Below are 57,671 nucleotides of genomic sequence, written 5' to 3' on the forward strand. Positions count from 1 at the left end.
TGCATATCGCACAGCAAAATTGCACCCGCAGGAGAGCGCGGTGAGCGCGCCAACGGGGTAGTACTCTGTACACCCCTTCTCCGAGGACGCGATTTGGCAAAGCGAGATGCAGCGCAAGAGGGTCGCAGGGAGGCCCCGAGCGAAAGCATAGCTTTCTCCTGGCCTACCCGACATGTCTCTTCAGCTGATTTATAAATCTAATAAAAAGCCCAATTAGGAAGAGAGGTGTTGGAGAGTGTGGTCGTAGTGGGGGAGGAGGTCGGGGGCGTGGGATTCGAGCCAGGAGCGAAGAGGCGCGGTGATCTTTTCTGCCTCCTCACGCGCCCGGAATTTTGCGCTCTCATCGCGCGAGAAGCGGCCGATATCGATATGGATCGGGTGATCATCGAGCCAGCCATAGTTTTTTTCTAAGATGGCATCCGAGTCGACGATCCCTTTTTTCATTCTATCTGCGATCAGATTCACGATCTTCGTTACAGCGGTTTTGATCTCCTCTTTCTTCTGCATCTTGCAGAGCTCATCGAGGTAGGGGAAGATAAGCTTAGCTCTTCTCTGCAAAATAAAAGGGAGCTTGCCGAGTTCGACGGAGTAGTTTACGCCGAGTTTGTCCTGAATCTGGACTCTTCTTTCCAGAGAGCCATCATCTGTCTGTAGGTGAACCATCACGAGTCCTGTCTCTTGCTTGAGCTCTTGATGTGCTAGAGAGAAGCTTTGAAAGCTGTCTGCTAGCTTCTGCAGATTGTAGGTTTTGATCTCTTGGCGCTTCTTGTTGAACTGGTAAGAGAGGGGGTGAGAGATTTGGGAGAATGCGCGCAGATGCGAGGGGAAGCGGTAGAATTTTAAGACATAGTTTCCATCTTCGCTTAAAAAGACGTAGGACTGGTGGCCGCGTGTTAGGTAGCAGAACTTCTGGCTTGAGATCTTCTCCCACCCAGAAGGTGAGAGAGATGTCTGGTCTATGTAGCGCTGGACGTGTGCAGGCACACGTCCAGAGATGTTGTGAAAACAGAAGCCGTCATTCTCTTTTAAGAAAAAACGGTCGAGTCTCACTAGCGAAGCTAGGAGAAGAAAGAAGAGAAGAGCAAAAGAGAGCAGCTCTTTTCTCATCTCCTGCATCCTAATCTTTCATCGATAATAGGAACTCGATGTTATTGTTGGTCTTCTTCAAGCGGCCAAGCAGGAGGTTCATCGCATCGAGAGGTGAGAGGTCTGCAAGCGCCTGGCGCATGCGGTAGATCTTCTCGAGCTCTTCCGGATGGTAGAGCAGCTCTTCTTTGCGGGTTCCACTCTTGATCAGATCGATTGCAGGCCAGACGCGTCTGTCTGCGATACGGCGATCGAGTACGAGCTCCATATTGCCTGTGCCTTTAAACTCTTCAAAGATCACCTCATCCATGCGAGACCCGGTGTCGATCAGAGCAGTTGCAATAATGGTAAGGGAGCCTCCCTCTTCAATATTGCGGGCTGCGCCGAAGAAGCGTTTTGGCTTGTGAAGGGCGTTGGCATCGATACCGCCAGTCAAAATCTTTCCAGAGTGGGGTTGGACGGTGTTGTATGCGCGCGCAAGGCGAGTGAGCGAGTCTAGAAGGATGATCACGTCGTGACCATACTCGACGAGACGGCGCGCTTTTTCGATCGCCATCTCTGCGATCTGCACGTGGCGTTCAGGCGGCTCATCAAAGGTAGAGGAGACGACCTCTCCCTTCACGACACGCATCATGTCTGTGACCTCTTCAGGACGCTCATCGATGAGGAGGACGATCAGAACGCTCTCGGGATTGTTTACTGCAATGGAGTTGGCAATTGTCTGCAGGATGATCGTCTTACCAGTACGAGGAGGAGCGACGATCAGACCGCGCTGACCTTTTCCGATTGGTGCCGCCAGATCGAGCACGCGGGTTGTCAGACCCTCTTTAGTGGTCTCCATGACAAGGCGCTTATCAGGATAGAGAGGAGTCAAGTTCTCAAAGAGAACGCGCTCTCTTGCTTTTTCAGGGGCTTTATTGTTGATCTTGTCCACTTTGAGAAGAGCAAAATACTTCTCCTTCTCTTTTGGAGAGCGGATCGTTCCATACACCGTATCTCCCTTCTTCAGGTCGAAGCGGCGGATCTGCGCAGGAGAGACATAGATGTCTTCGGCAGAGGGGAGGTAGTTGTAGTTGGGAGAGCGCAAGAAACCAAATCCATCAGGAAGGACTTCTAAGACGCCTTCTCCTACCAGAACCTCATTGGGCTTTTCTGAGAGAGATTTAACGACTTCAAAGACGATCTGGGACTTTGTGAGCGCTCCGAGACTTCTCAGCCCGTTGTTGCGCGCAAATGTTGCGAGCTGCTCAATATTCATCCGCTGCAGGTCGGCAATACGCGTGATGTTTTCTGGTTCAGAATTTTGTGGGGGAGTGTGCGGTTTTTCGCTTCCGGGATCTTGGATGTTTTGAGAAACGTCTTCTTGATACATTAAAAAGAGGCTCCTTAGTTTCTTAAGAGATGTGTTTGATAAAGCTGCTGCACCTGATGTTTAAGGTCTTCATAGGTGCCGTTATTGGTAATGACATAATCCGCCTTTGCGGCTTTCACATGTGGTTCAAGCTGTCTTTTCATGCGCAGGTAGTACTCCTTTGAAGTACGTTTTGTCGCATCAGCATACCGCTTTTGACATAGGGTCTCGTCAGAGACAACTGCAATGACGACATCGAAAAATTCATGGCTTTCGCTCTCGTAGAGGAGGGGGATTTCGGCAACGAAGAGGGAGTGCTTCTGGTCTTCTCTAGTTTTCTGGTAGGCGCGTTGAATTTCATTTAATACTGCGGGATGGAGGATTTTTTCAAGGCTGTCCAAAAGCTCGGGAGAGGAAAAAACTTTTTTTGCAATTTTATCTCGATCGATTTTGTGATCATTGAGGATCTCTGAACCTAGCAGGTCGATGACCCGCTGACCAACTACTGAATTAGGAGTTAACAGCTCGTGGACTACCTTGTCAGCACTGATGACATAGGCTCCGCAGGCTTTAAGAATTTGACAGACGGAGCTCTTGCCAGAAGCAAGACCGCCTGTTACAGCAACCTTGTTCAAGGTTAACACTCCCCCCAATTTCTTCCAATGGAAATGTCCACAACAAGAGGGACTTTGAGTTTGAAGACCCCCTCCATGATTCGTTTAATGTATGAAGAGAGCTCTTCGACATGCTTGTCAGGGCTTTCAAATAATAGTTCGTCATGGATCTGGACGATCATGGTGCCCCAGTTGCTCTCTTTTTGGAGTTTCGCATCGATCTCGATCATCGCTATCTTAATGAGGTCGGCCGCTGTCCCTTGCAGAGGGGTGTTAACAGCAAGGCGCTCTGCCGCTGCGCGGATCATCGGATTTTTGCTGTGGATTTCCGGAATTGGCCTCTGACGCCCCGTCATTGTCACGGCTCGCCCTGTTTTGCGGACGCACTCTTTGCAAAACTCTAAATATTCTTTTACTTTTTTGTAGCGTTCAAAATAGGTGCCGATGAAGGCGGAGGCCTCTTTGTAGTCGATTCCCAGCCCCTCCGAAAGTCCAAACGCCTGCTGGCCGTAGATGATACCAAAATTCACCGCCTTTGCTTTGCGCCTCATGTCCGAGGTGACCTCTTTGAGCGGCGTATCAAAAACAACAGAGGCTGTGTAGGCGTGGACATCTTCGCCTTCGATAAACGCCTTCATCAGGACAGGATCTTCGCTTAAATGGGCCAGAAGCCTGAGTTCAATTTGAGAGTAGTCGGCAGCGAGGAAGCTCCAGTGCTCTTTCTGAGGTCTGAATGCTTCGCGTATCTTGCGTCCCTCTGGGGTGCGGATGGGAATATTCTGCAGATTGGGATCTTGAGAAGAGAGCCTTCCTGTTGCAGCAACGGATTGATTAAAGGTGCAGTGGATCCTATGCGTCTTAGGATTGATCTGCTCGATGAGCGCATCGACGTAGGTGGATCTCAATTTTTCGAGAGTGCGGTACTCCAAGACTTTGTGGACGATGGGCGCTTCATCTTTTAACGATTCTAAGACGTCAGCGCTGGTAGAAAATCCAGTTGTGGTCTTTTTATGGCCTTTAATACCCATCTTTTCGAAGAGGATCTGGCTGAGCTGCTTCGGGGAGCTGATGTTAAACTCCTCTCCAGCCATTTTATGAATCTCCTTCTCGAGGTGAGAGATCGCATGAACGAGCTCCTTGGACATTTTGTGGAGCTTCTCGACGTCGACGTAGATGCCAGCTCTCTCCATCCGCGCAAGCACGGGCAGAAGAGGCAGTTCGATATTTTCAAAGAGATCCTTCACTCCCGCTTTCTCAAGCTCTTTTTCAAAGACCCCCTTTAAACGCAGCGTGTAGTCCACATCTTCGCAGCAGTAGTCGGAGACCTCTTGAATGGGAGCCTGATCCATGGTGATCGTCTTAGCGCCTTTGCCTATCAGCGATTCGATGGGGATCTTCACCTTGTCAAATTTTTCAAGCGCAAGGGCGTCCAAATTGTGTCTTTGATTTTGAGGATTAATGAGGTAGGAAGCCAGAAGGGTATCGAAGCAGATGTTCTGGATTTCGATCCCCACATTTTGAAACACGTGAAGGTCATACTTCAAGTTGTGTCCAAAAAAACCGATATGGGAGTTTTCGAGAAGAGGTTTGAGGTGAGCTATGATTTTGCTAGGTGAGACCTCTCCATTTAAGGGGATATAGAAGGCTTTTTTGGGGTGAGCGGAGAGGCCGACACCAATGAGCTCTGCTTCCATGGGACGCACGCTGGTCGTCTCTGTGTCGACGCAGATCTCTCTCTCTTTTCGCATCTCAGCGACTAGATCTTCAAGCTCCTGCTCGCTCTGAATTAACTGGTAGGAGACCCTCTCTTCATGAGTCGAGACTTTATGCGCCTCCTGAGGTTTCTCTCCGCCTAGCTCTTTTAAAAGAGATAGGAAGTGCATCTCTTGATAAAAGGCTCTCAGCGCTTCATCTTCATGAGGTTTAAGAGCAAAAAACTCCTCTTTGTGGGGAAATTCAACAGTATAGTCTAGCTTTGCAAGCTCGCGGCTTAACAGAGCGATCTCCTGCCCCTTTTTCAGGGTCTCCTGCTTTTTTGCTCCGGCCACCTTTTCGGGGTTAGCTAAAAGGGCATCGAGAGTTCCAAACTCATTTAAAAGAGCAGCGGCAGTTTTTGGACCAAATCCTTCAAGGCCAGGGATGTTATCCGAAGCGTCTCCCATGATCGCGAGGTAGTCGACGATCTGCTCAGGGACAACTCCAAAAAGCTCTTTTACTTTTGCTCTGTCGATAATGAGATTGTCTTTGTGAGCATGGACGATGAAAACGTGGTCTGAAACGAGCTGGCAGAGATCTTTATCGCTAGAGCAGATGTAGACCTTTGCCCCTTTTTTCTCAGCCCATCGCGTAATGCTCCCGATGGTATCATCCGCTTCAACTCCCGGAACGGAGAGGTTGGGAATCCCAGCTAGGTCGCAAAAGAGAATAGCGCGCTCCAACTGGAGAAAGAGGTCTTCCGGCATCTTCTCTCGATGTTTTTTGTAATCGCTGAAGATGCTTGTGCGCTTGCTTTTGTTATCGGGTCCGTCGAACACTGCGATGAAGTGCTTTGCAGAGAAGTCTTTGATTATCTTATTAATCGAACGGATGAATCCATAGAGAGCACCAGTCGACTCTCCTTTGGGGTTCGTCATGGGTCCTATTGCATAATAAGAGCGGAACAGGATGTTTACCGCGTCGATGATAAAGATCTTGTCCAGCTTATTTACCCATTGCGGTTATTGGCTGCTATCTGTGAGAGGCTGATAGAGGTAGAGGAGCTTGCCGCTCATCTCTGAAGTCATATTAGGCCCGATCTGCAGTACGTGTTTTACTTTTCCTGTTAGGAAGGCGAACTTTCCATGAGTAAGAGAGGAGAAGAAGTTCATCTTTGGCTGCAACTCAAAAACTTGGTAGGGCTCCTTCTCTTTGATGCCAGCTGCTACAACTAGCTCAGAGAGCGCTTTCCCATAATTTGCATTTGCATCGTCGATATAACCGAGCTCTTGGGCTTTGTCCGCCAAGAAAATGTGCGCTCCATACTCGTTTACCAGCTTCTCTCGATTAATTGCTGGGCGCGCTTCTGTCACGATATCCACAAAACGCGTATAGAGTCCGGAAGTGATTGCGCGCAGTGAGGCGTCTTCATCGCTCTTCCAAGGTCTAAAGGGGTTGAGTGCGTCTTTGTCTTTTCCCTCTGTGATTGTCAGAGCCTGGACGCCGATCTTATCCATTGTTCCTGTAAAGTTGAATGTAGGGCCTAAGATCACGCCGACAGATCCCACAATGCTCGAGGGAGTGGCATAGATCCGATCGCAGGCGGAAGAGATGTAGACGCCTCCAGAGGCGCACATTCCCTCGATATAGGCATAGACGGGAACTTTGTACTTCTCTTTGTAAGCTTTTATTAGACGGTAGGCGTCATCGGAGTCAGTTACTGTGCCACCAGGGGTATTCATGTGAAGAAGGATTCCTTTAACGCGCCCTCCGGCGAGCATGCCGCTGCGCGAGTCGAGAAGAATGTTCTCGATGGATTGAGAGTCTAAGAGCGGCTCTCCAATCACGCCGTGGATGTTGATGCGCAGAATTGCTGGAGTTGAAGGAGAGAGCAGCTCTCTGGAGCCGTTTGCATCTGCAGCAATGGAGGTCTCTGTCTCCTCTTCAGTGAGAGGAGATCCTGAGAGTCCAATAACGATGAAGAGGATAATGATGAGACCAACGAGAACACCTAGAATTGCGGCAAATGAGGTGAAGAAGGAGCGAAGAGATGCAGAAAAAATCGATTCTCTCGGGGGTGTCATCGGAGCTCCAGTAAGTGGAAGTGTTGATTAGACTTGATCTTAAAAAAGTAAAGGATTTTGATCTATAAAAGAAGAGAGTAAATTACGATGACACCAACTGAACTCACTCAATCTCCGGCATACAGTAGCATCTGGCTGATAAAAATTGGCATCGCAATTCTGCTGCTGATTCTTCTCAACTATCTGCTTAAAAGGCTCATCAAGAGCGCACACAAAAGGGCTCTCTCAAATTCTTTAGACTGGAGAAGCAGGTTAGATAAGATCGTCCTATTGCCTGCACACTTCATGCTCTGGATCATTGGCGCTGCTTACGTGATCAATGTCGCAGGAGAGCAGTTTGGCATACACTTCGAATATGTCACCCCCACTCGGAATGGAGCGCTCATCTGCTGCCTCTCATGGATTCTTATTCGCTGGAAGACGGAGGCTCAACACGCTCTGATACTGAAGGGTAGACAAGAGAACAAGACAATCGATGCATCCATGGTGCATATGGTCGGACGCATTCTTAGCGTGACGATCATCGTATTAACAGCGATTGTCGTGCTCCAGGTTATCGGGATCAACGTGCTGCCTCTTATCGCCTTTGGTGGTATCGGTGCTGCAGCTCTTGGTTTTGCTGCGAAGGATGTGATTGCCAACTTTTTTGGCGGGCTCATGCTCTACGTGACGCGCCCTTTTTTTGTTGGAGATCTTATTCTTCTTCCGGATCGCAGTATCGAAGGCTACGTCGAAGAGATCGGCTGGTATCTCACCTCGATCCGCGACAAGGAAAAGCGGCCTGTTTATCTGCCCAACGCGATCTTTTCGACCGTCCTCGTCGTTAACAGCTCGCGCATGTCCCACAGACGCATCGAAGAGAAGATAGGTGTGCGCTATGAGGATTTATCAAAGATCAAGAGTCTTGTTGAAGAGATTCGCAGAGTTCTCGTTCTTCATCCGATGATAGACACTGGCTGTCCTGTGATGGTCTTTTTCGATACATTTGGCGACTACTTCCTCAACATCTACATCGACGCATACTGCAAAGAGACGCGTCAAGAGGCCTTCCTCGCTATCAAACAAGAGATTCTCCTGAACATCTGCAACACCATCGACAACAGCGGCGCCCAGATGCCCTTCCCCACCAGCGCCATCCACCTCACCAACCCTCAGTAGACATGCGTTCAGTTTTCCTTGCGGAAAACTGCATTTCATTTTTTATTTTATAAGCAGAATAGACATGTCGGATGGTGTGCGCTTACGCCACACCTCCCGCGACCACCTTGCGCTTCACCTCGCTTTGCCAAATCGCGTCCTCGGAGAAGGGGCGTACCTCTGTACGACCCCTGACGCGCTCGCCGCGCTTCTCCTGCGGTGCAATTTTGCTGTGCGATCTGAATCGATCGGCTGCTCGAGGCGCTCATCCCACTTCCTTCGTCGTGGGTCCCTTTCGCGTCCAGTCGCAGATGTATCTAAAGAGACTAAGAACTTCTCTCTTCGATCTCTTTCTTCATTGCGGCGAAGCCGCATCACTTCTTTAGCCACGCAGTAAGGCGCAGGCCTTCGCTTCAGATCGCACAGCAAAATCGAAGCGCAGAAAAGCCGGCCAGGCGTACAGGGTAGGGCAATGGCCCACTCTGTTTTCGAGCACACGATTTGGCAAAGCGAGGTGAAGCGCAAAAGGGTCGCAGGGAGGCCCCGAGAGAAAGCGAAGCTTTCCCCTGGCCTACCCGACATGTCTATAGTGATTCGCAAAATTATAGAAATTAAAATGCAGCGCAGAGCGCTGCAGATCAACTTTGGAAAATTTTATGAAAAATAATGTGAGGCGACTTGTCGCCGATTAGGTGGGGGAGGGCTGGTCGTCGGATTTTACTTGGAGGAGCTCGAAGAAGGCGAGTGAGCCGAAGAGAATAAAGAGGGCGTAGATAAACCAGGGGAATGAGAGGTGAAGGGTAAGGCCGATGAGAATGAGGAATTGAAGAGCTGTTGCCACTTTGCCCCAGCGGATAGCGCGGAAGCGGTAGGAGTTCCACTTGCCGGACAAGCTTAGGTAGATTCCGAACAAGCAGAGAAAGAAGTCTCTTGAGAGCATGGCACCAGCTTGCCAGATCTCCATACGTCCTTCCATCAGCATAACGCCGAGGCCAAAGAAGACGAAGAACTTGTCCATGGTAGGATCGAGAATGGCGCCGAACTGGCTAGTGGAGCGGTAGCGGCGCGCGAGGTAGCCATCGATGCTGTCTGAGATCATTGCGAGTATTATCGCGGTAATACGCCAGGTGACGCTATCAACGAGAAATAGTAGTGCAAGGGGAGCGCGTAAGAAAGAGAGGCCGTTTGAAAGGCTAAGCATGAGCGTTAAACTGACTCTGAGCTGTGCGTAATTTTCTTTTTTCGTTTATACCAAACAACTGCAATTACCGTCACACTGAATATCAAAAAAATGAGTACGTTGAACGCTTTCACATAGCGGTAGAGCATCTCATAATTTTGTCCAAGCAGGTAGAAAAGAGTGAATGTGCAGCCCGTCCAAATGAAGCAAGCGAGAGAGTCTCTGATGATAAATTTTGAAAAGGGCATTCTGCTAATTCCCGCGCTCATAAAAATTCCATTGCGAATTCCAAACGGGATGAAGCGGCCGATAAGCAGCGTTAAGAGACCATGCTTATCGTAGAATACGCGGATCTTCTCAATTTTATTCTCATCTAAAATTTTTCTAAAAAGTCGCCAGCGCAAGAGAGCGGGCCCAAACTTCCGACCGATCCAGTAGGCAACCCAAGCGGAGAAGTAGCAGCCTAGAAAAACGCTTAAAAAAAGAAGGAGAGTGTGTTCTGGAACGACAGTAGCGGAGAGAATTGCGGCAATGATGATCATGAGATCGGCGCTGATAGGGATGTTCATCCCCGCTAGGACGATCGCTCCGAAAATAAACCAGTGAGCTAGATGGGCGTTTTGCGTGACAAATTCAATTAGTCCTTGCATAGCCCTTTATACTCAGGTTTGAATGACCGGCTCTTCTTCCTTTTTGGAAGCTGCCGCGAGCGCTTCTGCTTCTTCATCTGCAAGCTGAAGCTTTCCCTCTTCTGCAATCACTTCATTAAACTGTCTGCCCAGCGAGCGCACAGCGACAATCCATGCAGTAACAGCGAAGAAGAGGATAAGACCGACATAAGGAATACTGAGAGAGATCGAGCCAAAGAAAATAATCAAGCCCTGGTGGATGATCGATCCTCCAGACTTTCCAAGGCGAGAGCCGACGCCGTCAATTGCAGCTTTGCCTTTGAGTTTTGACTCTTGGCTAAGCGGAATAAAGGCGAGCTCTTTGGTGGCGTCAAATAGTGTATACTTCGAGGCTCTGGATAAGCAGTTCTGGAGCGATCCAAAGAAGACGCTAATCGCAAGTGGAGTCGATCCTAAAAGGGCGGCGATCGTTCCCATTCCGAGATCTTTAAAGAGCAGGAAGGAGAAGAAGCCAACGCCAGTGAAGAGAAGAATCATAGGCGAGATCATTGCGCTGGAGGTCCAGCTCAATCTTCTAAGCGCATTTCCAGAGATGAAGACGCTCGTAATAGTTGCGATGATGCCAATCCCAGTGAGCACCTTGCCCATGTACCCGTTAAAGTCGCTTGGGTTTGGGTAGAGCTGCTTCACCTGATCTTTCCAGACCACTTCGGTTAGGTTAATGGCGATGTTATAGGTGATAACAATAACGGCAATGCAGATGAGGTATTTCGACTTAGCGAGGTAAGCAAAATTTTTACGCAGGCCCATTTTGATCGGCTCCTGCTTCTCCTGCTGCTTAGCCCAGGAGGCTGAGCTGTACCCATAGCCGTCTTTATGAAGCTTTCTAAAGAGGTACATGCAGAGAACGCCTGCTGCAATCACAACGCAGTTTAAGAAGAAAATTGACTGTCCCCAGGCATCGGTTCCAAAAGGAAGGCTCGGGTCGTAGGTGTGTTTTGAGAGAAGGGTTGCGACCTGACCTGCCGCGATTCCAGAAAAATTTATACCGATTCCGAGGAGGCCATAATAGCGCCTCGCATCTTTGACGGTGGTGGTCTCATTGACAAATCCCCAGCAGAGGACGGTCATGATGATGGTACTCCACATCTCGGACATGACGTAGAAAGCTGTGAACGTCCAGTTCCGGAAAATAGCGATAAAACCTTGAAAGCCCTGAGGGATATAAGACTGCATCTTATCGGCAAACTCATGAGGATGCAGATAGTCTCTGTACGGGTAGAGGACGAAGGTGAAGATGAGGAAGAAGGCGATGAATATGCTCATCATCGCGTAGAAGATCTTCTCTCGGGTGAGTACATTGGATACGCGTGTGAAGATAAAGGTGAAGAGGAAGGCCATCGGGAGAATCGCCCAAACCTTCAAGAAGGGAAGAGCTTCTGCTCCGGAGGCGGGAGCCGTGACAACGAGAGCGTCTTTGGTTGCTCTCAATACACTGTAGTTAAAGCCGACAAGAAAAAAGATGACAAAGAGCGGAAGAAACATCCGCGTCTCTCTCTTGTATATTGGCCATAGAAAGGAGCGGAATCTGCTAAATTCTTCGGACATATTTTAAAACCGCCGGAAGATAGTTTTTGCGCAATTAATCGAGAATCATAGCACAACCCTAACATAAGCGCCTATCTCGAAGTTAGACAAATATTATTTTTTATTTTTTAGGATTTCTATTCCTGGGAGGGTCCCAAATTCAAGAAGTTCTAATGTAGCGCCACCACCTGTCGAGAGATGAGTAAAGTTTTTAGAGAGGCCCAGCTGGTTGATAGCAGAGACCGAGTCCCCCCCTCCAATAATTCGTATCGATTTTAGGCTGGCCAGATCCCTAGCTAGAGAGTTGGTGCCTTTTGCAAACTCGGGTATTTCGAATATTCCCACCGGCCCATTCCAGAAAATTGTTTGCGCTTTGTGAAGCTCATTAACCCAATTTTTAATTGTCTCAGGGCCAATATCAACTCCCTCCCATCCTTCGGGGATGCCTTCACGAGTCAAAATAGTTTTTGTCTTAGCCCCGCTCTCAGCCTTTTCTGCAATGAGTAGGTCGGTAGGCAGAAAAAGAGGTTTTTTCTCTTTTTTAGCTCGCTCCATCAGCTCCCTTGCCATCGGAATAAATTTCTCCTCACAGAGTGATTTTCCGATGGAGATGCCTTGCGCTTTAAAAAAGGTGTAGGCCATTGCACCTCCAATAAAAAGAGCGTCTGCGCGATCCAGTAGAGTTTTTAAGACGCCAATTTTCGAAGAGATCTTGGCACCGCCGATGATGGCATAAAATGGCGCTTTAGGATTTTTTAGAAGAGGCTCTAAAAAGGAGAGCTCTTTCTGCATCAGAAAACCGGCAGCTGCTCTTCCTGGAAAGTAGGAGACGATCGTGTATGTAGATGAGTGCGCGCGGTGAGCCGCGCCAAAAGCATCATTCACGAAGAGATCTCCAAGCTCCGATAGCTGCTTTGCAAAGGTTGGATCTAAATCAGGCTTCTCTTCTGCGGGATAGAAGCGGAGGTTTTCTAAAAGAAGCACCTCTCCCGCTTTAAGATTTTTAGCGAGATTTTTTGCATTTTCTCCAATGCAATCTTTTGCAAATTTTACAGGTCTTTCTAGAAGCCTACTTAGAATGGGAACGCAAGGCGCTAGCGAGAGCTTCGGGTCGCGTCTCTCCTTTGGTCTTCCCATGTGGCTCATGAGAATAACGCTTCCGCCTTGTTTCAATGCATACTCTATGGAGGGAAGAGCTTCTCGGATCCTCGTCTCGTCGGTCACTCTCCCCTCGCTATCAAGCGGGACGTTGAAGTCGACGCGCATGAGGAGTTTCTTTCCTGCGATCTTAAGGTCTGAAATAGAGAGCATCGTAATCCCTAATTCTGGGTAAAGATTAAGAGAGCGTCGCTCACAGGACGCTGGCTGCCCTCTTGTTTATTATCTTCGCTGCTGGATGAGGGAGTGTTCAGGACGTTCCCATCTAGATAAAAAGTAGAAGAGCCCCCGCCATCCAAGTTAAGGGCGTGCGTGGCTCCCAGATCCGCCATAAAATTTGCAAGCTCACCCATCGTCATACCAATACTTCTTGTAGGCTGTCTTCCATCTACCACGACAAAGAGCCAGTGTCCATCTTCTTTTATTCCAACTGCCGTGCGCGGATGTCTCTCGGTGAGAAAGGAGGGGCGTGTTCTCTCAGGTGAGAAGTCGGTTATGGTGTGGCCATCATCGATAAGTAGAGGTGTTCCTCCTATGCAGTCGCTGCACAGATTCCACGGATCTCTCTTTTCGGGATGGAGGATCGGAATGAGCTCAGTTCCACTCCATCCGATCCGATCGAAGAGAGGAGCTCCCTCTTCTCTCTTCCAGCCGATAGCGCCGCGCTCAATGCGGGGAGTTGAGTGGTATCTTCCATCGATTTTTAGCAGTCCAGAAGGCGTCCCTGCATAAGCCCCTCCGATGTGGAAGAATCCGCCATTCACGGCGGCAAAAGCTCCATTTTGCTGTGCGATCTCAGAGGTCGGTTGGAGAAATTGAGCTCTTGCAAGTTCGATTTGAGCGCGCGCCGGATCTACTTCTAAGATGTGAGCCTCAACAGGTCCTTCAAGGATGCGCTTCTCGTACCAGATGCCCTCGGGCATCCGCATCGAAGCCAGCAGCAGAAAGAGAACAAAAAAAAGAGCTCGGAGAGGCGCTCGGAGAGAAAGAGCCCGCCCCAGAAAATGGACGTTAATGGACATTAATGGACGAGAAACGGACAGGAAATGGACAGGCGGGCAAGAAAGAGGGAAAGAAATTCTTTCTTTGGCGCGTGTCCGTTTCCCGTCCATTTCCTGTCCATTTTCGTCCGTTTCCCGTCCATTTCTTCGTCCGAGCGCCTCCCTTGGCGGGCTAGAGAGAAGAGAAGGGGTTTCCTGCCTCGGAGAAGAGCTTTCCCTTTCCTTTTTTGCGACGGCTTAATTCTGTGCGAATAGAAAAGAGGAGGTCTTGATCGAAGTCCTTGTTTGCTGCCCACTGGAGGTATTCGATAGGAATTTCGGCAAAGGGCCTTCCCTTGTGCTTGCCCAGAGGCATCGCTTTAAGAAGAATGGGTCTTTTGAGGCGCTCCAAAAGCTGTTCAGTTGTTTTGAACTGTTTTGAGAGATACTTGAACACCTCGATATTGACGATGACATCGCTCATGGCGCGATGGGCGCCCTCGGGGGCGATGTTGAAGTGCTCTCTGAGTTTTTCAAGAGAGTTCTGCGAGCTGCCTCCGTAGAGGCGCGCAAGACGCAGAGTGTCGATGAATCTCTGGGACTCGATCTGTGAAGGGACGCAGAAGCGTTTTGCCGCAGCGGAGATGAAGGCGATATCTAGCGGAATTCCGTGGCCGACAACGATCTCTTTTCCTATGAATTTTACAAGAGAGGTGATGACCTCTTCGATCTTCGGTTTTCCCTGAACCATCTCGTCGGTGATGTGGTGGATCGCGATCGATTCAAGGGGGATAGGGCATCCGGGATCGATCAGAGTTTCGAAAGTATCTAGAACCTCTTCGAAGGTGAACTTTACGCAAGCGACTTCAATGATGCGATCTGTGGTAGCTTCAAGACCTGTTGTTTCGAGGTCGAAACAGACGAAGACATCTTTATTTAATAGACCCATATTTTCCTGGTCTCGTTGCTCTCATGCTCGATGCGGATGAGAAGCGTTTTTGAAGGAAGAATCTCTTCGATTCGTTCCGCCCACTCGATGCAGCAGATCCCGCTGCCATTTAAATACTCGTCAAAACCTAGTGCGCAAAACTCGTCTGCATTTTTAAGTCTGTAAAGATCGAAGTGGTAGACGGGCACTCTTCCAGAGTAGATGTGTAGATAGGGGAAGGTGGGGCTGCTTACCTCTCGCTCTGAAATCTCTCCAGCGCCTTTTGCTATCCCTTTGATAAGTGTGGTTTTGCCTGCGCCCAGATCTCCAAAAAAGCAGAGTATCGATCCAGGAGAGAGGCCTCTTCCGATCTCCGCTCCATATTCAATGGTCTCTTCAGAAGAGGAGGAGTGAACGGCCCCTCGCCGCAATCCAGGCTCCTTCAGGGCCGGGTCTAGGCGGGATTCATATTCTCTTTTATCCTTAGCCGACGAGAATCTCCTTTCTTTAGGAAGGAGTTCTTCAAAGGTTCTCTCGCTGGTCAAGGTCATTCTTCAGTCTGCTGATCCTCTTCCGTCCACTGCTCGATATAAGGAGAGAACTCTTCGAAGTTGTTCATCGCTTCGACGAAGCCGTTGATCTTGCTCTCGTCTAGGTGTTTCTGGATGAATGCGAGGAAGCTCTCTTCGAGTTGGAAGCGGTTCTGGTTAGTCGCTTCTGCCAGGTTTAGAGGCTTCAGGTGGTTCTTCAGGAAGTCGTCGATAACAGCGGCTTTGCTATTGAAGAGTTTGCCAGTCACAGCTGATGAGTAGACGATCTTAGTGATTGGAGCCTTCAGCTTCACAATATAATTTTTAATCACTTCAGGATCTTCAGAAACAAAGAATCTTTTGACCTTTAGGCCACCGACGCGCTCGGTATTTTCCGGACACTGAGAGACCCAGTCGTAGATCGCATCTTGAGGATTTGGGTGGGTGTTATCGCCAAAAACTTTTCCTGTGAAGGGGCAGATGTAAATTTTTGTTGTCTGGTCGTTGACGCTCTGCTGACCAACTTGAATTTTGATCTCGGTTTCGCGCCAGAGTTTTCCCTGAGCTTCAAGCTTGCTAACAAGCTCATCCTGACTCTGATAGATCGTCTTTTCACGGATGAAAAGCACAGGATGGATGTTATATTTTTTTTCTAAAAAGAAGAGGTAAGCGCTAATTAGATCTGCTTTACGATTCTTTTTTAAGAACTTTTCAAGCTCTTCTTTTAATGTCTCTGAAATGACAACACTTGTCATTATGCCCTCAAAAATAAAAAAGTTGAGGTTGAGGGTAGCCCAATGCGCATTTAATGATCAAGGACCTTGTCAATATCTCCCCTAAATTAGACAATTGTGCCTTTCTATTTTTTTAAGGAGAGCTAGTATGGCACTGATTTTAGAAGAAGCCTTGACCTTAGAGGAGATTGCTGTTGAGGGTTATGAGAGAGTCGTTAAAGTCTCCGCCCCGAGCGTGGGACTACAGGCGATTATCTGCATTCACACAACAGTCCTAGGCCCAGCACTTGGCGGGACGCGAATCTACCCCTACGCAACATTTGAGGCGGCTCTAGAAGATGTGAAGCGCCTCTCGCGCGGCATGACCTACAAGTCCGCAGTTGCAGACGCCTCCTGGGGCGGCGGCAAGAGCGTCATCATCCACGACGCCAAAAAGGGAAAGTCCGAGAGCCTGCTCATGGCGTTTGGCGAAGCGGTCAACCGCTTAAACGGCCAGTATATCTGCGCAGAAGATATTGGCTGTACCCCCTCTGATATGATGACGATCAGCAAGGCGACTCCCTTCGTCGTCGGCCTTGTCCACCCTCGCAGCAGCGGCGACCCAGGACCCTTCACTGCATGGGGAACCTTCCGTGGGATTCAATCAGTGATTAAAAAAATTACAGGTAGCGACTCTCTTGAAGGCAAGCGCGTGGCGATTCAGGGCTTAGGAAGCGTAGGAGCTCGCCTTGCTGAACTCCTCTTCTGGCACGGCGCAAAACTGATTCTTGCTGATATCGACCAAGAGAGAGCTGCGCGTCTTGGAGCGATGTACAGTGCAGAGGTGGTCTCTACAGATGAGATCCTCTCGACTCCTTGCGACGTTGTGGCTCCTTGCGCAATGGGAGGCATTCTGAATGCAACCTCCATCGCCAAGCTTCGCTGCCTCGCTGTCGCAGGCTGTGCAAACAACCAGCTGCTGAAAGATACCGATGCGGACCTTCTCCGCAAACGCGGAATTCTCTATGCTCCGGACTTTGTGATTAATGCGGGTGGACTCATCAACGTGAGCCACGAGCTTCTTCCAGAAGGGTATAATCCTTCGAGCGCACGCGATAAGACAGATAAGATCTACGATCAGCTCCTCGCAATTTATGCGATTGCAGACCAGAACCGGATCTCGACGCACGCAGCGGCCATTGCACTCGGCGACTATAGATTGCAGTATGGCTTAGGAAAAAGAGAGGTGGCTCCCTGCTTCCACCATGCAAAAATCTCGTAATCAAAAGGATCATAAAAGATGGAGAACATCTCCAGCAGGTTGAAAGAGAAGATCGGAGCGGCGCTAAAAAGTGCATTTGCTAGTGCACTAAGTTCGCTGCCGGATGGTGAGCAGCTGCTGACTCCTGAAGTGGAGCAGAGCACAAACGCGCAGTTTGGCCACTACCAGTGCAACAACGCGCTCAAACTGGCAAAAGCGCTAAAGACCTCTCCGCGCGAGGTGGCTCAGAAGATCCTCTCCCATTTCAACACAAAGCTTGAAGATGGATCTCCCATGGTTGAGAAGGCGGAGATCGCAGGTGCCGGCTTCATCAACTTCACACTTGATCCAGCGTTTCTCTCAAAAGAAGCAGATCAGATGCTCAGGGACTCCTCCCTTGGCGTCCCTCATCCTCCCGTAAAAAAGAGGGTTGTGATCGACTTCTCTTCGCCGAACGTTGCAAAAGAGATGCACGTCGGCCATCTTCGCTCCACAATCATCGGCGACAGCCTCGCCAGACTCTTCGAGTTTCTAGGCCACGACGTTCTGCGCCTAAACCATATCGGAGACTGGGGCACCCAGTTTGGGATGCTCATCGTCTACATGAAGGATGAGGTGCCCGCAGTTTTAAAAGGCGAGCAGCCCGCAGAGCTCTCGATGCTCATGGACTGGTATAAGAAGTCGAAGATCCGCTTCGATGCCGACCCCGACTTTAAGAAGCGCGCTCAGCAGCAGGTCGTTCTGCTTCAGAGCGGCGATCCCGACTCTTTAAAAGCATGGAAGATGATCTGCGCCATTTCCAGAAAAGGATTCCAAGAGATCTACGACCTCTTGGATGTCAAGCTGATCGAGCGCGGAGAGTCGTTCTACAACCCCTATCTGAAACCGCTTGTCGATGATCTCACCCAAAAAGGGCTGATCACCATCTCCGATGGAGCCAAGTGCATCTTCATGGATGGCTTCCTGACCTCAGAAGGAGAGCCCCTTCCCATGATCGTTCAGAAGGCAGATGGCGGCTACAACTACGACACAACCGATCTTGCAAGCATAAAGTACCGCATCGAGGTTGAAAAAGCGGACAGGCTCATCTACGTGATCGACTCTGGTCAGGGTCTCCACTGCCGCATGTTCTTTAAAGCCGCAGAGCTCGCCGGATATCTCGATCCGAAAAAGGTGCAGGCCGACCACGTCGCTTTTGGCGTCGTGCTTGGAGCCGATGGCAAGAAGTTTAAGACCCGCTCCGGAGAGACGGAGAAGCTCATCGATCTCCTCCGCGAGGCGATCGAGCGCGCAGAGAAGATCATCGAAGAGCGGCTACCCGAGATCTCGAAAGAGGAGAAGGATGCCTTGGCTAGCGCATTGGGAATTGGCGCCGTGAAGTACTCCGACCTCTCCTGCCACCGCCTAAAAGACTACGTCTTTAGCTACGACCGCATGCTCAAGTTTGAAGGCAACACAGCCGCCTTCCTGCTCTACGCCTACGTGCGCGTTCAGGGAATCAAACGCAAGGTTGGCAAAGAGATCGAAAAAGTAGTAAAAAATTCTAGAATCTCCCTCTCTCATCCCTCAGAGATCGCCCTCGCCCTCCACCTGCGCCAGTTTGGCGAGACGCTGGAGATGATCGAGCGCGAGCTCCTTCCCAACCGACTCACCGAGTATCTCTACAGCTTGGCCGATAAGTTCAACGCCTTCTTCCGCGACTGCAGGGTAGAGGGAACCCCCGAAGAGGATAGCCGGCTCCTCCTCTGCGAGGCCTCTGCGCGCATCCTCAAAACAGGCCTAAACATACTCGGCCTGCAAACCGTCGAAAGGATGTAATTAAATTTTTATTTGCTAATCTTTTAGTTAAATAAGATTTCTGTTATAATCTTTCCAATTACAATAGAAAACACATCAAAAACAAAGGAAGTTTTATGTCATTTACAATTGCGAACAAAGAGCCTCTGTTACCACACAGCGCGATCACACTTGGACTCTTCGTAATACAAGATGGGATTGAGATGCACAATGATCGGAGTGGCTGCTGTATTCCAGTTACGATTATTGCTGAGATCGAGTTTGCAGTAGGCCTTCTGGTTTCGCTTGCAGAGCTGGTTGTCCGCGCTGTTTTTTACCCTTCCGGGACTTTTCGTCGGCAATTTTTGCTCCGATGATACTAAAGAGGCGATCCGCCAGTTCACCTGGGTAGGAACAAAGCTGGCGCTTCTCCTATCTCTAGCCTCTCTCTGCGCCCTTGTTATAAACGTCTATCAAGACAGAATGGCAATCGGTGATGTTGCGCCTAAGTCGATGGCTCAATGGGCCGTTGAAGGGTCTTAATAAATTAATTTAAAGAGCGAAAAATAGTATGCAAATTGGCGGCAAAGAGAGTCTTTTACCAGAGCTTGCAATCGCAGTTGCACCTCTGTTCGTTAGACAGAAAGTCTAGGTTGGCAAGAGGTAGAGAAAAATAAAAACTAAGGAGATAATATGACGGCGAAAATTGGTGGTAAGGATGCTCTTCTACCATGTTATGCAATGTCCTCTTCTGTACCGCTATTCGGGTGCGTAAGAAGGCAGAGTAATGGAACTTGTATTAATGGCCAGCGCCAGGATCAGACCGTTTTAAATACGCTTGTTTGCGAGCTCTTCTTTGCTGGAACTCTCGTGGTTGCGCTCGCAGAGCTGGTCATCCGCGCCGTTCTAACTCTTCCGGGGCTATTTGTCGGCCTCTTCATGAGCGATGAGACTGGAGAGGCGATTCGCCAGTTCACTTGGGTGGGAACAAAAATATCCTGCTGTGCTGCGCTCGCTGCTTTTTATGCTCTCGGAAAAAATCTCTCTTCAGCAGAAATGCAAGTTAAAGATGTTGTTCACAACGAGATGATGCGGTGGGCTTATGAAAGCCCTGCAGCCACACCTGCAAAAGCCTAAAGAATGGAGAATGTTGCATGACAGACCTATTTCAAGTTGGAACAAAAGAGTACTTCCCAATGCATGCGTTATCCTTTTCATCCATTCTTTTAGCTGAATCTGGGATGCTGCGATCGGTGGGCGAAGATTGCTGCTACGCCATTCCTGGGAAAATTATGGCTGAGGCGGGCTTTGCGTTAACTCTGGTCATAGCCCTGGTGGAGGCTGTTTTTCGCGCAATTCTGGCGATTCCAGCTTCCCTCGTTGGACTAGTCTGTGAAGAAGAAGCGCAGGAGAAGCTCAGGCAGCTCACATGGGTAGGAGCGAAGATATCGCTGACAATAGCCGTGGCAGCGCTTGTAGCTATGGGAAAAAACTTCTTTATGGGCAGCATGGAGGAGAAAGATATCTATTCTGAATCGCTACAACACTGGGCTGACGAAACTTTGTCTTAAAAGACTGGTCTTCTCTGTCATTCCGGGGATCTCCCGCACATATTTAGGAACGGCGTAGCCTGAGAGAGAGCTTGCGAGCTCTCTCATCAGCTCCTGCCCTCTCCTCTCCTCCACTTCAAAGTGGTCCGCTCCCTCTACTCGATCCAGCTGGTGGAGGTAGTAGGGAAGGATGCCCTGATCTACAAGTAGCTGCATCAGCTCTTTGAGAGTGGCAGCATCGTCGTTCACCCCTTTTAAAAGCACTGCCTGGTTTAAGACGGGAATCCCCAGCTTCTGAATCGATTTAAGCGCGGCGAAGATCTCCTCGTCGAGCTCTTTCGGGTGGTTGCAGTGGATGACAAAGAAGGTCTGCAGCCGGCTCTCTTTAAGAATCTCTAAAAAGTCTCTATCAATTCTCTCCGGAATCCCGATGGGGAAGCGGGTGTGAAATCTAAGCCTTTTAAGATGAGGGATTAGAGAGAGTCTCTCAATCAACCTGCGCAGCTCTCTGTTGTCGAGAGAGAGGGGGTCGCCCCCGCTCAAAATGATCTCGGAAATAGTGGGGTCGCTCTCGAGAGAGGCGAGCTCCTGCTCAAAGAAGCTCTCATTCTCTTGATAGTCAAAGTGCCTGCGGAAGCAGTATCTGCAGTTCATCGCGCAGGCAGAGGTGGCTAGCAGGAGCGCTCTCCCTTCATACTTCTGAAGAAGCCGCTTCCCCTTCCGGAAGCTCGCATCCTGCACTGGATCTAAGCAGAAGCCGCTCGGAGCGCTTTTTGCCTCTTTATCCAGAGGAACAAATTGCAGAAAAATGGGGTCGTTTAAAGAGTTTTTTTCAATCTTTTCGGCGAGACGACGCGGCAAGTTTAAAGGAAATTTTGGAGCTTTCAAGATCTGCGCGCGCAGCCCCTCTTCGATCTCAAGAAAATCCATGAGAGCGTGGCAGCTTGTGAAATTTTGGCGCTGTATCTGCCGCCATGCTTTATTCAAATAAACCTCTTTAATTTTTTCTCAATTCCTAGAGGAAAAACGGGCTAAATTCTACTGCCTGCCTAGCTAGAAGTCAACGAGTGGAAAAAAGAGATTCTTTTCTTTTTTGGAGTGCGTGCGACCTGGCGCCGCTTTTCTCGATATCGACTTGTCGATATCTCCCTTCAAAGAGAGATCGCCGGGTCGATCTCGAGAAAAGCGGTGACGAGTCCCCGCACTCCAAAATTAGCTGGGAGAGAGGGCGGCGGCAACGGCTTTGACTGGATGCTCCTTGGTCTCGAAGGGAGAGCGGGAGATCTCAGCTCCTAAAGAGGAGAGCTTGCCGACGAGGTTCTCATAACCGCGGTCGAGGAATTTTGCGCCCGATAGGGTGCTGGTGCCTGGAGCGATGAGTGCCGCCATGACGTAGGCGAAGCCTCCGCGCAGGTCGGGGATGGTGAAGTCTTTTGAGGTGAGCGGGGTAGGCCCTTTAATGATGGCGCTATGGTTGTAGTTCTGTGCACAGAATCTGCAAGGACGAGGTCCGAGGCAGTGAGTGAAGAGCTCGATGTTGGCGCCCATCTCGCGGAGAACGTCTGTGTAGCCAAAGCGATTCTCGTATACCGTCTCGTGAACGATCGAGCTTCCTTCAGCTTGCGTGAGTAGAACGACGAAGGGCTGCTGCCAGTCTGTGAGAAAACCTGGATAGACATCTGTTTCTAAGAGGATGCCTCCTTTCAGAGGTCCGTCGTAGTAGAACTCGATGCCCTGGTTCTTCACCTGAAAGCCCGCGCCGATCTTGCGGAGGGTGTTGAGGAAGGTGATCATATTTAGATGCTGCGCGCCTTCGACAAAGACTCTTCCCTTTGTGCTGATCGCGGCCATCCCCAGAGAGGCGGCCTCAATTCTATCGGTGACGATCGTGTGCTCAACTTCGTAGAACTGCGTTGTCTGTTGAATGTGGATGGTGCGGTCGATATCTGTGGAGATAACGACGCCGAGTTTTTGCAGGAAGAGTATGAGGTCGATGATCTCCGGCTCCATCGCGGCGTTTTTGATTACGGTGCTTCCCTTTGCGCGAACGGCAGCGAGAATTGCATTCTCGGTTGCGCCAACAGAAGGATAAGGGAGCTGGATGACTGCGCCTTTGAGGCCCTGGTGTGCGCGGGCGAAGTAGCACCCCTCTTTTTTCATCTCGCGGTACTCGATCGAAGCTCCGAGCTTTTCGAGTGCGTTGATGTGGAAGTCGACGGGACGCTTACCGATCTTGCAACCGCCAGCGGTTGGAACGATGATATCCTCATCTGTTCTTCCGAGAAGAGCGCCGATCATTAGAATCGGGATACGGTTAGATCCAGAAAAACGTTGAGGGATGTAAGTTGCTTTGAGAGATTTTGTGACGATCTCGATGACGCCCTCTGTTCTATCCCAGTGGACTTCGCTGCCGATCTCTTTGCAGAGTTCAACAGTCACTTCTACTTCGGCGATGTTGGGAACGTTGTAGAGAGTGCAGCGCTTGTCAGAGAGAAGAGAAGCGACTAGAATTTTCGTAACTGCGTTCTTTGCGCCTGCTGCTTTGACGCTTCCTTGAAGAGGAACTCCGCCTTTAATCTTGATCAGGTCCATGAACCTATCCGCCAATTATAAGTTTCTGAGTTTTGATGGATTTTTCGTCAGATTTTTGTGCTGCTTCGCAGGACATACTTAAATAAGTAGACCAAGAAGCAGCACGAAAATACGACGGAAAAGACGCGAAAGGCAAAAATTTAGAATTCGCGGGTAGGTTCACGTGCACTCACTTCGTGTAACTCTCTTCCTCTATTGTTAGCGGGATTCTCATTTAAAAGTAAACACGAACGTGATGCAGCTTTCAGATTTTTTTGAGCAGAGACAACTTTGAGGAGAAGCTTAACGATAAGCTGCGAGAGAATTGGATCTCTTTGTTGCGTGATGTGATGAGAGAAGTGGGAAGCAGTGATGCTGCAGAAGCGTGAGGAAGAAAGGCGAGTGAGAGAAGCTGGTTGGGAAAGTGTCTGCGCTGAATTTCAAGTGCTGCCCATCCCATCGTCTTGCGCGCGTTGATCTCGACAACAGGATGAAGATGCTCTCTCTCATCTCTTCTGTAGAGCATCGCGTCGACTCCTACGTGGCCGAAGTAGCCGAGCTGCTGCATCTCTTTTAAGATCGGCAGAGCCACTTTCTTGTGATCACGGATACAATCTTCTCTGCCAGCAAACAGCTGCTGCTCATCCCCCGCGATATTTCTCTTATGAACTCCCTTTGCGTCGGTTTCGCAGATCGTTGCGCCCAAGTAGTGGATTCCTGAATCGATCTTCCACTGTGTGCTAAAGTCGAGAAGGCGATGCACCCACGGCTCTCCGATCACCACGCGCTCTGCTTGCCACTCTCTTGTGAGAAAGCTCACGAGCCTCTCTTTTTCCGGAGGATTTTCAGGATCCCAGAGAAGGTGCCCCTTCCCCGAAACGCCAAAACAGGTTTTAAAGACCTTCATACCAGATCCAGTGTTCAACCAGCTTGCGACCTCCTCTTCATTATTCAGAAGCTTGGAGCCCGGAAGCTGTGGAGAGTTAGATGATGAGAAGAGTTTGGAGTTGACCCTTTTGACAACCTCCCAGTCGGGCATCGAGTAGGCGAGATGGCGGCTTCTAGCCCAAGCTTCAACGCTTCTTGAGGCTCCCCAGGATTCCAGTTGGCTGTACGAGGAGAGCTCCTTTTCGGAGAGGAGGTGGATCTTAGGGGGATCGATGCCCATCTTTTTTAGCGCCCGCCAAAACTCCTCGGGAGGAGAGGAGCTCACGGCCACGCCACCGGTCTTTTCCGCATATAGAAAGGGTAGAAACTGGAGCTGTAGATAGACCGGATTCTTCTCGAGGGTTGCGAGCAGCTCAGGGACTCCAGTTTGAGAGAGCTCCCATTCAAATTGCGTATTTGCTATATGTATTGAGGACATCCAAACCAGTCTATGGATAGGGGCAAAAATTATGCAGAGAAAAATTAGAGTAGGGGTTGTTTTTGGGGGCAGATCAGCCGAGCATGAGATCTCTCTTTTATCGGCAAAGAATGTAATCGAGGCGCTCGATAAAAACAGATATGAACCGGTTCTTATCGGCATCGATAAGAGTGGCGAATGGCACGTGCGCGACGCCTACCAGTATCTATTAAATGCAGACAATCCCAAAAAAGTGAAACTGCAGGGAGCGAAAAATCAGGTCGCTCTCGTTGCCCATCCCGAAGATAAGAATCTCGTGAAGCTCTCTCAAGTAGGTCTCTTTGAACCTCTAGATGTGATCTTTCCCGTTCTGCATGGCACTTACGGAGAGGATGGTGCAATTCAAGGTCTTCTCAGAATGGCAGGAGTTCCCTTCGTTGGGCCAGGGATCTTGGGATCGGCCGTCGGAATGGACAAGGATGTGATGAAGAGGCTGATGCGCGATGCAAAATTAAACACCGCAAAGTTTATCTCTCTCGATGCGCATGACGCTCATGAGATGAGCTTTGAGAAGGCGTCGAAGGAGCTCGGACTTCCTATCTTTATCAAGCCTGCAAACTTGGGCTCTTCTGTTGGTGTTTCGAAGGTGAAAAATCAGAAAGAGTACCAAGCAGCGGTAGATAAGGCTTTTCTCTACGACAGAAAAATTCTGCTCGAAGAGTTTATCGATGGGCGCGAGATCGAATGTTCGATCATGGGAGATGAGCGTCCGATCGTTTCACTGCCAGGCGAGGTGATTCCCAAAGATGACTTCCACTCTTACGAGGCGAAGTATATCGAAGAGAGCGGGACAGTCTTTGTTCTTCCTGCAGCGATTACAGCTCAAGAGACCGCTCGTGTGCAAGAGGCCTCTTTACGAGCATATAAGGTGCTCTGCTGCGAGGGCATGGCGCGTGTCGATCTCTTTCTGAAAAAAGATGGAACCGTCTACGTGAACGAGATCAATACGATTCCCGGCTTTACCAGCACAAGTATGTTTCCAAAGCTCTGGGAGATTAGCGGAGTTCCCTTTCCTCAAGTCGTAGATCGATTAATCGATTTCGCTCTGAAACGGGCTGAGAAAGAGAAAAATCTTAAAACGACGTTTGCATGACTATTTTTCCATGCACGCGAGTGGGGATTGGACAGGATAGCCACCGGTTTCTCCCTTCCACTTCTACCAAGCCCTGCATCATTGCAGGGCTCATCTTCCCGAACAACCCGGGATTAGATGCGGATTCAGATGGCGATGTGGTCTTTCATGCGATCTGCAATGCGATCACGACGCTCACGCATGTGCCCATTCTTGGAGGCGTTGCGATCGAGCTCTGTCACAAAGAGGGGATCACTGATAGTCAGGTCTATCTTGAGCGAGCCCTCGAGACCCTGGGCTCTCAGCGCATCCAACATGTGGCTCTCACCATCGAAGGCAAGAGACCTCGCATGCAAGCGCGCGTTCTGGAGATGAGAAGGAAGATAGCTTCTGTCATGAAGCTCGATGAGTCTCAAGTGGGCATCACCGCAACCTCCGGCGACGGCCTCACCGACTTTGGCTGCGGCGACGGCCTCCAGTGCTTCTGCATCCTCACCACCATTCAGCCTCACAAATAGTTGTCCTTCCGGACAACCCGCCATATTTTGAAAGTATTTTGTGTTTAGCAGGATAGACATGTCGGATGGTGTGCGCTTACGCTACACCTCCTGCGACCACCTTGCGCTTCACCTCGCTTTGCCAAATCGCGTCCTCGGAGAAGGGGCGTACCTCTGTACGACCCCTGGCGCGCTCGCCGCGCTTCTCCTGCGGTGCAATTTTGCTGTGCGATCTGAATCGATCGGCTGCTCATGCGTTCATACCCCGCCGGACTAACGTCTCGGGTGCGGGGCCCCTTTCACGTCAATCGCAGATGTATCTAAAGAGACTAAGAACTTCCCTCTTCAATCTCTTTCTTCATAGCGGCGAAGCCGCATCATTTCTGCGCCACGCAGTAAGGCGCAGGCCTTCGCTTCAGATCGCACAGCAAAATCGAAGCGCAGAAAAGCCGGGCAGGCGCACAGGGTAGGGCAATGGCCCACTCTGTTTTCGAGCACACGATTTGGCAAAGCGAGGTGAAGCGCAAGAGGGTCGCAGGGAGGCCCGGAGAGAAAGCGAAGCTTTCCCCTGGCCTACCCGACATGTCTATCGTTAGCTTTTTCTAAAGTTCAGCAAAAATTCTAAATTTTTGCTGTTAGGAGAGTTCGGGGGAGGGTTTTTTTGTGCGGATCATGCGGAGGGAGCCGTAGAGGGCAATGAGGACGCCGCAGGAGAGCATTGCTGAGGGGCCGAAGAGGTCGCAGAGGATGCCTCCGAGAAGGGGTCCTACAGCTCCGCGTATGCCGACCATCAATATGTTGGTAGTCGAGAAGGGTAGACTATCCCCCTCTTTGGAAAAGAGGGTACCAGAGAGATTCCACAGGAGGTGGCTGCCAGCCTGTGCGATTCCATAGATGAAAAAGGCGAGGTAGACGAATAGCTTGCTGTAGGGAGCAAAGAGAAGGGCGAGGGGAAAGAGAGCAAAGCCGATGAGTATCCAGGAGGTGAGCTTAGGAATCTGGATCTTCTCAATGCCGCGTCTCCACAGGAATGAGGAGAGTGCTACTCCTATCCCCATGAGAACAAAGCGAGCGATGGCGATGTCTCCATGAGTAAGGGCAAGAACATCTGAATAGAAGATGGATAGCGATGGGGCGATAAGCATAAGCCCAAAGCCTCCAATCATAAAGCCCCACTGGAAGTGAGCAAAATCGGGCCGCGCTTTAAGAAGAGCAAAACACTCCTTCCAAGGAGCGATCAGGCTGCGCTTAAGTGGAGGAGAGCCCGCGATCTCGCTCTCATTCTTTGGAATGGGAATGCGCATCTGAAATAGAATGCTGCTAAGTCCAACAACTGAGGCGAGTAGAAATAGAACTCTCCAGTATCCCACGCTTCCATCCAGAACATCTCCGATGGCAAGGCCTAAGGCTACGCTTTCAATGAAGCTGAGCACATAGTAGAAGGAGAAGGCTTTTTCCCTGGGCGCCTTGGGAATATTTAGCTTTAAGATCTCGATTAACGCGGGGTTACTGGCGCGGCTGAAGAGCTGGTAGCAGCTAGCGGCAAGAAGAAGGAACCAGACGTTGTCGATCAAGGGAAGAAGTAGAAAAGGAAGGCGGGCGAGTACCCAGGCGCCAATAAGGTTTGATCTCAGTTTTTCTCTTCTGTTTGAGATGTAGGCGCTCCAGTAGAAAGAGAAGACGGAGAGGACCGGCTTTAACATCACAAAAAGCGAGATCTGAAAGAGGGTGGCGTGTAGATCTTTTCGGAGGATGAAAGGCAGAAGCGTGTAGAGAGCGGTTAAAGGCTCGCTGCTGAGGTTCATCCATAGCAGTGCAAGGCGCGTTTTAGAACACCCGCGCTCCGGCTTTTCTCTGGATTCGATCGTCTCAGTAGACATCGAGAAGATACCGTTTTTGTGTGCGGAGTCCTTTGACAAAGGCCTTAGCCTCTTCGGAGCTCATCTCGCCTTCTTTTTCAACAATCTGATGAAGAGCTGCATCGACATCCTTTGCCATTTTTTCCGCATCTCCGCAGACGTAGATGTGAGAGCCTCCCTGAATCCAGGACCAGAGCTCTTTCCCGTTTTCTAGAAGCTTGTGTTGGACATAGACCTTCTCGTCAGTATCACGTGAGAAGGCAAGATCTAGTTTTAGCTTCTGTTTTGCGACGAGCGAGTTCCAAAACTCTTCATAAAAGAAGTCGCTCTTTCTGTTGCGCTCACCGAAAAAGAGCCAGTTTTTTCCCGAGTGGTCGAGAGCAATGCGCTCTTGCATGAAGGCGCGGAAGGGAGCGACGCCCGTTCCAGGCCCGATCATGATGATGTGAGCATCATTTTTTTCTGGGAGGACAAAGCTATGAGTTGGCTGTACATAAAGAGGGATAGGCGTCTTATTCTCTTCGGCTAAGTGACAGAGAAAGTGGCTAGCAACCCCGTAGCGGCGCTCGCCTGCGTATGTGTACGAGGTCACGCTTACAGTAAGGTGCACCTCATCCTGAATCATCTTCTGAGACGAGGCGATCGAATAGAAGCGAGGCAGCATAGGACCAAACTGTGTGCAGAGCTCTTGTAAAGGAGCTTTAACATCTCTGTACTCTCTTAGGAGGGCGAGAGGGTCGTTCTGTTTAAGAAAATCAGCGAGGAGAGGTTTATTCTCTGGTTGAAGGAGCTGGTCGATACTCTCATTTTTAAATGCAGCATTTTCGTGGAGAATTTTCAGAAAAGAGGAGGTGAGTCTGGAGAGATTGGCACGCATTAAAAGAAATTCGCGCACAGAGATCTGCTGGTTTGCGCGAGTATCCAGAACAATCTCATCCCCGTTTGCGTGCATCGCATCGAGAAGATGCTGAACGAGGATAGGGTCGTTCTGCCCAAAAATCCCCACCGAGTCGCCGACTTTAAATTCGATTCCAGAATTTTTTAAATCGAGAGAGATGTGGTAGGTCTCTTTAGTAGATCCGTTACCGGTTAAGGAGTATCTCTCCTTGATCTTGGCAGAAAAGGGAGCCGCCCTGGTTGGTTTCGCTGTGAGTTTAGGATCTGTTGAATCTGAAATAGTCATAGACAAAAGATTGTTAAAAAAGATAAAGAATAATTCTGACTATCTAGGAAACGGGCATGCGATATATTACATTTCTCATTCTTCTTGGCGCTAGCCTCCTCGGCGCATGCACAGACATGGGGTACAACCAGCCCGTATACATCATCTCTGACACCTCTCTGGAAGAGGAGCAGAAAGAGAGCCAAAAAGACGAAGAGTTTGGCGTTTATTGAAGTAATTCTTTGCAATCCCGCTTTGTCCATCCTTTGTTCAACTGATCCATTTTTTTATTTGAAATTCCTCCGAGGAAGTCGATCGCTTGCAAGAGGCGTGCTCGGCAGCGGTCTTTTCCTAAGATCGCAACTGAATCAAATAGGGGCAGCCCCGAGCGTTTGCCTGTAAGGGCTCCATACAATATTGGAATGACCACCTTCTTGTGGTTGACGCCAAACACCTCTGCGACGTCGCGAGAGGCCTTCTCGATGCCTGTCTTTCCCCAATCTTCCTGCTCATCCATGCTCATGATGATAGGCTGAAGGAGGAGCGCTGCCTTCTCGCGCGCAAGACCCGACGGACAGAGAAGCTCATCCGAGTAGGTGAGGTGGTTGATGAAGAAGAACTGGCAGAGCTCCATGAACTCGCCGAATGTCTTGATGCGCGTGTGCACAAGAGGCATCAGCTTCTTCATGAACTCATCGCTGAAGCTCCACTCGCGGATCTTCTCCCACAGCTTATCTTCTGGGATCTGATTGATCAGATACTGCTGATTCATCCACTCTAGCTTCTGCATGTCGAAGAATGCGCCTGAGACCCCGATTCTCTTAGGATCGAAGTCGCGGATGATCTCTTCGAGAGAGTAGATCTCTTTGTCATCTTTCATGCTGTAGCCCATGAGGGTCATGAAGTTGACAAACGCCTCTGGAAGGTAGCCGCTATCTCTATAATAGAAGATCGAGGTCGGGTTTCTACGTTTCGAGAGCTTTTTGCCATCTTTTCCAAGTAGCAGAGGCATGTGCATGAATACTGGAGGAGTCCAGCCGAAAGATTCATAGAGCAGGATGTGCTTAGGCGTAGAGCTCATCCACTCGTCTCCTCGGATCACATGGGAGATCTCCATCAGGTGATCGTCCACGACGTTTGCCAAGTGGTAGGTTGGAAAGCCGTCCGATTTCATCAGCACCTGGTCGTCGATATCTGCCCAAGGACAAGTGATTCTGCCTTTGATTCCATCTTCGTAGACGCACTCTCCAGTGAGTGGCACCTTGAGACGCACCACATAGGGCTGCCCCTCTTTTTCGCGGCGCTCCACCTCTTCAGGGCTGCAGTTGCGGTAGCGGCGATCGTAGCCCACGCGCTGTCCGAGCTTGATGCTCATTTCGCGCATCTCGGCCAGCTCCTCTGGGGTTGCAAAACACTTATAAGCTTTATTGTCGTCCAGGAGTTTTTGACAGTATTTGCGATAGATCTCAGTTCTCTCCGACTGACGGTAAGGGCCGTGAGGACCTCCGACATCGGGTCCCTCATCCCACTGAATGCCAGCCCATCTCAGAGCGTCGTAGATGCTCTTCTCATATTCTGGTCGCGAGCGCGTGCGATCGGTGTCTTCGATACGCAGGAGGAACTTGCCTCCAAAGTGGCGTGCGAAGATTAGGTTAAACAGAGCCATATAAGCTGTCCCTACGTGAGGGTCGCCAGTGGGAGAAGGAGCAATGCGTACGCGTACAGTCATTTTTTTAAGTGGGGTTAGTAAATCGGCCCCTATTTTCGTGCTTTTGCCCAAAGAAAGCAAGCTCAGTAGCCACGCGCAAACTAAAGAATTTAGTTTGCGCACGGAGAAGAAGCCCGCCCGGGAAAATGGACATTAACGGACAGGAAACGGACAAAAAAGGACGAGAAACGGACAGGCGGGCAAGAAAGAAGGAAAGAATTCTTTCTTTAGCGCGTGTCCGTTTTTGTCCATTTCCTGTCCGTTAACGTCCGTTTTTTGTCCGTTTCTTCTCCGAGCGCTCTTCCTGTTATTTGGAGAGGTTCATGAGGAAGATGAGGTCTTTCATGATGTTGATCGACTCTTCGAGCTGGAGATCGGCCTGTCCGAAGGGGAGGGCCTCTTCGGAGAAGTTGTCCTTTTTGGCGATCTCTTTGAGGAAGGTCTGATAGTTCTTATTCTTCTCAATGCGGTCTTGAGAGTTTTTAGCCAGCACGGGCAGATAGGGCTGGTAGGTCTTAAGGATAGGCTGAAGGTTAAAGCGATAGAGCTTGGCGATCTGGTCTCGGTGAGCATAGGGAATATCGGATAGATCATCTTCAAAGCTAGGTTCGATCTGATCGTTTCCAACAGGAAATTTCGAGAATTTTTCTCCAATTTCAAGCTCAGAAAGAATACCAGGAACGACGATATCTGCTTGAACGCCTGTGAGCTGAGGGCTCTTTCCGGAGACTGTGTAGTATCTACCTCTCGTCACTTTATACTCGCCTTTAGGATTCACTTTTGCAAAATTGGCAGATTCAAGGGTAAACGATTGAAAAGTTCCTTTTCCGAAGCTCTCTTTGTCTCCAACCAGAATAGTTCTTCCATAATCTTGAAGTGCTTGGGCAACGATCTCCGCAGATGAGGCGCTCGCCCTGTTGATTGCAATGATAAGAGGTCCGTCCCAAACTGGCTTCGCTTCGATGTTGCGCAGTCTTTGAGAAGCTCCGGTGTTGTCCTTTACTGAGACCACTACGCCCTTTGTAATGAATAGGCCGCTAACGGAAACTGCCTGCGAAAGGAGGCCGCCAGAGTTGTCTCTAAGGTCGAGCACAATCCCCTTCAGATTGTGTGCTTTTTTGAGATCTTCAATCGCTTTTGCAAGATCGGCTGCGGAAGAGGTTGTTGAGTCTTGATAGAATGAGAAGAGGTGGAGAACGCCGATGACGCCATCTCCGTAAGGCTCATAAGAGGTTTCGAGGCGAGTCTCTTTAAGCACCACCTCTCCTCGAGTAATTTCAACATCTAGCTTCTCATCGCTCTTATTTTCCCCTTCGACTTGAGGTCTGAGAACTGTGAGAAGAACGGAGGTCCCCTTCTGACCGCGAATTAGCTCGACGGCTTCGGCGATATCCATCCCAACCACTGGCTCTCCGTTCACAGCGATAATGCGGTCGTTTACTTTTAATTTTTTACTCTGATTTGCTGGTCCGCCGTCGAGAATTTTGACGACAGAAAAGCCGCTGAGGTCGTCTCTAAGTTGAACGCCGATTCCAAATAATCTCTGCTGGACCTGAATCAGAAACTGGTTTGCTTCGGTGGGTGTAAAATAGACAGTTTGAGAGTCGAGGGCCGAAGTAATCGCCTTTAAAACATAAGAGTAGACGATCTGCTTCTTCTCTGTGGTGGATGCACCCGTAAGTTCGGCCTCTCTGTTTTTACGTCTTTTCGTAAGCTTTTCGTAAAACTTGTCTTTTCCCTCACGATCAAGCTTGTCCGAAACGTCTAATTGTAAAGACCTTATGCGAGATAGGCGAGTGAGAAGCTCGTCCTCGCTTTTGGCCCACTTAATGTCTTTAAACTCAGAGGGTTGCACGCCCTCCGTAATAGGCATGTTTAAGACCTGTTCTTCGAGGCGGGCCCTTCGTTGTACTGCAAGAAGGAAAGTCTCGTGGATCGCCTCAAAAGTGGAGAAATCCTCCTTCTTACACCCCTCTAGGGTCTTCGTTAGGAGCTCTTCCGAGGGGTTTGTCCATTTAACTATCTCAGAATCAATAAAATAAGCTTTTGAGGGGTCGATTTCATCTAAGTAGTTCTCTATAGATCTCTTTATTAGCTCGGGAGTTAGCGACTGGTAGCAGACGTGCGCTTTTAAGATTTCTTCGATTTTTATTTTCGTATCGCGAGATGAAAGCGCAGGTGGCTTAGCTTCAAGGAGATAGGGGGAGAAAAAGAGAAGGAATAGCGAGATTAGTCGAAAAAGCATGAAAATCCTCCCTAGACCAGTTTAGGCGTAGCATACAGGAGCTCAGAAGTTTATGGCCACGATAAAAACCTGGGGAGAGGGGGAGGGGGTATAAAAATTTTTCAAAAAAATCAAAAGAGGGTTGCCCTCAATTCAATTTTATGTGATAATTATTGATCACCATTATAGATGATACTCTAATAATAAAAAGAAACCTATTTTGGCGTAGAAAAAAACTAAAAACGAGAGGCGAGCTGGATGAAAAGTAACTTGTCAGTGCCTCTTTTTAGAACAGGCTATATTAGGAGGATTTAAAAGCTATGGAACACGATACAAATCACCTCACCGAAGGTGTGATTATCGAAGATTCTACGTCCACGAAAAAAGTTGTTTCTATTACAGAAGCTGCGCGGATTAACAATGTTACTCGTCAAGCTATCTACGTTGCAATTAAGCAGAAGAAGCTGAAAGCATCGAAAGACACAACTCGTTGGACTATCAATCTGGAAGACCTTGAGAACTATAGAAAACTCAAATATTCTAGAACGAAATCTATGTTTAACGGAGAACTCTTGTTTGATAACCACAAGGGATTCTATTCGATTAATCAAGTCGCAAAACTACTCAACGTACCAGCACAGAAGATCTACTACGCTACGCGCGTGGGTCTGCTGAAAGCTACTCGTCGAGGAGCAGCTTGGGTCGTTCACGCTAATGAAGTGAAGGACTACCAAGAGAACTATTTGAACAAAAGAAGTCAGAATATCGAAGGGGTGTAAGAGAGGTTTCATAACCGATCTTCCCTCTTTTTTTTATTTAGAACTTTTGCTTTTTTGCGCAAAAATTAGGACATCGGGTAACCCCCGGTGTCCTTTTTCTTTTTCTGGATAAGAAGAGAAGGGCAAGAAAAAGATCGGGCGCGGGCACGCACACGGGCACGTTCACGAAAGAGGGGGGAGCGGGGAAGGAGACTGGGCGCGGTTAAACTCTCTTTCTTTCGTGAACGAGCCCGAGCCCGTGTGCGTGCCCGATCTCCCTCTCCTCCTCTTCTAAAGGATCTGGAAGTCGCGGATTTGGAGTTGAATGCTCGACTTGTTGAGGAAGGTATTGACGTGAGGGGTGAAGGCGATGCGTAGAGTTAGATTCTTCTTGGCTAGCATCGTGCGCTTCTCGGCCATGCCAAATGCGATTCCTTCTAAGAATCGATCGTTCTGTTCGAGATAGAGCTTCAGGTGAGTTTTGCCCACCACCTTGGGCATCCAGATCTGCTTCGCATCACAATAGAGGATCGGGGCTGGGTTCTCATTGCCAAAGGGTTCAAGTAGATTGAGAGATTCGAGGAAGTCGAAGGTGAGGTCGCCAAAGTTGATCTTAGCGTCTAAGCTGAGCTTTGGAGCAACATCTTGATCTTTGAGTTTCACGTTTGCAGCTTTAACGAATCGCTTTTTAAAGTCGGGAATCTTCTCTTCTTTGATCGTCAGGCCCGCTGCGAAGTCGTGCCCGCCGAAGTTGATGAGAAGATCGGCATTTTCACGGAGTAGAGGGAGAAGGGGGAATTCGGGAATTGTTCGCATCGAGCCCTTGCCGATACCATCTTCGATCGCGATAACGATAGTCGGTCGGTTGTAGGTCTTTGCAATGCGTGCAGTGATGATGGGGATGATTCCAGGGTGCCACTTCTCAGAGGAGAGCACGATAGCCTTCTCTTCAAAAACCTCTGGATGCTTGAGCAGATACTGATCTATGTCTTCAGCATCGCGTCTTTCGATCTTCTGCCTTTCTAAGTTGTTGAGATCCAGTTCTTTAGCTAAAGATTCAGCAAGAGCGCTATCTCGGATAAGGAGCAGTTCAACTCCTTTTTTGGGATCTGCGATACGGCCTAGGCTATTCAATCGGGGAGCGACTTTTGAGGCGATGTCGATGGGGGTGATCTCGCTGGTTTTTAGCTCGCAGATCGTGAACAATTTTGAGAGGCCGATGCGCTTGGTTTTTCTGGTCTGTCTTAGGCCATAGCGTACAAGGATGCGGTTTTCACCAATAAGCGATCCCATGTCTGCGATCGTTCCAAGGGCAACGAGGTCTAGATAGCGTTTGAGATCGATCTGAGTTGCGGTGATCTCTCCATTGTTAATCAGCTGATTTGTGAGCGCATGTGCGAGTTTAAAGGCAACCCCGACTCCAGTGAGCTCTCGGTTTGGATAGGTGCTTCCTTCAACTTTGGGATTAAGAGTTGCTACGCAGTGAGGTAGGCGTGCTGTTGGCTCATGGTGATCGGTGATGATTACATCGACGCCTCTTTTCACCGCCTCTTCAATCTCGCTAACGGATGTGATCCCGCAGTCTGCAGTTATAAGGAGTTTGCAGTTATTTGTGATCGCATAGTCGATCGCATCGAGCATTAAGCTCTTTTTTAAGGAGATGCGGTTCGAAATATAATAGAAGACTTTTGCTCCGATGAGCTGGAGAAACTCGGTAAGAAGAGTTGCGGCGGTCATCCCATCTACGTCGTTGTCGCCATAAACGAGGATATGTTCACCCTTTTTTAGGGCGTCGAAAACGCGGGCTACAGCCTTCTCCATATCTGGAAAGAGGTCTGGATCAAAAAGGTCTGGCAATTTTGCATAGAGATACTCGTGTATCTCTTCGAGATCGGAGAATCCTCGAGAGGCCAGGACCTGTGCAGTTACAGGATGGATATTGAATTCGCGAATGATCGTCTTAACCCACTCGGCGTCTGTATCTGGGTAGACCCAGAGGGGGCTAATTGATCGTTTGCGAAGTTCAGCATCACCAGCTCTCTTGTCTTCTTCCGCGGGGGATGTGACCTTCTCCGCATCAGAGGTTTCCATTGAATGAGGGTCTCAAAAAAATATTTCTGTTTCTGCTCAGTATATCGACCCTCCGAATTAAAACCTTTAAATATCTCCTCTCATGACTTCGACCGTTTTCTTCTCATCCCGCTGATGAAAATATTGCAATAAGGGGGCTGCAATAAACAGGGAGGAGAGGGTTCCAAAGATAACGCCCATGCTCATTACCAGTGCAAAGCCAAAGATGGTGCTTCCGCCTAAAGCGACGAGCGGAATCAGTGCAACTAGGGTAATTCCCGAAGTCAAAGTGGTTCTGCTGAGGGTCGCGTTTAAAGCGTGATTAATAATTTCTTTAAATGAGAACTTGCGCATCTGCTTCAGATCCTCGCGGATCCTATCGAAGATGATGATCGTATCGTTTAGCGAGTAGCCGATAATTGTCATCAAAGCGGCGATCGTATTCAGATCTATCTGCACAGCGACTCCGAGCGCATGTAGAATGGCGAGCATGCCAATCGTGATGAGCACGTCGTGTGCAAGGCAGATGGTTGCTGAGATCGCATATTTGAATTCAAAACGCACTGTCACGTAAACGAGAATGCAGATGAGAGCAAGCCCGAGTCCCATGAGAGCAGATGTCTGCATCGCTTCCGACATCTGTCCGCTAACTGCGGACCAGCTCTTGTCTAAGCCTTGCAAGCTCTTCTCAGAAAGAGTGAGTCCTGCTTTTTGAAGCGCATCTACAACCCAGATGATTTTTGGATTCGCTTCATACGGGTAGGTTAGCTCGCGGTTTGCGTCTTGAGATTCGAGTCCGAAGAATGCGTGTCCTGCATGATCCATGCTCTGGCTAAGGAAGATGCGCACATTATTAGATGGCGTCAGCTCTCGAACTTGGAAGTCTTGTTGAGGCGCGCCAGCTTTTATTAGCGCTGTCTCCACGAGTTTTCTGTAGTCGCTTGAAGTCTGTTTTGGAAGTTCGACTTCAATTGCATATCCGCCCGTGAAGTCCATTCCCAAAATTGTATGGCGTTGAGTCGTAAAGACGAGGGCGCCAACCGCAATGATGAGAGTCGACACAATTAAAGTCGGCTTTGTGAATTTCAAGAAGTTGAAATTGGACGATTTAATCCAGCTGGCCATGTTAAGCGCCTTATTCTTTGAATTTTGAACCCATCCATTGAAGAAGAAGCGCGTCATAAAGAGTGCTGTGAACATCGAAGAGACGATACCAATGATCAGTGTGATTGCGAACCCTTTAATTGGTCCGGAATCAAAATGCATCAGGATTAGAGCAGCGATAATAGTCGTCACGTTTGAGTCGAGAATCGCGGAAAAGGCTCTCTTATATCCGGCATGCACCGCATGCGCAATGCGTCCGGTTACGGCGAACTCTTCGCGGATTCTTTCGAAAACAAGCACGTTGGCATCGACAGCCATTGCAAGCGTCAGCACAAGCCCTGCAATTGTTGCCAGGGTAAGAGTGGCTGAGAGGTTCTGCAGAGTTGCCCACATGATCAGCAAGTTGAAGATCACAGCAACAGAGGCAACAACGCCTCCGAAGCGGTAGTATCCAACCATCGCGCCGATCACAAAGAGCAGGGAGATAAACATCGCCCAGATGCCGAGCGTGCGCTCTTGAGCGCCGATTTCGGGGCTTACGTTCTTCTCGGAGAGAATGCGAGGTGTAAAGCTGAGGGAGCCGGCTTTTAAGTCCGCTTCCAACTGGCTTACCTCTCTTTGCGTAAAGCTTCCCGTAATCATCGCGCTGTCGCGCAGAGCAGAGTCGAGAGTCGGAGCGCTAATGATCGTGCCATTTAGAATGACAGCCATTCTCCAGCCTCGGCCACGCGAGTAGACGTCGAGAGGTGTTCCTATGACCTTCTCTTTGGAGAAGCGCGAGGTCCATGCGAATAGAGCGTCGCGCGGACTAAACTTATGCACCTCTTTTGTAACTTGAGATCCTTTAACTCCAAAGCTTAAGAAGTTTCCTTTTGAAGGGTCGTAAGAGGAGTGGACGTTTTCAAGGTTTGAGCCTTCAAGCGCGTAGTTGCGGAAGGTGATCATCAGAGGATTGGTCTGTCCGTGCCATTCTGTAAAGTCCTCTCCGCGCATCACAGCGATCTTCGAATAGGTGTCGTTATACATGCTGCTTGCAGAGGGGTCCTGCGGAGAGGTGAGGCGCAGGCCATTCTCATACAGGATTTTTGCTGCCTCGCTGCGCGGCTGTACAACATCGGGATCCACAGAGTCGCCATGAAGATGCTGCCAAGCGATCTGGTTGATCTCCTCAGCATCTTTTCTATTTGTAACGACAGCTTCATTCCACACCTCTTGCAAGAAGCGTCCAACTTCTTCCGAAAGTTGAGAGTTGCTAGAGGAAAACTTCTCGTTCACGATGTGGAAGTACATTGAAGAGGCCTTAACGAGCTCTTGTGCGGATAGTCCTTGAGAGCCGGGGAAGTCGAGGGTGATCGTATTGCCTTCCTGGCGAATGCTCACCTCAGAGACGCCCATCTTATTCACGCGCTTATAAAGCTCGTTAATGCCCTGCTTGATATCGACTTCGTTTGTAACGATGCGTCCACCGGCATCTCGGAGTTCGATTTGAACGGTTTTCCCGCCAGAAAGATCCAACCCCCAATGGAGAATTTTGCGATCATCGCCGCGGAAGTACTTTGAGAAGCTGAGATCTAGGTTGCTCCAGAGAATGCTCTTCGTCGGCTTGGGAACGTCGTAAGGAGAGATGCCTTTAATGCCGAGTCTTGCTGCGTTGTAGTCGTCGCTCCACTTTTGTAGATCTTCATGGATGCGAGTTCCGATCTTGTTTTCAGTTAAGATGCGCTGCTCGACATCTGTGAATTCAAGAGAGGCGAAGCGCTTTGTTCCATGGACAGTAAAATCTTCTCTAGTAGCCTTGAGAAGGGTCTGGTAGTAGTTCTCTTTTTCAAAGATGAAATCCTGAGCATATTCAGATCCTACAAGGCGAGCCGATCCGGCATAACCGAAAAAGCCGCTGCTCTGCAGAATTTCTCGCAGCTGGTGGAAGTCCTCCATGAACTGCCTAGCTTCTTCAGATTCTGGAGCAGCTTCTGCCTTCTGCATGATCTTATCCACTCCTCTTGCCAGGATGTAGATCGAATTCATGCGGAAGCCCTTTGCCGGCATCTTGTTATATTGAGCAGGAGAGTAGATCAGGAGGCCAAGCTTCTTCTGCTCGGCGGGAAGAGAGAGGTAGGTGTCGTAATCCCAGATTGGAAACTCCTCTCTTTTTAGATCGGGGTGTTTGGGAGCCCAGCTCTTTTGGATCAGCTGCTTTAGTTGCACGGCCTCTGCCTGGGCAATGCTTCCAAGTCTTAGAGCTACGAAGCTGCTGCTTCCTGTGAGCTGATTTAAGGAGATCTCAAACTGGTCTTGGAGAGGTGTGATCTTCTCAGAGGCTTCTCGAGAAGCGAGGGCGATCTCGTTGTAGATAAACTGCTCTATTCCATCTGCGCGTCTATCTCCCTTCTTTTGAAGGTCGGCTTTTAAAGTCAGGATATCTGGAAAGGGGTGGAGGATGATCTTCTCATTGGACCAATCGATAGAGAGCTTTTCGATAAAAGGGCTGCGTCCTTCAAGCGAAATCGTTTGAATTTTGCTTGACCCAGTACTCTTTTTTTCACTCTCGTCAATTGCGGCCCCAAGCGTCGTATAGTTCCATGGGGTTTTTCCCGCTGCAAAAAGTGAGCTCTTCTTCTTGATAATCGCAAGGGCTGAGGAGAGGATCTTCTCTCGGCTTGTGAGCTGGTCGAGGCGCTGCTGTTTCACGCCATCGAGGTAGGAGCCTTCAACTTTTTTCTGCTCTTTCTCATTCTGGATGGCGATTCTATCCAGCTTCACCTGATCTTTAAGCTGTTCGACCGCTGCAATAAAGCTCTGGATGGTCTGGTGGGCATTTCCCCCTTCTGTCTGGGTGAAGGTTGCAAAATAGCGGGAAGCGATGGGCGAATCTTCACCGAAGGATTTAGTGAAAGAGAGGATGTCTTGGGCTAAAAAGAGGATGAGATCTTGCACTTGTGGATCTTTTAAATTCCCTAGAGAGCCTTGTACGAACTGCGCATTTTGGCTTGTGCCGCCAAGAGAGAGTGCAACTTCTAAAAGGCGATCGTTGACAAGAGCGTGGTAGAGAGGGGTCGGTCTTCCCTGAGCATCTGCTTTTGCGGAGAATTGGAAGAAGGAAGAGAGCTGCTGCGGAGAAAAATGGACGGGGATCTTTCTGTGGATGAAGACCGTTTTGCGCCCCTCTTCTCCCTCTAAAGTGGGAGAGAGAGAGAGCTGTGCGGGAACGAAGGAGATGAGAGAGCCGGCTCTTGGGAAGAAGCGACGGAACTTCTGAGCGTCTTGGGCATTTTTGAAGGTGATGCTAACGAGTTGAGGCTGCTTCTCATCCAGAATGATTGTTTGAGGCTTGAGATTGAGAAGAGCGCAGTAGGAGTTCAGCCATTCGACGGAATCTTTCTCGAGGCTATTTACACGCTCAGCAATCGAAAGGGAGATCTGCTCTGCTCTCTTTGCATCGATTGATTTATGCAGCGGTTTAGAATAATAGAAAAGGGTGGGGAGGATGTTGTAAACCGTTAAAATAAGAACGGCTACAATAAGAAAACGCTGCCATTGTCTCTGCTTTTCCATAGACCCTCTTATTAAATTAATCTTCGGAAGAATACTTATCTGCCTGAGATTCTGTCTAGTAAAAGCATAAGCTTTCGTGAAAAGAATGCACTCTCTATATTGTCTATGCAATAGATGGGTTTAAGGGTTCAGATATGTATATTTTTCTCCTGATTTTCTCTTTAATTTGTTCTTGGTCTTCTACCCTGCATGCTGGGGAGCCTCAAGAGGAGTACTGCACGCTGCAGCTGCTGGATCCCAAAGGGTATCAACTGCTTCTAGACGACCATTCGATCTGGGAGGTCAACTGGACCAACAGCTGGAGCTCATACTCCTGGAAGGTGGGAGACAAGATCCGCGCCGTGACCACGAGCCCAGGAGCAGCGGAATTTCAACTGATTAATCTCGATCGCTCCTCCTCCATTTATGCAAAGCGCACCCGTGTTGTCGATGAGAGGTATATCGAGTCGATTGCAGATATTACGCAGGGGGGCAACTGGATTCAGCTCGACAGCAATGCGATGTGGAGAGTTGACAAGCGCGATCGCAATGAGGCGCTAAAATGGGAGGTGGGTGATGAGGTTCTACTCTCCGTTGTATACTCCTTTTTCAGCAATGAGCCCGACTTTTATCTAAAAAACCTTCGTACCGGGAGCTCAGCCTGGGTCCATTTTCATAAGCAGGCTCACACCCTCGACTGTCCGCGCATCAAAGATATTTTCTGGACTCACATCGAGCTTACCGACGGTACCCAGTGGACCTATAGCGTCTACTGGCCCTACATGGGAGACTGGGGAGCTGGGTGGGAGGCGGGAGATCGCGTTGAGGTCTTTTTTGATCCTAATAATATGAATCAATACACCCTTTTCAACTACGACTCGGCAAAAATCATGGGTGGGCCACTCGTGGTTACCCCCTACAAGAAGTAGTTCGAAGAGAGAAGAAAGATCGGGAACCGGCACGGGCACGCACACGTTAAAGAACTCCTCCCTAAAGAGAGGAGATTCTCTTCGGCTAAGGACAAAAGAGAATATGAATCCCGCCTAGACTCGGCCCTAAAGAGCCGAGATTGCGGCGAGGGGCCGTTCACGAAAGAAAGAGCAGAAGAAGGTCAACAAACTTTTTGAGTAACATTCCGGATTTTCGTGAACGAGCCCGTGTGCGTGCCTGTGCCCGATCTTTCTCTTTCCTCTTTCATGGTTTTTGGGCTATGCTCAGCCCTCTTTGTTTTTAAATTTTTAAGGTAGATGCGCATGCCGTCAGTAATTGTTGTGGGAACCCAGTGGGGCGATGAGGGAAAGGGGAAGATGATCGACATCCTCTCCGAACAGGCGAAATATGTCGTTCGCTCGCAAGGGGGGAATAATGCCGGTCATACGATCTCCGTCAGAGGAGAGGAGTACCGCTTTCACCTCATTCCTTCAGGCATCCTCTATCCGCACACAAAGTGTTTTATTGGCGGCGGTGTAGCGATCGATCCAGAGAGCTTTCTGAAAGAGGTGGAAGGGCTGGAGGCGAAGGGTTTGAAAGTAAAGGGGCGTCTATTTATCTCCCCTTACGCCCACGTGATCCTCTCCTACCATCGAGAGCTCGATAAGCTCCAAGAGAAGAAGAAGGGAGCTGCGGCAATTGGAACAACAGGAAGAGGCGTCGGCCCCTGTTACACCGATAAGACTGCTCGTATCGGCATCAGGCTCTGTGAGCTCATCGATCCAGAACTCTTAAAGTCGTCGCTCAAACAGATTCTCCAGACAAAAAATGAGGAGCTTCAACAGCTTTATGGAGCCCCTGCCCTCGATTTTCAAAAATTGTATGAAGAGTACGTCTCCTACGGAAAGAGCCTCTCTGTTTTTGCTGCCGACGTGGAGCAGGAGCTTGCACAAGCTCTTCAGAGAGATGAGCCTACGCTTTTTGAAGGCGCGCATGGAACTTTTCTGGATATTACCTTCGGCACCTACCCCTTTGTGACAACTTCAAGCACTATCTCAGCGGGAATCTGCGCTGGCGCTGGCATCGGCCCCACGCGCATCGATCACACCCTTGGCGTGGTAAAAGCCTACACGACTCGAGTGGGCAACGGCCCGCTTCCCACAGCTTTAACAGCTCAAGAGGAGAGCCTCTTTCTGGATCACGTACAGGCAAGAGAGGTCGGCACCACTACGGGCAGAAAGAGGCGGCTAGGCTGGTTCGATGCACCGCTTGTTAGACGTTCGGTTCAGCTGAATGGAGTTGATTCAATGGCTGTCACTAAACTCGACATCTTGGACAGGCTTGCAGAGATAAAAATTTGTGTGGGTTACCGCTTTAATGGAGAGATATTAAAGAGCTTCCCAGCTTCTTCTGAGATTCTGGGCCGCGTGGAGCCGGTATACGAGACTCACAAAGGGTGGCTCGCCTCGACAGCGGATGCTCAAAATGTAGATGAACTTCCCAAGCTCGCCAGGGCCTACTTGGATAGGGTAGAGGAGCTTTCTGAAGCTCCGATCAGCTTTATCTCGACAGGACCCGAGCGTCATAAAACTCTCAAGCAGGGCGATCTTCTAGAAGCCTTTGCAACAAGCCTATGACTCTAACTGCACCTCCTCCTACTTCCCTTCAAAGCGGAGTGCTGCCCTCAAGGTTTGAGGAGCGGCTCGACCCTACACGCATTCCAAGCCATATTGCAATCATGATGGATGGGAATCGCAGGTGGGCTAAAAAACGCCTTCTTCCTGCAGTGATGGGACACTGGAGAGGATCTGAAACGGTCTCTACGATTGTCAGAGCCGCATCAGATCTCGGTGTGAAGGTATTAACCTTGTACAGTTTTTCTACAGAAAATTGGAATCGAAGCCCTGAAGAGATCTCTGGACTTATGAACCTGATTTGCACTTTTCTTAGAAAAGAGAAGAGCAAGATGATTGAAGAGGGGGTGCGCCTCGATACGATTGGCGACCTCTCTCGCTTCCCCGATGAGGTAAAAGAAGCTTTAGAAGACGTTAAATTGGCAACAGCGGGCTCTCAAAAAATCGACCTAGTCCTCGCTCTCAACTATGGCAGCCGAGATGAGATCAGCCGCGCAGCGCTAGCCATGGCGGAGGAGTTTGCGGCGGGGAAGATCTCCAAGGCGGCATTTTCTGAAAAGACGCTCTCTACCTATCTCGATACGGCCAAGTGGAGAGATCCCGAACTACTCATCCGCACAAGTGGAGAAACGAGGCTAAGCAACTTCTTGCTCTGGCAAATATCTTATGCAGAAATCTATATTACAAAAACGCTCTGGCCCGACTTCTCTGAGGAGGACCTCGTGGAAGCGATCGTCGACTACCAGAAGCGCGACAGAAGGTTAGGAGGCTAAGTTCCATGATTTTCAAAATGAAACGCTTGGCAGATCTCAATAAGAGACTCGCCGTTTCTATGTTCGTCATCGCCTTTGTGGGATTGCTGATCGTCTACTCTTCAATTAACTGGGTGAGCGCACTTCTGGTTCTAACTGTCGCTGCAGCTGCGGTGATCGGAATCTGGGAGTATGTTCAGCTGGCGCTTGCAAAAGAGCTGAAGCCGGCCGTTAACCTGATGATGGGAGTCGCCTTTTGCGAAGTTTTTGCCTTCTTTTTCGTCCAGAAGCAGGACTACACTCCGCTGCTTCCCCTTGCGATTCTGATGATTGGAGTTGTCACTTTTTTTGTTTTTCACTTTAAAGAGACGCATAACGCACTCAATCATATTGCCGTCGAATTTTTCGGGGTCTGCTACGTCGCCCTTCCCCTCTGTTTTATGTTAGGCGTGCTCTATCCTCTTACCTCTCATCCCATTGCGCAAGATGGAAGATGGTGGCTCGGTTATCTGGTGGTCGTAACGAAGATCACAGATGTAGGTGCCTACTTCGTTGGAAGGCTCTGGGGAAGACATAAGCTCGCTCCTATTCTAAGCCCAAAAAAGACTGTAGAAGGAGCTATTGCGGGCTTCTTTTTTGCTGTGGGTGCCAGTGTTCTTTTCTATTTTCTTGGGAAAAACTACTCCGCAGGAACCTTTGACCTCTCCTTTACAGATTCGATCTGGATGGGAATGCTGATTGGGGTGATCGGGCAGGTGGGAGATCTCGCTGAATCTCTGCTTAAACGCGATGCTGTAGTAAAGGATAGTAATAAGCTGCCAGGTATTGGAGGAGTTCTAGACCTGCTCGACTCTCTTCTCTTTACTGTGCCTATCGTTTACCTGTTTCTTAGGATGCACTGATGGTAATCGTTACGATCGATGGACCTGCCGGGACTGGCAAGAGCACGGTGGCCAGAAGGGTTGCTGATAGCCTACATTTTTCCTATTTCGATACAGGAGCGATGTACCGCGCAGTCACCTGGAAGATTCTGCAGGAAGGGATAGATTTAAAGGAGACAAGCGCGCTTGAAAAGCTTCTCGAAGAGCTCTCTTTTCGCATCGTCGAAGAGAAGGGATCCAAGCGCTACTTTGTAGGGGATACAGATGTTACCGAGGAGATACGGACTCCAGAGATCACTTCGCGTGTTTCAGAGATCTCCGCGCTGCTCTGTGTGCGCAGTGCTCTAGGAAAGATACAGCGCGCCTTTGCAAAGCATGGCAACTCTGTTTTTGAAGGAAGGGATATGGGAAGTGTGATCTTTCCCCAAGCTGAAATCAAAATCTTTCTCACCGCAAAACCGGAAGTGCGCGCAGAGCGAAGATTAAAAGAGCTCGTCGCGAAAAATCCAGATCTAGCCAAGACCCTCGATTCTCAGAAGATGCTCAGCGATATTATGCGACGAGATGAGGTAGACTCGACACGGGAGCACGCCCCCCTCTTATGTCCTAAAGATGCGCACGTAATCGACACCTCCGATCTGTCGATCGATGAGGTTGTCTCTCAAATTCTCACCTATGTTTCCAAAAAAGGAGCTGGAGATGGAAAGAGAAGATAGCTTTAGTAAGGGTAACCTCCTCTACCGCTCGATTCTTTCGCTTGCAAAGCTCTTCTTCAAGCTCACCTACAAGCATCAGGTTTTTGGGCTTGAGCACTTCACTCATGGAGGCGCTATCATTGCGGCTAATCACGCCTCCTTTTTCGATCCTCCTATCGGGGCGATCTCATCGCCCGAAGAGGTCCACTTTCTGGCTCGTGAATCGCTCTTCAAATTTCCTCTTTTCGGCACTCTCATCCGCGCTCTCAATTCGCATCCCGTAAGAGGAGATGCAGGCGATGTCGCCGTTTTCAAAACGATCTGCTCTCTGCTAAATGAGGGGAAAAAAGTTCTTCTCTTTCCAGAAGGAACAAGAGAACAGAGCGATAAGTTGGAAGAGATCAAGCCGGGAATGGCGCTGCTGATCTCAAGAACAGGCGCCTTTGTTCAGCCTCTCTACATCCACGGAACTTTCGATATCTGGAGTCGCTACCGCAAATATCCGAAGCTCAGCGGTAAAACCGCCAGTGTTTTCGGATCACCTATCCGTTATGAGTCGTTCGCTCATCTCCCTAAGCGAGAGGCGAACGAAGCCTTCTCAAAAGAGCTCGAGCGCTCTCTCAACGCTCTACGCGCCTGGTACGAAGCCGGAGCCCACGGCTCTCCCCCCTAGTCCGCTCGAGGCGCTCAGAGAAGAAATGGCCCGCCCAGGAAAATGGACATTAATGGACGAAAACGGACAGAAAACGGACGAAAATGGACAGGCGGGCAAGAGATAGGGAAAGAATTCTTTCTTTGGCGCGTGTCCATTTTCGTCCATTTCCTGTCCATTCTTTGTCCGTTCTCGTCCATTTCTTCTCCGAGCGCCCTCTCCGCACGCCTTAACTTGGAGGATGAAGCAGGTGGGTTTAGGACTTGCGGAGCAGGGCCTCGTCTAGTCCTGTTGGCTCTTTTTTGCAGCAAGAGCAGCAGCGCTCGACAAATTTCTGCCAGCAGGTTTGCGCCTTCTCAGCTTCAAGAGGAACCGTCACAAGGTCCCGAGGAGGGAGTCCAGTTAGGCTCCTAACGAGATCGTCAGCCTCTGCCGGAGCTCCGTTCTGATAAGCCTGCGCTACTTGTTGGGTAGGGGTGAGTTTGGCTGTCATAGCTGTTCCATCAGTTGTCGAGATAAGGGACAGTTTCATTAGGGGCGTTGAAGTAGCGCTCTTTCTCTTCTAGGAAGAGCTGGCTTGTCACTCCATAGACCAGCTTCTGAACGCTATACTTCGAACCCTTTAGGCTCACTCCTGGGCAGACGCCCTCGCTGAGGAGAGCAGCTCCCGTGCAGTTGAAGATCGACTGAAGATAGGGAGCGCTACCTGGATTTTTTTCGACAAACTCGAAGTGTTTACCAAGGTAGGGAAGATAGAGCATGCCGGTATTCTCATCTTCTGGAGGAGGTGAGAAGCGGTCGCCCCAGAGAGCGATCTCTTCTGAGAATGTGCTTAACTCTTCGCGAAGGCCAAGGTCGATCTCACACCCCACTGAGATGAAAAGATGGTCTAAATCGTAGGAGTCGCGCGCAGTAAAGACGCGCGCTTCGCCCTCTCTTTCCTCAGCATCTACGAGGAGAGAGTCGAAGTGTAAAAAGACGTTATCTAGAGTTTTCAATCTATTAATTGAGTCTTGAGTAGGTGGCTCTCCAAGATCGAACATTTTAGAGATGAATCTCCACTTGTCGCTATCTGAGAGATCTGGGAAGTGTTTTAAAAATCCGGTGTACTCTGGCCACTTTACATACTGATTTGCAAACTTTTCGCGTCTTAGGAAGAGATGGATCTCTTTTGCTCCGTGTTCGCTACAGATGAGTGCAGTGTCAAAGGCTGAGAGCCCGGCTCCGCAGATTCCAATTTTCTTGCCGCGGACGTTATTGAAGTCGATAGTTTCGTAGACAGAGTTATAGAGAGATTTTGGAAGACGCTCTACAACAAAGTCTGGAATGGACCAGCGTCCAGACCCTTGATATCCTGTAGCAAGGACGATCTTCCGTGCGTATACTTGCGAGCTTCCCTCTGGGGATTCGATAGGAACTAGGAAGCAATTCTCCTCTTCTTTCCATTGAAGAGCGCCCACTTTTGTCTCATTGACAATGGGGAGATTCAAGCTGGTTCGAAGCCAGTGAAGGTATTCAGCCCAGGTCTGTCTTGGCACACAGGAGATTCTCTCCCACTGTTCGACTCCATATTTGGCCTCAAACCAAGAGCGACAGGTTAAGCTGGTCAGATGGCAATCGGGGCCCGTGATCGATTTAGGTGTGAGTAGGTTTGCCATGCGTGCGTAGGTGAGCCATGGGCCTTCATACCCCTCTTTGTTCTCATCAAAAATAAGGATATTGTCGACCTTCTCCTTTTTTAAGGCGACAGCAATGGTCATGCCTGTCTGCCCACCGCCGATAATCACTACATCGTAGACGTGCGCTTCATCAGATGTTTTTCTGGGTTCGATCCACTGGCCTGGGGGGAAATTAAAGAGGTCCAGCTCTCTCTGAACTTGCAGATGGAGGTGAGCAAGACGCTCCGAAGAGTCGGGAAGCGGAATCAGATTTGCGTGAGAAACTAGGGGGAGAAAGCAAAAAAAGTGAAAAAGAAATTTTTTCATAACACTCCTCATTGTTCAAAGAGGAGGTATAGTAATTGAAATTTTTATTTGTTTAAAGAGGGAAGGTTGGAGAGGTTAACGACGCAGAGCAGATCGCCCTCTGCCGCATCAATAGAGACTTTTTCCTGAAGAGCAACGTTAGAAATCCCCATAAAATGCTTATCTAAAGTCGCATCAGAGAGCTCCCATTTCAGTCCATGGGTTGTGATGCCGGTTACCGGCCCATTCAAAGGGAGCAGAGAGATCGTCTGTCCGACATGGCAGTTGAGTGTAGTGCTCTTTCCTATAGTGAAGAGCTTCTCCTCAGCGCTTTCAAAAAAAAGCTTATTGGGATAGCGCGAAAGGAGGTGCACATTAAATATCGTGTGATCTGTTCGTCCCCCAAGGGCTCCGAAGACAGTGATCTTTTGAGCTCCTAGAGAGAAGGCGTGTTCGATGGCGAGCTCCAGATCTGTCTTATCTTTATCTTTAGGAAAGGTCTTTCTAGGAACTGTTTCAAACTTGGAGATGAGCTCTATTTGGACTGAATCGAGATCGCCGATGATGAAATTAGGGACGAGACCCAGCATGTAGCAGCTGTTAAGCCCGCCGTCGACTGCGATCAGATAGGGGTAGGTTTTTATTTTAGAGATAAGAGGATCGTGCTTGGAGATCTGCCCGTTTGCCACTAGAGCAGCTGAACTTAACTCCATCCTCGCACTCCCCCTTTTTTTTAAAAAGTAGAGGTTAAGGAAAAAAGTTACAAGAGGATTGCGGCCAAGATGACTCGAACATCCACCGGGTTGCCCCAACTAGAACCTGAATCTAGCGCGTCTACCAATTCCGCCATGGCCGCGAGCCACCAAAAATACCATTTGAGCCCTATTTGTCTCCAGTGGAAAGCATCATTTACGAAAAACAGACGCTCTTCTATCATTCGAAGAAAAAGGGGAGAAAATATGGCTGAAGATATACACAAATTCACTGAAGAATCATTCGAAAAAGAGATCCAAGATGGGGTGACGCTGGTCGATTTTTATGCTGACTGGTGCGGCCCTTGCCGCATGCTCGCCCCCGTTCTCGAAAAGGTAGCCCGCGACGTAAAGGGTAAAGCTCGCGTTGCAAAGATAGATGTAGATGCAGCTCAGCGCATCGCCTCTAACTTCAAGGTGACCTCGATCCCAACTCTGATTCTATTTAAAGGCGGAAAAGAAGCTGGACGGATCGTCGGCTTAAAAGATGCCGAAACTCTCAAACAGTTCGTCCTCGACGCCACAAAATAACGCAAGGAAGAAGAGAAGAGCCCGTCCGGGAGCATGGACATTAATGGACAGGAAACGGACAAAAATGGACGGAAAATGGACAGGCGGGCAAGAGAGAGAAAAAGAATTCTTTCTTTAGCGCGTGTCCGTTTTCGTCCATTTCCTGTCCATTCTTTGTCCGTTTGTGTCCATTTCTTCTCCGAGCGCTTAGTGTTTATTTGGAGAGATTGAGAAGAGACCAGCGGCGCTCTGCGTTTGCTGGTTTTTCTTTTTGTCCCAAGATCCAGCGGTTGTATTGAGTCTCTGTAAAACCCTCATTTTTTTTGAGCTCTAGCCACTGATCTAAAAAGTTCAAAAGGCGGGGTGCATCTGGCTTTACGAGATAGCCAAAGCTGTCGATTCCAAGGGAAGGCTTGGGAAATACGATCGTATAAAATGGATGGCGAATGACCCAGGAGATCGCTTCCTGTTCTGCCCAGAGAAGAATATCAGCATTTGGATGGTTTGCAAACTCCTCCTCATTTTCCAGCAAGACCAGCTGTTTTTGAGGGAATAGCCGCTCTGCCAGAGAGACAAAAGAGGTGCGATTTAGCACTGCAATACGCACTTCTGGATTTTTAAGGACAGCGCGCACGGTGGCAAACTCTTTCCTTCGCTTGTCTTTAACGACAAAGACGAGTTTTGATTGCAGGTATGGAGAGGAGAAGGTCACCTCTTTAAGGCGCTCTTCTGTAATAGAAATTGCAGACATCCCAATATCAAATAGATCCGAGCGCGCTTCCTCTGCAAGCTTGCTGTAATCGAGTGGAACCAGTTCCAATTTGCAGCCGAGATCGTGAGCAAGCTCAAAAGCGAAGGCCATATCGTAGCCGACGAGATTCCCGTTCGAGTTGTAAAAACAGAAGGGAATTGTGCTGGGGTTGTATCCTACTCGCAAGATTTTTGTGCGCAAAATTCTTTCGAATGGATCCTCTTTTGAAGCTGGGCGCGGTGTCGGATTTTCAGTGAAGACCTCCACAGGGACATCGCCTCTCATCTCTATGTCGCAAATCGTATGCCCTTCAGTCTGTATCTCTGGCAGAAGTTTTAAGTTTTTTAAACCGCCATAAACGAGAAGCACCGGAAGTAGAGTTAAAAGTCCCATTCTGCAGATTTTAGACCAGCGAAATGCGATCCGGTGTTGACAGGCGAGAGTGATCATGAGAGAGACGGATGCGATCTCTACAGCAGAGAGTATCGATTGTAGTCCCGCTGTAAAAGGCAGCGTAAGAAGATAGAGGTCTATTGCATCTAGCGGGAGTCCTAACGTATCGAGTAAAAAAGTCAAACTGTTCAACCAGGAGCCGATGCCAATTGCTCCAAGACTTGTTAGAAAAGTAGTGAGAAAGAGTTTCAGCTGGCTGAACAGAGAGAGAGGAGATCGATAGAGGATGGCGGTAAAAAAGATGAAGATCGTGATGAAGACTGAAGCAAAAGGCAAGTTGAATACGATGGAGACAATCCCCTGATTTTGACTCTGCGCCTCTTTTGAAAAGCGGGTCTCTCTCTCAAGAAGTTGAATGATATAGGGAAGGCAGACGATCACTGTATTCGTTGTGTAAGCCAAAAGAAGAATGGGAAAGAGGTCTTTCACCCAGCTCGAAGCGCGCATTCCCGTTAAAGCACCTGTCAGTCGCGGGAAGATCCAGAAAGCGATAATCGCCAGGGTAAGAACATAAAGAAAGAGATAGCTTCCAACCTGCTTAACTGTTGCGAGGTCGACCGTTCCGACCTGATAGGCGATGATTAGAAAAGTTCCAATCGGGGTGATCTTGGCAATCCAGAGAGTAACTCTCGTTAGAGCTGCGACAAATCCCTCCAGAAAACTCATCAAAGTCTGCTTCTCTTTGATGCCGATCAGGGCGATGCCGATGAGAAGCGAAAAGACAACGATGGCGGGAACAATGTTATTGCTAAGAGAGTTGAAGATATTTTCCGGTATGAGAAGCTCAGCGATATTTAGGGATGCTGGCTGCTCTGCCATAAAACTTCCGAGCTGCTCTCCTGCGGGCTGAGGGAAGGAGAAGACGGCGAGGTAGATCATAGCGATGTTGACAGCCCATGCTATGGCGATAAAGAGAGCCCCTTTTTTCAGGATCTCCCATGCTTGCGCAGCCTGAAACTGCCCGACTCCATGAATAATTGCACAAATGAGGTAGGGGAGAATCGTGATCTTCATGAGCATGATGTAGGCGCTGCCCCATGAAGCAAACACCTCGCAGGATTCGCCGAAGACGATTCCAACGGTGATTCCAAGAAGTGTCGCAATGAGAATCTGGAAGGGAAGCGATAATTTCATCGTGCAGGGTTAGGCAAACTGGTTTTGTCGCCACGCTTCGTATACCACGACGGAGACTGCGTTGGCAAGGTTGAGGCAGCGGTTATTTTTGCGCATGGGTATTGTTAAAAAGCGCTCAGGCCATTTTTCTCGATATAAAGCGGGCAGGCCGGCTGTTTCGGATCCGAAGATGAGAAGATCATCAGGAGTGTAAGAGACATCTGTGTATGGACGCGTTGAATGGCTAGAGAAAAAATAGAAGGGGCTAGAGCTTTTTTCTAAGTAGGCAAAGAGATCATCGATCTCTTTTACATTCACGCCGTCCCAATAGTCGAGACCCGCGCGTTTAAGCATCCGTGCAGAGGTGCTGAATCCAAGGGGCTTTACCAGCGTAAGAGAGCTGCCTGTAACTGAAGAGGTGCGTACAATGTTGCCGGTGTTTTGCGGGATCTGCGGCTGAAAAAGAATAATTTCCACTTATCTGTTAACGGATAGCCTCTCTTTTGTCTGAGGGAGAAGCCAGTTCCTGAAAGAGCTGCTGGTCCGGGGTTGTTGAAACCGAGGGGCTCTCAGTCTGAGAGACTGTGTTTGCCTTCACAACCTCAACCTCAAATGTCAGAAGAGAGTTGGGAGGTAGAAGGCCAGTTGTCCCGTAGGCGAGGTCGGGATGGATAAAGAGAGTTCTCTTTTCGCCTTCTTTCATGCCTAAAAGACCCTGTTGAATGCCAGCAATTGTCTCATCGAGGGAGAGAGCCTCTTCCTCTTTCGAGGCGCCGAACACGGATCCATCGAGATATTTTCCAACATAGCGAATCAGCGGTGTATGGTGCTCTTCGATTTTATCGCCTGCACCTGTCTTTTCGATCTTGTACTGAAGTTTCCCCTCATTCAAAACCACTACGTTCTTTTCTTTCGCATTTTTCTCAAGAAAGGCGGTAGCGTTTTTAAGATTTTCTTGGGCCTGCTTTTTGAAAAGAGCTTCTTGAACCGAGGTGAGAGCCTGCACGCACTCTTCTTCTGACATTGGAGACTTCTTTCCCTGTGCGGAGTCTCTCATGCCTTGAGCGACGCGTTCGACATCGAAGTCGACTCCAAGCGTCTCCATGTTTTTGCCAATGAGATGGCCGAAGGCTTCAGAGATCTTTGCGATGTCGGCGTGAGCTTTCTCATCGTTTACCTTTTCAACGGGCTCTGCTAGGCAGAGTACGGGTAAAAGAAGAAGGAAAAAAGGTAGTAGGTTCATGAGTCTATCCGCGAGTTGTAAGTTTTTAATTTCTGCACAAGTTCACTTAGCTTGATCGTGCTGTTTTCTCTGGAGGCCATATCTTTGATGCTCGCTACCTGAGAGGCGAGCTCGCTCTCTCCGATAACGAGAGCATATCTCGCATGCGCTCCATTTGCAAGCTGAAGCCCGTGTTGAAGTTTTTTTCCAGAGAGATCCATCTCTGCAGGAACTCCCTCGTGCCTCAGCTTAAGAAGCAGTTCAAAACAGTAGTCATAAGCTGCGCTTCCAAGACCAATTAAAAAGACTAGAGGGTGAGGCGGTGGGGGGAAGAAGGCTCCCTGCTTTTGCATAGTTTGTAAGATGCGCTCGAACCCTGTTGCAAAACCTACTGAGGGAAGTTTCGGCCCGCCAAGATCAGCGACAAGGCCGTCATATCTGCCGCCTGCGCCGATCGTATTTTGCGCTCCGAGATCCGAAGAGATCACTTCAAAAACAGTCTTGTTGTAGTAGTCCAGCCCGCGGACAAGCTTAGGATTGACTTGATAGGAGATGCCCTGTTTTTTAAGGAGAGTCTTTACCTGTTCAAAGTGGTTTAAGCACTCCTCATTTAGCGTCTCAAGAATAGAGGGAACTCCCTCCAAAATCTGCTGGTCTTTTACATCTTTTGAGTCGAGGATACGGAGAATGTTTTTTGAAAAGCGCACTTGGCTATCAGCTGAGAGCTCTGCAAAGCGCGGCTGCAGATACTCGGTCAGTTTTTGTCGATAGAGTTCTCTAGAAGATCCGTCGCCAACGCTGTTGAGCAGCACAACTAGGTTTTTCAGTCCCAGCTCGCGATAGATTTCGCAGAGGAAGTCGATCATTTCAACATCTTGTTCAGGCTTAGAGACGCCGATCGCTTCCGCTCCAAACTGGTAGTGCTGACGGTAGCGACCAGCTTGAGGACGCTCGTAGCGGAACATTGGGCCAATGTAGAAGAATTTATGAAGAGAAGGAAGTTGGGAAAGGCGATTTTCTACAAAAGCGCGTAGAACAGCGGCGGTTCCCTCTGGTCGCAGGGTCATCGATCGATCGCCCTTATCTAGAAAGGTGTACATCTCTTTCGAGACGATATCGGAAGACTCTCCGACGCCGCGGACAAAGAGCTCCGTGCGCTCAAACATTGGCGTGCGAATCTCTTTGAAGCCATAAGCGTGTGCAATGCGCCTCATCTTTTCTTCGACATACTGCCAGCGATCGGACGTCCGCCATACGGCCTCAGGATCGGTCTCTTCTGGAAGGATATCAAAAAGGCCTTTCGGGATCGTGTATTCCATAGAGAAAAAATATATACACCCCCCCTTTAATAGTAAAGGCTAGGCGCGCGGAGAAGAAGCCCGCCCGGGAAAACGGAAGAGCGCTCGGAGAAAAGAGCCCGCCAGGGAAAACAGAAGAGCGCTCGGAGAAGAAATGGACGAAAACGGACAAAGAATGGACAGGAAATGGACGAAAATGGACACGCGCTGAAGAAAGAATTCTTTTCCTCTTTCTTGCCCGCCTGTCCGTTCCTCGTCCATTCTTTGTCCGTTAAAGTCCATTTTCCCGGGCGGGCCTCTCCGAGCGCGTCTTTTTCCCGGGCGGGCTTCTTCTAGGCCGAAGGCCCTTGCTCGAAGTGGAAGAGGGTGTCGGCGAGGAGAGAGAGCCAGATCGTGAGGATGCTGCGGGAGCCTCTGCGGAGATGCTCTTTGTAAAGCAAGGAGAGAATGTCCATGAAGGGAAAAGGGAGCCACTCTTGTCCGACGTGCTCCTTTAGATAGTAGCCGAGGCGGTGATCTGCGCCTGGAGGAAAGGAGCCGATTGCGTCGAGAGTCGTTTTTAGATCGGGCCCAATGCGCGGAGTTTCAGCTTCGAAAAGTTGAATTTTCCGCAGGTCTTCATGGAGCTCAATCCAGAGATCGGAGAGTTTGCGCGTAAAAGTTATCGTCCGGCTAAGATCTTCATGGGAGAGTTTTTCTAAAAGTTTTTTGAATCCCAGCAGATGCTCTTTAACTTGGTTTAGATCGACAGCTCCAAAACCTCTCTCTTTTGCAAGCAGTTGGGTTAAAAAATTTTTGCAGCAAATTGCCAAGGATGCTAATAAAAGGGGCCGGGCAGAAAATTCTTTTTTTTGTAGGTTTTGGGCCTCTTCTTTGAATTTTTTGTTCTTTTCGACGCCTTCAACAGGGGGTAAAGACCAATCTTTATTTTTATCATCTCCGAATCTTCCAATTGGTTTCGGGAAGTTTGTCATAATAATGGGAATTATTTTCGCGTTGTTTTATAATCCTTTATTATCAGTTGAAGAAAAAACTTTAAAGGAAAAAATGGTTGACATCGTGCCCATTTCTTTTTAAGTTTTCGGCGTTTTTTGGAATTCGTCACTCTTTATCCAAAAAGGAAAAAAGGAGTCGCTTGCGTGAGTTTTTTAGATCTGTTTAGGCCAGCTCCCTATAAAGAGGAGATCGCTGACGAAGAGGTCGTTAAGAAGAGCTATAAGTACTGGCGGATGCGCATCTTTTACGGGATGTACGTCGGGTACATCTTCTACTACTTCACCCGCAAGAGCTTCACCTTTGCGATGCCGGCCCTTATCCAAGATTTGGGGTTTGATAAGGCGCAGCTGGGGATTCTGGCCAGCATACTTTCAATCACTTACGGAATCAGCAAGTTCCTCAGCGGTATTCTAGCGGACAAGTCCAACCCGCGCTACTTCATGGCTACCGGTCTCATTTTAACCGGATTTCTAAATATTTTTTTCGGCCTCTCCTCCTCCCTCTTCTTCTTTGCTCTATTCTGGGGATTAAATGGCTGGTTCCAGGGATGGGGATGGCCTCCATGCGCGCGGCTTCTTACGCACTGGTACTCTCAAAAAGAGAGAGGCAGCTGGTGGGGCGTCTGGAACTCTTCTCATAGCGTAGGAGGGGCTCTGATCCCGCTTCTAGCAGCTGGCTGCGCAGAGTATTATGGATGGCGTTATGCGATGTACGTGCCTGGAGTTCTCTGTATCGCAGTGGGTTTATTTGTAATCAACCGTCTGCGAGATACCCCTCAGTCCCTCGGCCTTCCTCCGATTGAAAAATTTAGAGACGACTATCCGAGTGCAAAGCACGAGCAGGAGAAGGAGCTTCCTCTCAAAGAGATCCTCTTTAAATATGTTTTATCAAATAAGTACATCTGGCTTCTTGCTGCCTCCTACTTTTTTGTCTACATCATCCGCACAGGTATCAACGACTGGACAGTTCTCTATCTTGTTGAGACGAAGGGCTACTCTCTTCTCACTGCCGGAGCATGCGTCTTCTGGTTTGAGATTGGTGGAATTTTCGGAAGTCTTGTGGCTGGCTTTGCTTCAGACAGGATCTTTAAAGGTAAGCGCGGACCTATCAACGTCCTTTTCAGCTTTCTCGTCATATTTGCAGTGGCGGCTCTCTGGTTTTCACCGCCCGGCATGCTCGTCTTAGATTTTCTCATCATGTTTGGAATCGGCTTCTTAATCTTCGGTCCGCAGATGCTCATCGGCATGGCAGCGGCTGAACTTTCTCACAAAAAAGCTGCCGGCTCAGCCACGGGATTTGTGGGCTGGATCGCCTATCTGGGAGCAGCCACGGCGGGCTACCCACTGGGGAAGATGACGCAAGAGTTTGGCTGGCTAGGATTTTTTATCGTCCTTGCAGCCTGCGGTGCGATCTCTGTCGCTCTGCTTCTGCCTCTCTGGTCTGTTAAAACCCACCCAAACTTTAGTTCGGATGAGGATGGGAAGGATAAAAAATCTTCACCAGCTATTGAAAACGCGCCCGAAGAAGGTTAGACTCCATTCCTTTGAACTGACAAAGGAAGAGCAATGTCTTGGGCCGCCCTGCACGTCCACTCTCAATATTCGATTTTAGATTCGACAATCTCCCTCACAAAACTCGCTGCTAAAGCTAAGGCGAGTGGGATGAGTGCAGTTGCGCTCACCGATTCTGGCAACCTCTACGGAGCTGTCGAATTTTTTAAGGCGTGTAAAGAAGCGGGTATCAAGCCTCTGCTCGGATGTGAACTCTCCCTAGCTCCTACCTCTCGCTTTGAAAAGAAGCGCGTAGGAAAGCAGCCTACGAGCTACCCACTTATCTTACTTGTCAAAAATAAAAAGGGGTATGAGAACCTCTGCAAACTCTCTTCGCTTGCCCACTTAGAGGGCTTCTACTACGTTCCCCGGATCGACAAGGAGCTGCTTGCCAAGCATCACGAGGGGTTGATCTGCCTCTCCGGCCCTCTCCACAGCAGACTTGCTCAGTGTGTTATTCAGGAGAATGAAGAGGAGCTCATTTCTGAACTCAAATGGTACCAAGAGCTATTTGGCGAGGACTTCTTTCTAGAGGTTCAGCGCCATCCGATGAGCGAAGCGGAGATCAGCGCCGACGAGATGCGTAAAGAGGCGTGGGCCTATCAGAATTATGAAGAGTGGATAGCTCAAGAAGAGAAGGTCATTCGGCGCTACAGGGAGCTGGGACGAGAGCACGGCATTCGCTGCGTTGCCACGTGCGATGTCAGATATTTGGAGAGAGAGGACTGGAGAGCTCATGAGGTCCTGATGAATATCCAGTCGGGCGAGCCGTGCGAGATCTGGGAGAGAGACTCTCAGGGCAATCCAAAAAACCGCATTCTCAATCCGAAAAGACAGACCTTCGCTTCCCACGCCCACAACTTCAAATCTCCAGAGGAGATGCGCACCCTCTTTTCCGATTTTCCCGAAGCAGTTGATACAGCGCAGATCATTGTCGACAGATGCCAGTTTGAGATGGATTTCAAGACAAAATACTACCCTGTCTTCGTGCCACCTCAAATGGAAGGGACAACTTTTACTAAAGAGGAGCGTGAGAAAGCCGCTGAGATTTTCTTAAGACAGCTCTGCGAGGAGGGGGTCAAAAAGAGGTATACTCCAGAAAGGCTGCTCAAGGTGAAGGAGAAGTATCCGACGAGAGATCCTCTTGAGATTGTGAGAGAGCGTCTGGCGTATGAGCTAGAGATCATCATTTCAAAAGGAATGGGCGACTACCTGCTCATCGTTTGGGACTTCATCGCGTGGGCAAAGCGCCAAGGAATTCCGATGGGACCTGGGCGGGGTTCTGGTGCCGGATCAAT

Annotated in this window: 50 protein-coding genes and 1 tRNA gene (1 of these 51 running past the window's edge); 20 read left to right on the forward strand and 31 right to left on the reverse strand. The window is 49.3% G+C overall.

Annotation, left to right across the window (positions count from 1 at the left end; all coding sequences use genetic code 11):
• Nucleotides 1-213: 213 nt before the first annotated feature.
• From HYX48_07805 to HYX48_07825, 5 genes are read right to left on the reverse strand one after another with little or no spacing between them, the layout of a single operon-like run.
• Nucleotides 214-1,107, reverse strand: coding sequence for a hypothetical protein (locus HYX48_07805; GenBank protein MBI2743803.1), 894 nt, complete (start codon nt 1,105-1,107; stop codon nt 214-216).
• A gap of 10 nt (nt 1,108-1,117) precedes the next feature.
• The gene (gene rho / locus HYX48_07810; protein MBI2743804.1) at nt 1,118-2,458 is read right to left on the reverse strand and encodes a transcription termination factor Rho; all 1,341 of its coding nucleotides are present in this window, start codon (nt 2,456-2,458) and stop codon (nt 1,118-1,120) included.
• 14 nt (nt 2,459-2,472) lie between these two features.
• Nucleotides 2,473-3,081 carry a dephospho-CoA kinase gene (locus HYX48_07815; GenBank protein MBI2743805.1) on the reverse strand — a complete coding sequence of 203 codons (609 nt, stop codon included), beginning with the start codon at nt 3,079-3,081 and terminating at the stop codon, nt 2,473-2,475.
• Entirely contained in the window at nt 3,075-5,750 is a 2,676-nt protein-coding gene (gene polA, locus HYX48_07820; GenBank protein MBI2743806.1) for a DNA polymerase I, read from the reverse strand. Before polA ends, HYX48_07815 begins: the two co-directional genes overlap by 7 nt.
• Nucleotides 5,751-5,768: 18 nt before the next feature.
• Complete coding sequence (locus tag HYX48_07825; GenBank protein ID MBI2743807.1) at nt 5,769-6,830, reverse strand: S49 family peptidase; 1,062 nt, start codon at nt 6,828-6,830, stop codon at nt 5,769-5,771.
• Between the two features lie 87 nt (nt 6,831-6,917).
• On the opposite strand from HYX48_07825, the gene HYX48_07830 reads away from it, so the two are divergent.
• Nucleotides 6,918-7,988, forward strand: a complete 1,071-nt coding sequence (locus HYX48_07830; GenBank protein ID MBI2743808.1) for a mechanosensitive ion channel family protein — start codon at nt 6,918-6,920, stop codon at nt 7,986-7,988.
• Between the two features lie 667 nt (nt 7,989-8,655).
• Here the strand turns inward: HYX48_07830 and HYX48_07835 are convergent.
• The 8 genes from HYX48_07835 to HYX48_07870 all read right to left on the reverse strand — a co-directional run bounded on the left by HYX48_07835 (nt 8,656) and on the right by HYX48_07870 (nt 15,714).
• Nucleotides 8,656-9,168 carry a CDP-alcohol phosphatidyltransferase family protein gene (locus HYX48_07835; protein ID MBI2743809.1) on the reverse strand — a complete coding sequence of 171 codons (513 nt, stop codon included), beginning with the start codon at nt 9,166-9,168 and terminating at the stop codon, nt 8,656-8,658.
• A gap of 5 nt (nt 9,169-9,173) precedes the next feature.
• Nucleotides 9,174-9,797, reverse strand: a complete 624-nt coding sequence (locus HYX48_07840) for a DedA family protein (GenBank protein MBI2743810.1) — start codon at nt 9,795-9,797, stop codon at nt 9,174-9,176.
• Nucleotides 9,798-9,809: 12 nt separating this feature from the next.
• The gene (locus tag HYX48_07845) at nt 9,810-11,384 is read right to left on the reverse strand and encodes an NTP/NDP exchange transporter (protein MBI2743811.1); all 1,575 of its coding nucleotides are present in this window, start codon (nt 11,382-11,384) and stop codon (nt 9,810-9,812) included.
• 93 nt (nt 11,385-11,477) lie between these two features.
• Nucleotides 11,478-12,674, reverse strand: coding sequence for a phosphoglycerate kinase (locus HYX48_07850; protein MBI2743812.1), 1,197 nt, complete (start codon nt 12,672-12,674; stop codon nt 11,478-11,480).
• A gap of 8 nt (nt 12,675-12,682) precedes the next feature.
• A complete protein-coding gene (locus HYX48_07855) occupies nt 12,683-13,450 on the reverse strand; it encodes a phosphodiester glycosidase family protein (protein MBI2743813.1) in 768 nt (255 codons plus the stop codon).
• Nucleotides 13,451-13,694: 244 nt separating this feature from the next.
• Nucleotides 13,695-14,450 (reverse strand): DUF3820 family protein, encoded by a 756-nt coding sequence (locus tag HYX48_07860; GenBank protein MBI2743814.1) that lies wholly within the window; start codon nt 14,448-14,450, stop codon nt 13,695-13,697.
• Complete coding sequence (gene tsaE, locus HYX48_07865) at nt 14,438-14,980, reverse strand: tRNA (adenosine(37)-N6)-threonylcarbamoyltransferase complex ATPase subunit type 1 TsaE (protein ID MBI2743815.1); 543 nt, start codon at nt 14,978-14,980, stop codon at nt 14,438-14,440. The genes HYX48_07860 and tsaE overlap by 13 nt, the downstream gene beginning before the upstream one ends.
• Entirely contained in the window at nt 14,977-15,714 is a 738-nt protein-coding gene (locus tag HYX48_07870; protein ID MBI2743816.1) for a DUF2709 domain-containing protein, read from the reverse strand. The genes tsaE and HYX48_07870 overlap by 4 nt, the downstream gene beginning before the upstream one ends.
• Nucleotides 15,715-15,841: 127 nt before the next feature.
• Here HYX48_07870 and HYX48_07875 point away from each other — a divergent pair, with 127 nt between their 5' ends.
• From HYX48_07875 to HYX48_07895, 5 genes are all read left to right on the forward strand, one after another.
• Complete coding sequence (locus HYX48_07875; GenBank protein ID MBI2743817.1) at nt 15,842-16,954, forward strand: Glu/Leu/Phe/Val dehydrogenase; 1,113 nt, start codon at nt 15,842-15,844, stop codon at nt 16,952-16,954.
• Nucleotides 16,955-16,972: 18 nt separating this feature from the next.
• Nucleotides 16,973-18,751, forward strand: coding sequence for an arginine--tRNA ligase (argS, locus tag HYX48_07880; protein MBI2743818.1), 1,779 nt, complete (start codon nt 16,973-16,975; stop codon nt 18,749-18,751).
• A gap of 276 nt (nt 18,752-19,027) precedes the next feature.
• Nucleotides 19,028-19,252, forward strand: a complete 225-nt coding sequence (locus HYX48_07885) for a hypothetical protein (GenBank protein ID MBI2743819.1) — start codon at nt 19,028-19,030, stop codon at nt 19,250-19,252.
• Nucleotides 19,253-19,402: 150 nt separating this feature from the next.
• Complete coding sequence (locus HYX48_07890) at nt 19,403-19,846, forward strand: hypothetical protein (protein MBI2743820.1); 444 nt, start codon at nt 19,403-19,405, stop codon at nt 19,844-19,846.
• Between the two features lie 17 nt (nt 19,847-19,863).
• The gene (locus HYX48_07895; protein ID MBI2743821.1) at nt 19,864-20,280 is read left to right on the forward strand and encodes a hypothetical protein; all 417 of its coding nucleotides are present in this window, start codon (nt 19,864-19,866) and stop codon (nt 20,278-20,280) included.
• Here the strand turns inward: HYX48_07895 and HYX48_07900 are convergent.
• From HYX48_07900 to HYX48_07910, 3 genes are all read right to left on the reverse strand, one after another.
• The gene (locus HYX48_07900) at nt 20,248-21,261 is read right to left on the reverse strand and encodes a KamA family radical SAM protein (GenBank protein MBI2743822.1); all 1,014 of its coding nucleotides are present in this window, start codon (nt 21,259-21,261) and stop codon (nt 20,248-20,250) included. The two genes, HYX48_07895 and HYX48_07900, sit on opposite strands and share 33 nt — an antisense overlap.
• A gap of 210 nt (nt 21,262-21,471) precedes the next feature.
• Entirely contained in the window at nt 21,472-22,851 is a 1,380-nt protein-coding gene (gene murA / locus HYX48_07905) for a UDP-N-acetylglucosamine 1-carboxyvinyltransferase (GenBank protein ID MBI2743823.1), read from the reverse strand.
• A 244-nt stretch (nt 22,852-23,095) separates the two neighbouring features.
• Complete coding sequence (locus HYX48_07910; protein ID MBI2743824.1) at nt 23,096-24,196, reverse strand: hypothetical protein; 1,101 nt, start codon at nt 24,194-24,196, stop codon at nt 23,096-23,098.
• 31 nt (nt 24,197-24,227) lie between these two features.
• On the opposite strand from HYX48_07910, the gene ddlA reads away from it, so the two are divergent.
• Genes ddlA through HYX48_07925 form a run of 3 tightly spaced genes read left to right on the forward strand, consistent with a single transcriptional unit; the run spans nt 24,228 to nt 26,081 of the window.
• Nucleotides 24,228-25,328, forward strand: a complete 1,101-nt coding sequence (gene ddlA / locus HYX48_07915) for a D-alanine--D-alanine ligase (protein MBI2743825.1) — start codon at nt 24,228-24,230, stop codon at nt 25,326-25,328.
• Entirely contained in the window at nt 25,325-25,825 is a 501-nt protein-coding gene (locus tag HYX48_07920; protein ID MBI2743826.1) for a 2-C-methyl-D-erythritol 2,4-cyclodiphosphate synthase, read from the forward strand. The genes ddlA and HYX48_07920 overlap by 4 nt, the downstream gene beginning before the upstream one ends.
• Before the next feature lie 58 nt (nt 25,826-25,883).
• Complete coding sequence (locus tag HYX48_07925; GenBank protein MBI2743827.1) at nt 25,884-26,081, forward strand: hypothetical protein; 198 nt, start codon at nt 25,884-25,886, stop codon at nt 26,079-26,081.
• Between the two features lie 358 nt (nt 26,082-26,439).
• Here HYX48_07925 and HYX48_07930 read toward each other — a convergent pair whose 3' ends face one another.
• Both HYX48_07930 and HYX48_07935 read right to left on the reverse strand, forming a co-directional pair.
• Complete coding sequence (locus tag HYX48_07930) at nt 26,440-27,684, reverse strand: MFS transporter (protein MBI2743828.1); 1,245 nt, start codon at nt 27,682-27,684, stop codon at nt 26,440-26,442.
• The gene (locus HYX48_07935; GenBank protein MBI2743829.1) at nt 27,674-28,846 is read right to left on the reverse strand and encodes a sulfite reductase; all 1,173 of its coding nucleotides are present in this window, start codon (nt 28,844-28,846) and stop codon (nt 27,674-27,676) included. Before HYX48_07935 ends, HYX48_07930 begins: the two co-directional genes overlap by 11 nt.
• 56 nt (nt 28,847-28,902) lie before the next feature.
• On the opposite strand from HYX48_07935, the gene HYX48_07940 reads away from it, so the two are divergent.
• On the forward strand, nt 28,903-29,058 hold the full coding sequence (locus HYX48_07940) for a hypothetical protein (GenBank protein MBI2743830.1): 156 nt from the start codon (nt 28,903-28,905) through the stop codon (nt 29,056-29,058).
• Here HYX48_07940 and HYX48_07945 read toward each other — a convergent pair.
• Together HYX48_07945 and HYX48_07950 are read right to left on the reverse strand one after the other, a co-directional pair.
• Nucleotides 29,052-30,554, reverse strand: a complete 1,503-nt coding sequence (locus tag HYX48_07945; GenBank protein MBI2743831.1) for a glutamate--tRNA ligase — start codon at nt 30,552-30,554, stop codon at nt 29,052-29,054. The two genes, HYX48_07940 and HYX48_07945, sit on opposite strands and share 7 nt — an antisense overlap.
• A gap of 286 nt (nt 30,555-30,840) precedes the next feature.
• Entirely contained in the window at nt 30,841-32,778 is a 1,938-nt protein-coding gene (locus HYX48_07950) for a S41 family peptidase (protein MBI2743832.1), read from the reverse strand.
• 299 nt (nt 32,779-33,077) lie between these two features.
• Between HYX48_07950 and HYX48_07955 the strand changes: the two genes are divergently transcribed.
• Entirely contained in the window at nt 33,078-33,536 is a 459-nt protein-coding gene (locus tag HYX48_07955; GenBank protein ID MBI2743833.1) for a helix-turn-helix domain-containing protein, read from the forward strand.
• Nucleotides 33,537-33,806: 270 nt separating this feature from the next.
• On the opposite strand, the gene recJ is transcribed toward HYX48_07955, so the two are convergent.
• Together recJ and secD are read right to left on the reverse strand one after the other, a co-directional pair.
• Nucleotides 33,807-35,606 carry a single-stranded-DNA-specific exonuclease RecJ gene (recJ, locus tag HYX48_07960; GenBank protein MBI2743834.1) on the reverse strand — a complete coding sequence of 600 codons (1,800 nt, stop codon included), beginning with the start codon at nt 35,604-35,606 and terminating at the stop codon, nt 33,807-33,809.
• 66 nt (nt 35,607-35,672) lie between these two features.
• On the reverse strand, nt 35,673-40,241 hold the full coding sequence (gene secD / locus HYX48_07965; protein MBI2743835.1) for a protein translocase subunit SecD: 4,569 nt from the start codon (nt 40,239-40,241) through the stop codon (nt 35,673-35,675).
• Nucleotides 40,242-40,375: 134 nt separating this feature from the next.
• Here secD and HYX48_07970 point away from each other — a divergent pair, with 134 nt between their 5' ends.
• The 6 genes from HYX48_07970 (at nt 40,376) to HYX48_07995 (ending at nt 45,785) form a co-directional block, all read left to right on the forward strand.
• Nucleotides 40,376-41,149 (forward strand): hypothetical protein, encoded by a 774-nt coding sequence (locus HYX48_07970; GenBank protein MBI2743836.1) that lies wholly within the window; start codon nt 40,376-40,378, stop codon nt 41,147-41,149.
• 324 nt (nt 41,150-41,473) lie between these two features.
• The gene (locus tag HYX48_07975; GenBank protein MBI2743837.1) at nt 41,474-42,787 is read left to right on the forward strand and encodes an adenylosuccinate synthase; all 1,314 of its coding nucleotides are present in this window, start codon (nt 41,474-41,476) and stop codon (nt 42,785-42,787) included.
• Nucleotides 42,784-43,557, forward strand: coding sequence for a di-trans,poly-cis-decaprenylcistransferase (uppS, locus tag HYX48_07980; GenBank protein ID MBI2743838.1), 774 nt, complete (start codon nt 42,784-42,786; stop codon nt 43,555-43,557). Before HYX48_07975 ends, uppS begins: the two co-directional genes overlap by 4 nt.
• Nucleotides 43,558-43,574: 17 nt before the next feature.
• On the forward strand, nt 43,575-44,438 hold the full coding sequence (locus HYX48_07985; GenBank protein MBI2743839.1) for a phosphatidate cytidylyltransferase: 864 nt from the start codon (nt 43,575-43,577) through the stop codon (nt 44,436-44,438).
• Entirely contained in the window at nt 44,438-45,133 is a 696-nt protein-coding gene (locus tag HYX48_07990) for a (d)CMP kinase (GenBank protein MBI2743840.1), read from the forward strand. The genes HYX48_07985 and HYX48_07990 overlap by 1 nt, the downstream gene beginning before the upstream one ends.
• On the forward strand, nt 45,117-45,785 hold the full coding sequence (locus HYX48_07995; protein MBI2743841.1) for a 1-acyl-sn-glycerol-3-phosphate acyltransferase: 669 nt from the start codon (nt 45,117-45,119) through the stop codon (nt 45,783-45,785). The genes HYX48_07990 and HYX48_07995 overlap by 17 nt, the downstream gene beginning before the upstream one ends.
• Nucleotides 45,786-46,020: 235 nt before the next feature.
• On the opposite strand, the gene HYX48_08000 is transcribed toward HYX48_07995, so the two are convergent.
• The 4 genes from HYX48_08000 to HYX48_08015 all read right to left on the reverse strand — a co-directional run bounded on the left by HYX48_08000 (nt 46,021) and on the right by HYX48_08015 (nt 48,584).
• On the reverse strand, nt 46,021-46,296 hold the full coding sequence (locus HYX48_08000; protein ID MBI2743842.1) for a hypothetical protein: 276 nt from the start codon (nt 46,294-46,296) through the stop codon (nt 46,021-46,023).
• Nucleotides 46,268-47,749, reverse strand: a complete 1,482-nt coding sequence (locus HYX48_08005; protein MBI2743843.1) for an NAD(P)/FAD-dependent oxidoreductase — start codon at nt 47,747-47,749, stop codon at nt 46,268-46,270. Before HYX48_08005 ends, HYX48_08000 begins: the two co-directional genes overlap by 29 nt.
• A gap of 44 nt (nt 47,750-47,793) precedes the next feature.
• Nucleotides 47,794-48,441 carry a thiamine diphosphokinase gene (locus HYX48_08010; protein ID MBI2743844.1) on the reverse strand — a complete coding sequence of 216 codons (648 nt, stop codon included), beginning with the start codon at nt 48,439-48,441 and terminating at the stop codon, nt 47,794-47,796.
• Between the two features lie 59 nt (nt 48,442-48,500).
• Nucleotides 48,501-48,584, reverse strand: a tRNA-Leu gene (locus HYX48_08015).
• A gap of 103 nt (nt 48,585-48,687) precedes the next feature.
• On the opposite strand from HYX48_08015, the gene trxA reads away from it, so the two are divergent.
• A complete protein-coding gene (trxA, locus tag HYX48_08020; GenBank protein MBI2743845.1) occupies nt 48,688-49,011 on the forward strand; it encodes a thioredoxin in 324 nt (107 codons plus the stop codon).
• 193 nt (nt 49,012-49,204) lie between these two features.
• On the opposite strand, the gene HYX48_08025 is transcribed toward trxA, so the two are convergent.
• From HYX48_08025 to HYX48_08045, 5 genes are all read right to left on the reverse strand, one after another.
• Nucleotides 49,205-51,328 carry a cation:dicarboxylase symporter family transporter gene (locus tag HYX48_08025; protein MBI2743846.1) on the reverse strand — a complete coding sequence of 708 codons (2,124 nt, stop codon included), beginning with the start codon at nt 51,326-51,328 and terminating at the stop codon, nt 49,205-49,207.
• A 9-nt stretch (nt 51,329-51,337) separates the two neighbouring features.
• Complete coding sequence (locus HYX48_08030) at nt 51,338-51,784, reverse strand: tRNA (cytidine(34)-2'-O)-methyltransferase (GenBank protein ID MBI2743847.1); 447 nt, start codon at nt 51,782-51,784, stop codon at nt 51,338-51,340.
• Between the two features lie 7 nt (nt 51,785-51,791).
• Nucleotides 51,792-52,550, reverse strand: a complete 759-nt coding sequence (locus tag HYX48_08035; protein MBI2743848.1) for an FKBP-type peptidyl-prolyl cis-trans isomerase — start codon at nt 52,548-52,550, stop codon at nt 51,792-51,794.
• A complete protein-coding gene (locus tag HYX48_08040; GenBank protein ID MBI2743849.1) occupies nt 52,547-53,848 on the reverse strand; it encodes a histidine--tRNA ligase in 1,302 nt (433 codons plus the stop codon). The genes HYX48_08035 and HYX48_08040 overlap by 4 nt, the downstream gene beginning before the upstream one ends.
• 311 nt (nt 53,849-54,159) lie before the next feature.
• The gene (locus HYX48_08045) at nt 54,160-54,639 is read right to left on the reverse strand and encodes a hypothetical protein (GenBank protein MBI2743850.1); all 480 of its coding nucleotides are present in this window, start codon (nt 54,637-54,639) and stop codon (nt 54,160-54,162) included.
• Between the two features lie 327 nt (nt 54,640-54,966).
• Between HYX48_08045 and HYX48_08050 the strand changes: the two genes are divergently transcribed.
• Nucleotides 54,967-56,355 carry an MFS transporter gene (locus HYX48_08050; protein ID MBI2743851.1) on the forward strand — a complete coding sequence of 463 codons (1,389 nt, stop codon included), beginning with the start codon at nt 54,967-54,969 and terminating at the stop codon, nt 56,353-56,355.
• Nucleotides 56,356-56,388: 33 nt separating this feature from the next.
• Nucleotides 56,389-57,671 carry the 5' end (the start) of a DNA polymerase III subunit alpha gene (gene dnaE / locus HYX48_08055; GenBank protein ID MBI2743852.1) on the forward strand. 2,431 nt of this gene lie beyond the right edge of the window, so 1,283 of the gene's 3,714 nt are visible here — the first part of the coding sequence; it begins with the start codon at nt 56,389-56,391; the stop codon falls past the right edge of the window.

This window comes from Chlamydiales bacterium (genome assembly GCA_016185065.1).
Classification (GTDB): domain Bacteria; phylum Chlamydiota; class Chlamydiia; order Chlamydiales; family Rhabdochlamydiaceae.

Coding starts and splice junctions, on each gene's coding strand:
- HYX48_07805 (MBI2743803.1), bottom strand. CDS start 1,107: ATGAGAAAAGAGCTGCTCTCTTTTGCTCTTCTCTTCTTTCTTCTCCTA.
- rho (MBI2743804.1), bottom strand. CDS start 2,458: ATGTATCAAGAAGACGTTTCTCAAAACATCCAAGATCCCGGAAGCGAA.
- HYX48_07825 (MBI2743807.1), bottom strand. CDS start 6,830: ATGACACCCCCGAGAGAATCGATTTTTTCTGCATCTCTTCGCTCCTTC.
- HYX48_07830 (MBI2743808.1), top strand. CDS start 6,918: ATGACACCAACTGAACTCACTCAATCTCCGGCATACAGTAGCATCTGG.
- HYX48_07835 (MBI2743809.1), bottom strand. CDS start 9,168: ATGCTTAGCCTTTCAAACGGCCTCTCTTTCTTACGCGCTCCCCTTGCA.
- HYX48_07840 (MBI2743810.1), bottom strand. CDS start 9,797: ATGCAAGGACTAATTGAATTTGTCACGCAAAACGCCCATCTAGCTCAC.
- HYX48_07845 (MBI2743811.1), bottom strand. CDS start 11,384: ATGTCCGAAGAATTTAGCAGATTCCGCTCCTTTCTATGGCCAATATAC.
- HYX48_07850 (MBI2743812.1), bottom strand. CDS start 12,674: ATGCTCTCTATTTCAGACCTTAAGATCGCAGGAAAGAAACTCCTCATG.
- HYX48_07855 (MBI2743813.1), bottom strand. CDS start 13,450: ATGCGGATGCCCGAGGGCATCTGGTACGAGAAGCGCATCCTTGAAGGA.
- HYX48_07860 (MBI2743814.1), bottom strand. CDS start 14,450: ATGGGTCTATTAAATAAAGATGTCTTCGTCTGTTTCGACCTCGAAACA.
- tsaE (MBI2743815.1), bottom strand. CDS start 14,980: ATGACCTTGACCAGCGAGAGAACCTTTGAAGAACTCCTTCCTAAAGAA.
- HYX48_07870 (MBI2743816.1), bottom strand. CDS start 15,714: ATGACAAGTGTTGTCATTTCAGAGACATTAAAAGAAGAGCTTGAAAAG.
- HYX48_07875 (MBI2743817.1), top strand. CDS start 15,842: ATGGCACTGATTTTAGAAGAAGCCTTGACCTTAGAGGAGATTGCTGTT.
- argS (MBI2743818.1), top strand. CDS start 16,973: ATGGAGAACATCTCCAGCAGGTTGAAAGAGAAGATCGGAGCGGCGCTA.
- HYX48_07890 (MBI2743820.1), top strand. CDS start 19,403: ATGACGGCGAAAATTGGTGGTAAGGATGCTCTTCTACCATGTTATGCA.
- HYX48_07895 (MBI2743821.1), top strand. CDS start 19,864: ATGACAGACCTATTTCAAGTTGGAACAAAAGAGTACTTCCCAATGCAT.
- murA (MBI2743823.1), bottom strand. CDS start 22,851: ATGGACCTGATCAAGATTAAAGGCGGAGTTCCTCTTCAAGGAAGCGTC.
- HYX48_07910 (MBI2743824.1), bottom strand. CDS start 24,196: ATGTCCTCAATACATATAGCAAATACGCAATTTGAATGGGAGCTCTCT.
- ddlA (MBI2743825.1), top strand. CDS start 24,228: ATGCAGAGAAAAATTAGAGTAGGGGTTGTTTTTGGGGGCAGATCAGCC.
- HYX48_07920 (MBI2743826.1), top strand. CDS start 25,325: ATGACTATTTTTCCATGCACGCGAGTGGGGATTGGACAGGATAGCCAC.
- HYX48_07925 (MBI2743827.1), top strand. CDS start 25,884: ATGTCGGATGGTGTGCGCTTACGCTACACCTCCTGCGACCACCTTGCG.
- HYX48_07930 (MBI2743828.1), bottom strand. CDS start 27,684: ATGTCTACTGAGACGATCGAATCCAGAGAAAAGCCGGAGCGCGGGTGT.
- HYX48_07935 (MBI2743829.1), bottom strand. CDS start 28,846: ATGACTATTTCAGATTCAACAGATCCTAAACTCACAGCGAAACCAACC.
- HYX48_07940 (MBI2743830.1), top strand. CDS start 28,903: ATGCGATATATTACATTTCTCATTCTTCTTGGCGCTAGCCTCCTCGGC.
- HYX48_07945 (MBI2743831.1), bottom strand. CDS start 30,554: ATGACTGTACGCGTACGCATTGCTCCTTCTCCCACTGGCGACCCTCAC.
- HYX48_07950 (MBI2743832.1), bottom strand. CDS start 32,778: ATGCTTTTTCGACTAATCTCGCTATTCCTTCTCTTTTTCTCCCCCTAT.
- HYX48_07955 (MBI2743833.1), top strand. CDS start 33,078: ATGGAACACGATACAAATCACCTCACCGAAGGTGTGATTATCGAAGAT.
- recJ (MBI2743834.1), bottom strand. CDS start 35,606: ATGGAAACCTCTGATGCGGAGAAGGTCACATCCCCCGCGGAAGAAGAC.
- secD (MBI2743835.1), bottom strand. CDS start 40,241: ATGGAAAAGCAGAGACAATGGCAGCGTTTTCTTATTGTAGCCGTTCTT.
- HYX48_07970 (MBI2743836.1), top strand. CDS start 40,376: ATGTATATTTTTCTCCTGATTTTCTCTTTAATTTGTTCTTGGTCTTCT.
- HYX48_07975 (MBI2743837.1), top strand. CDS start 41,474: ATGCCGTCAGTAATTGTTGTGGGAACCCAGTGGGGCGATGAGGGAAAG.
- uppS (MBI2743838.1), top strand. CDS start 42,784: ATGACTCTAACTGCACCTCCTCCTACTTCCCTTCAAAGCGGAGTGCTG.
- HYX48_07985 (MBI2743839.1), top strand. CDS start 43,575: ATGAAACGCTTGGCAGATCTCAATAAGAGACTCGCCGTTTCTATGTTC.
- HYX48_07990 (MBI2743840.1), top strand. CDS start 44,438: ATGGTAATCGTTACGATCGATGGACCTGCCGGGACTGGCAAGAGCACG.
- HYX48_07995 (MBI2743841.1), top strand. CDS start 45,117: ATGGAAAGAGAAGATAGCTTTAGTAAGGGTAACCTCCTCTACCGCTCG.
- HYX48_08000 (MBI2743842.1), bottom strand. CDS start 46,296: ATGAAACTGTCCCTTATCTCGACAACTGATGGAACAGCTATGACAGCC.
- HYX48_08005 (MBI2743843.1), bottom strand. CDS start 47,749: ATGAAAAAATTTCTTTTTCACTTTTTTTGCTTTCTCCCCCTAGTTTCT.
- HYX48_08010 (MBI2743844.1), bottom strand. CDS start 48,441: ATGGAGTTAAGTTCAGCTGCTCTAGTGGCAAACGGGCAGATCTCCAAG.
- trxA (MBI2743845.1), top strand. CDS start 48,688: ATGGCTGAAGATATACACAAATTCACTGAAGAATCATTCGAAAAAGAG.
- HYX48_08025 (MBI2743846.1), bottom strand. CDS start 51,328: ATGAAATTATCGCTTCCCTTCCAGATTCTCATTGCGACACTTCTTGGA.
- HYX48_08035 (MBI2743848.1), bottom strand. CDS start 52,550: ATGAACCTACTACCTTTTTTCCTTCTTCTTTTACCCGTACTCTGCCTA.
- HYX48_08040 (MBI2743849.1), bottom strand. CDS start 53,848: ATGGAATACACGATCCCGAAAGGCCTTTTTGATATCCTTCCAGAAGAG.